Source organism: Spirosoma migulaei, from assembly GCF_054776855.1.
On record NZ_BAAHBG010000037.1, the window covers coordinates 115,344 to 173,014 of the forward strand.

The 57,671-nt window shown below is 47.9% G+C and carries 55 protein-coding genes (2 of these 55 cut by a window edge); 29 read left to right on the forward strand and 26 right to left on the reverse strand.

Annotated features, from left to right (window positions below; translation table 11 throughout):
• Window positions 1-252: the final stretch of an MATE family efflux transporter gene (locus ACYVGO_RS33340; protein ID WP_460973061.1), read on the forward strand. It extends 1,125 nt beyond the left edge of the window; 252 of the gene's 1,377 nt are visible here — the last part of the coding sequence; its start codon lies beyond the left edge, outside the window; the stop codon is at window positions 250-252.
• A 42-nt stretch (window positions 253-294) separates the two neighbouring features.
• On the opposite strand, the gene ACYVGO_RS33345 is transcribed toward ACYVGO_RS33340, so the two are convergent.
• The 3 genes from ACYVGO_RS33345 to ACYVGO_RS33355 all read right to left on the reverse strand — a co-directional run bounded on the left by ACYVGO_RS33345 (window position 295) and on the right by ACYVGO_RS33355 (window position 3,619).
• Entirely contained in the window at window positions 295-534 is a 240-nt protein-coding gene (locus tag ACYVGO_RS33345) for a hypothetical protein (protein WP_460973062.1), read from the reverse strand.
• 87 nt (window positions 535-621) lie between these two features.
• The gene (locus tag ACYVGO_RS33350; protein WP_460973063.1) at window positions 622-2,712 is read right to left on the reverse strand and encodes a carboxy terminal-processing peptidase; all 2,091 of its coding nucleotides are present in this window, start codon (window positions 2,710-2,712) and stop codon (window positions 622-624) included.
• 133 nt (window positions 2,713-2,845) lie between these two features.
• Window positions 2,846-3,619 (reverse strand): FKBP-type peptidyl-prolyl cis-trans isomerase, encoded by a 774-nt coding sequence (locus ACYVGO_RS33355; protein ID WP_305851950.1) that lies wholly within the window; start codon window positions 3,617-3,619, stop codon window positions 2,846-2,848.
• A gap of 375 nt (window positions 3,620-3,994) precedes the next feature.
• On the opposite strand from ACYVGO_RS33355, the gene atpA reads away from it, so the two are divergent.
• The 4 genes from atpA (at window position 3,995) to ACYVGO_RS33375 (ending at window position 7,952) form a co-directional block, all read left to right on the forward strand.
• Window positions 3,995-5,569, forward strand: a complete 1,575-nt coding sequence (gene atpA / locus ACYVGO_RS33360; RefSeq protein WP_142770861.1) for a F0F1 ATP synthase subunit alpha — start codon at window positions 3,995-3,997, stop codon at window positions 5,567-5,569.
• A gap of 93 nt (window positions 5,570-5,662) precedes the next feature.
• Window positions 5,663-6,547 carry an ATP synthase F1 subunit gamma gene (gene atpG, locus ACYVGO_RS33365; RefSeq protein WP_142770862.1) on the forward strand — a complete coding sequence of 295 codons (885 nt, stop codon included), beginning with the start codon at window positions 5,663-5,665 and terminating at the stop codon, window positions 6,545-6,547.
• A 441-nt stretch (window positions 6,548-6,988) separates the two neighbouring features.
• A complete protein-coding gene (locus ACYVGO_RS33370; RefSeq protein ID WP_460973064.1) occupies window positions 6,989-7,561 on the forward strand; it encodes a DUF4136 domain-containing protein in 573 nt (190 codons plus the stop codon).
• A 94-nt stretch (window positions 7,562-7,655) separates the two neighbouring features.
• Entirely contained in the window at window positions 7,656-7,952 is a 297-nt protein-coding gene (locus ACYVGO_RS33375; protein ID WP_460973065.1) for a hypothetical protein, read from the forward strand.
• Between the two features lie 182 nt (window positions 7,953-8,134).
• Here ACYVGO_RS33375 and ACYVGO_RS33380 read toward each other — a convergent pair whose 3' ends face one another.
• The gene (locus tag ACYVGO_RS33380) at window positions 8,135-8,941 is read right to left on the reverse strand and encodes a DUF6607 family protein (protein WP_460973066.1); all 807 of its coding nucleotides are present in this window, start codon (window positions 8,939-8,941) and stop codon (window positions 8,135-8,137) included.
• A gap of 260 nt (window positions 8,942-9,201) precedes the next feature.
• Here ACYVGO_RS33380 and ACYVGO_RS33385 point away from each other — a divergent pair, with 260 nt between their 5' ends.
• Window positions 9,202-9,561 (forward strand): hypothetical protein, encoded by a 360-nt coding sequence (locus ACYVGO_RS33385; RefSeq protein WP_142770866.1) that lies wholly within the window; start codon window positions 9,202-9,204, stop codon window positions 9,559-9,561.
• Between the two features lie 411 nt (window positions 9,562-9,972).
• Here ACYVGO_RS33385 and ACYVGO_RS33390 read toward each other — a convergent pair whose 3' ends face one another.
• The 5 genes from ACYVGO_RS33390 to ACYVGO_RS33410 all read right to left on the reverse strand — a co-directional run bounded on the left by ACYVGO_RS33390 (window position 9,973) and on the right by ACYVGO_RS33410 (window position 14,540).
• Window positions 9,973-11,346 (reverse strand): peptidoglycan DD-metalloendopeptidase family protein, encoded by a 1,374-nt coding sequence (locus ACYVGO_RS33390; RefSeq protein WP_460973067.1) that lies wholly within the window; start codon window positions 11,344-11,346, stop codon window positions 9,973-9,975.
• Window positions 11,347-11,361: 15 nt separating this feature from the next.
• Window positions 11,362-11,988 (reverse strand): TMEM175 family protein, encoded by a 627-nt coding sequence (locus ACYVGO_RS33395; RefSeq protein ID WP_142770868.1) that lies wholly within the window; start codon window positions 11,986-11,988, stop codon window positions 11,362-11,364.
• Window positions 11,989-12,133: 145 nt separating this feature from the next.
• Window positions 12,134-12,544, reverse strand: a complete 411-nt coding sequence (locus ACYVGO_RS33400; protein WP_460973068.1) for a VOC family protein — start codon at window positions 12,542-12,544, stop codon at window positions 12,134-12,136.
• 67 nt (window positions 12,545-12,611) lie between these two features.
• On the reverse strand, window positions 12,612-13,046 hold the full coding sequence (locus ACYVGO_RS33405; protein ID WP_460973069.1) for a helix-turn-helix domain-containing protein: 435 nt from the start codon (window positions 13,044-13,046) through the stop codon (window positions 12,612-12,614).
• A 9-nt stretch (window positions 13,047-13,055) separates the two neighbouring features.
• Window positions 13,056-14,540 carry an APC family permease gene (locus ACYVGO_RS33410; RefSeq protein ID WP_460973070.1) on the reverse strand — a complete coding sequence of 495 codons (1,485 nt, stop codon included), beginning with the start codon at window positions 14,538-14,540 and terminating at the stop codon, window positions 13,056-13,058.
• Between the two features lie 340 nt (window positions 14,541-14,880).
• On the opposite strand from ACYVGO_RS33410, the gene ACYVGO_RS33415 reads away from it, so the two are divergent.
• On the forward strand, window positions 14,881-15,492 hold the full coding sequence (locus ACYVGO_RS33415) for a cupin domain-containing protein (RefSeq protein ID WP_142770869.1): 612 nt from the start codon (window positions 14,881-14,883) through the stop codon (window positions 15,490-15,492).
• A 281-nt stretch (window positions 15,493-15,773) separates the two neighbouring features.
• Entirely contained in the window at window positions 15,774-16,253 is a 480-nt protein-coding gene (locus ACYVGO_RS33420; RefSeq protein ID WP_460973071.1) for a DUF6252 domain-containing protein, read from the forward strand.
• Between the two features lie 79 nt (window positions 16,254-16,332).
• Here ACYVGO_RS33420 and ACYVGO_RS33425 read toward each other — a convergent pair whose 3' ends face one another.
• Window positions 16,333-16,896, reverse strand: a complete 564-nt coding sequence (locus ACYVGO_RS33425) for a hypothetical protein (RefSeq protein WP_460973072.1) — start codon at window positions 16,894-16,896, stop codon at window positions 16,333-16,335.
• A 33-nt stretch (window positions 16,897-16,929) separates the two neighbouring features.
• A complete protein-coding gene (locus tag ACYVGO_RS33430) occupies window positions 16,930-18,588 on the reverse strand; it encodes an FAD-binding dehydrogenase (protein ID WP_460973073.1) in 1,659 nt (552 codons plus the stop codon).
• A 269-nt stretch (window positions 18,589-18,857) separates the two neighbouring features.
• Between ACYVGO_RS33430 and ACYVGO_RS33435 the strand changes: the two genes are divergently transcribed.
• On the forward strand, window positions 18,858-19,589 hold the full coding sequence (locus ACYVGO_RS33435) for an SH3 domain-containing protein (protein WP_460973074.1): 732 nt from the start codon (window positions 18,858-18,860) through the stop codon (window positions 19,587-19,589).
• 9 nt (window positions 19,590-19,598) lie between these two features.
• Here the strand turns inward: ACYVGO_RS33435 and ACYVGO_RS33440 are convergent, their stop codons facing one another.
• A complete protein-coding gene (locus ACYVGO_RS33440; protein WP_460973075.1) occupies window positions 19,599-21,992 on the reverse strand; it encodes a glycoside hydrolase family 20 protein in 2,394 nt (797 codons plus the stop codon).
• A gap of 98 nt (window positions 21,993-22,090) precedes the next feature.
• Between ACYVGO_RS33440 and ACYVGO_RS33445 the strand changes: the two genes are divergently transcribed.
• Both ACYVGO_RS33445 and ACYVGO_RS33450 read left to right on the forward strand, forming a co-directional pair.
• Complete coding sequence (locus tag ACYVGO_RS33445) at window positions 22,091-22,711, forward strand: DUF6134 family protein (protein ID WP_246859424.1); 621 nt, start codon at window positions 22,091-22,093, stop codon at window positions 22,709-22,711.
• A 97-nt stretch (window positions 22,712-22,808) separates the two neighbouring features.
• Entirely contained in the window at window positions 22,809-24,137 is a 1,329-nt protein-coding gene (locus ACYVGO_RS33450) for a lytic transglycosylase domain-containing protein (RefSeq protein ID WP_460973076.1), read from the forward strand.
• 116 nt (window positions 24,138-24,253) lie between these two features.
• Here ACYVGO_RS33450 and ACYVGO_RS33455 read toward each other — a convergent pair whose 3' ends face one another.
• Entirely contained in the window at window positions 24,254-25,192 is a 939-nt protein-coding gene (locus ACYVGO_RS33455) for a homoserine kinase (protein WP_142770876.1), read from the reverse strand.
• Between the two features lie 99 nt (window positions 25,193-25,291).
• Window positions 25,292-25,696, reverse strand: coding sequence for a hypothetical protein (locus ACYVGO_RS33460; RefSeq protein ID WP_460973077.1), 405 nt, complete (start codon window positions 25,694-25,696; stop codon window positions 25,292-25,294).
• A 236-nt stretch (window positions 25,697-25,932) separates the two neighbouring features.
• Here ACYVGO_RS33460 and ACYVGO_RS33465 point away from each other — a divergent pair, with 236 nt between their 5' ends.
• Entirely contained in the window at window positions 25,933-26,319 is a 387-nt protein-coding gene (locus tag ACYVGO_RS33465) for a hypothetical protein (protein ID WP_142770878.1), read from the forward strand.
• Window positions 26,320-26,453: 134 nt separating this feature from the next.
• On the opposite strand, the gene ACYVGO_RS33470 is transcribed toward ACYVGO_RS33465, so the two are convergent.
• On the reverse strand, window positions 26,454-26,933 hold the full coding sequence (locus tag ACYVGO_RS33470) for a hypothetical protein (protein ID WP_460973078.1): 480 nt from the start codon (window positions 26,931-26,933) through the stop codon (window positions 26,454-26,456).
• A gap of 146 nt (window positions 26,934-27,079) precedes the next feature.
• Window positions 27,080-27,646 carry a hypothetical protein gene (locus ACYVGO_RS33475; protein ID WP_460973079.1) on the reverse strand — a complete coding sequence of 189 codons (567 nt, stop codon included), beginning with the start codon at window positions 27,644-27,646 and terminating at the stop codon, window positions 27,080-27,082.
• Between the two features lie 141 nt (window positions 27,647-27,787).
• Between ACYVGO_RS33475 and ACYVGO_RS33480 the strand changes: the two genes are divergently transcribed.
• The 3 genes from ACYVGO_RS33480 (at window position 27,788) to ACYVGO_RS33490 (ending at window position 30,925) form a co-directional block, all read left to right on the forward strand.
• Window positions 27,788-28,627, forward strand: coding sequence for an SDR family NAD(P)-dependent oxidoreductase (locus ACYVGO_RS33480; protein ID WP_460973080.1), 840 nt, complete (start codon window positions 27,788-27,790; stop codon window positions 28,625-28,627).
• 141 nt (window positions 28,628-28,768) lie between these two features.
• Window positions 28,769-29,632: an MBL fold metallo-hydrolase gene (locus ACYVGO_RS33485; RefSeq protein ID WP_460973081.1), complete on the forward strand. Its 864-nt coding sequence runs from the start codon at window positions 28,769-28,771 to the stop codon at window positions 29,630-29,632.
• A gap of 51 nt (window positions 29,633-29,683) precedes the next feature.
• The gene (locus ACYVGO_RS33490) at window positions 29,684-30,925 is read left to right on the forward strand and encodes an FG-GAP repeat domain-containing protein (protein ID WP_460973082.1); all 1,242 of its coding nucleotides are present in this window, start codon (window positions 29,684-29,686) and stop codon (window positions 30,923-30,925) included.
• Window positions 30,926-31,109: 184 nt separating this feature from the next.
• On the opposite strand, the gene ACYVGO_RS33495 is transcribed toward ACYVGO_RS33490, so the two are convergent.
• From ACYVGO_RS33495 to ACYVGO_RS33515, 5 genes are all read right to left on the reverse strand, one after another.
• On the reverse strand, window positions 31,110-31,460 hold the full coding sequence (locus ACYVGO_RS33495; protein ID WP_142770884.1) for a hypothetical protein: 351 nt from the start codon (window positions 31,458-31,460) through the stop codon (window positions 31,110-31,112).
• A 5-nt stretch (window positions 31,461-31,465) separates the two neighbouring features.
• On the reverse strand, window positions 31,466-31,816 hold the full coding sequence (locus tag ACYVGO_RS33500) for a hypothetical protein (protein ID WP_142770885.1): 351 nt from the start codon (window positions 31,814-31,816) through the stop codon (window positions 31,466-31,468).
• Window positions 31,817-31,882: 66 nt separating this feature from the next.
• Window positions 31,883-32,440 carry a hypothetical protein gene (locus ACYVGO_RS33505; RefSeq protein WP_460973083.1) on the reverse strand — a complete coding sequence of 186 codons (558 nt, stop codon included), beginning with the start codon at window positions 32,438-32,440 and terminating at the stop codon, window positions 31,883-31,885.
• A complete protein-coding gene (locus ACYVGO_RS33510) occupies window positions 32,400-32,654 on the reverse strand; it encodes a hypothetical protein (RefSeq protein ID WP_460973084.1) in 255 nt (84 codons plus the stop codon). Before ACYVGO_RS33510 ends, ACYVGO_RS33505 begins: the two co-directional genes overlap by 41 nt.
• A 31-nt stretch (window positions 32,655-32,685) precedes the next feature.
• Window positions 32,686-33,060, reverse strand: a complete 375-nt coding sequence (locus tag ACYVGO_RS33515) for a hypothetical protein (RefSeq protein WP_460973085.1) — start codon at window positions 33,058-33,060, stop codon at window positions 32,686-32,688.
• A gap of 144 nt (window positions 33,061-33,204) precedes the next feature.
• Between ACYVGO_RS33515 and arfB the strand changes: the two genes are divergently transcribed.
• Window positions 33,205-33,606, forward strand: a complete 402-nt coding sequence (arfB, locus tag ACYVGO_RS33520) for an alternative ribosome rescue aminoacyl-tRNA hydrolase ArfB (RefSeq protein WP_460973086.1) — start codon at window positions 33,205-33,207, stop codon at window positions 33,604-33,606.
• On the opposite strand, the gene ACYVGO_RS33525 is transcribed toward arfB, so the two are convergent.
• Together ACYVGO_RS33525 and ACYVGO_RS33530 are read right to left on the reverse strand one after the other, a co-directional pair.
• Window positions 33,603-34,091 carry a hypothetical protein gene (locus ACYVGO_RS33525; protein ID WP_460973087.1) on the reverse strand — a complete coding sequence of 163 codons (489 nt, stop codon included), beginning with the start codon at window positions 34,089-34,091 and terminating at the stop codon, window positions 33,603-33,605. The two genes, arfB and ACYVGO_RS33525, sit on opposite strands and share 4 nt — an antisense overlap.
• Window positions 34,091-34,651, reverse strand: coding sequence for a hypothetical protein (locus ACYVGO_RS33530; protein ID WP_460973088.1), 561 nt, complete (start codon window positions 34,649-34,651; stop codon window positions 34,091-34,093). Before ACYVGO_RS33530 ends, ACYVGO_RS33525 begins: the two co-directional genes overlap by 1 nt.
• A gap of 263 nt (window positions 34,652-34,914) precedes the next feature.
• Here ACYVGO_RS33530 and ACYVGO_RS33535 point away from each other — a divergent pair, with 263 nt between their 5' ends.
• The 8 genes from ACYVGO_RS33535 to ACYVGO_RS33570 all read left to right on the forward strand — a co-directional run bounded on the left by ACYVGO_RS33535 (window position 34,915) and on the right by ACYVGO_RS33570 (window position 47,479).
• A complete protein-coding gene (locus tag ACYVGO_RS33535; protein WP_460973089.1) occupies window positions 34,915-35,604 on the forward strand; it encodes an RNA polymerase sigma-70 factor in 690 nt (229 codons plus the stop codon).
• A 33-nt stretch (window positions 35,605-35,637) separates the two neighbouring features.
• Window positions 35,638-36,645, forward strand: coding sequence for a FecR family protein (locus ACYVGO_RS33540; RefSeq protein ID WP_460973090.1), 1,008 nt, complete (start codon window positions 35,638-35,640; stop codon window positions 36,643-36,645).
• Window positions 36,646-36,979: 334 nt separating this feature from the next.
• Window positions 36,980-40,480, forward strand: coding sequence for a SusC/RagA family TonB-linked outer membrane protein (locus tag ACYVGO_RS33545; protein ID WP_460973091.1), 3,501 nt, complete (start codon window positions 36,980-36,982; stop codon window positions 40,478-40,480).
• A 25-nt stretch (window positions 40,481-40,505) separates the two neighbouring features.
• Entirely contained in the window at window positions 40,506-42,104 is a 1,599-nt protein-coding gene (locus ACYVGO_RS33550) for a RagB/SusD family nutrient uptake outer membrane protein (protein ID WP_460973092.1), read from the forward strand.
• Between the two features lie 157 nt (window positions 42,105-42,261).
• Entirely contained in the window at window positions 42,262-43,794 is a 1,533-nt protein-coding gene (locus ACYVGO_RS33555; RefSeq protein ID WP_460973093.1) for an arylsulfatase, read from the forward strand.
• A gap of 295 nt (window positions 43,795-44,089) precedes the next feature.
• Complete coding sequence (locus ACYVGO_RS33560) at window positions 44,090-45,550, forward strand: sulfatase family protein (RefSeq protein ID WP_460973094.1); 1,461 nt, start codon at window positions 44,090-44,092, stop codon at window positions 45,548-45,550.
• Between the two features lie 141 nt (window positions 45,551-45,691).
• On the forward strand, window positions 45,692-46,453 hold the full coding sequence (locus ACYVGO_RS33565; protein ID WP_460973095.1) for a cupin domain-containing protein: 762 nt from the start codon (window positions 45,692-45,694) through the stop codon (window positions 46,451-46,453).
• Between the two features lie 27 nt (window positions 46,454-46,480).
• Window positions 46,481-47,479: a glycoside hydrolase family 43 protein gene (locus ACYVGO_RS33570; protein ID WP_142770897.1), complete on the forward strand. Its 999-nt coding sequence runs from the start codon at window positions 46,481-46,483 to the stop codon at window positions 47,477-47,479.
• A 98-nt stretch (window positions 47,480-47,577) separates the two neighbouring features.
• On the opposite strand, the gene ACYVGO_RS33575 is transcribed toward ACYVGO_RS33570, so the two are convergent.
• The 3 genes from ACYVGO_RS33575 to ACYVGO_RS33585 all read right to left on the reverse strand — a co-directional run bounded on the left by ACYVGO_RS33575 (window position 47,578) and on the right by ACYVGO_RS33585 (window position 53,416).
• Entirely contained in the window at window positions 47,578-49,011 is a 1,434-nt protein-coding gene (locus tag ACYVGO_RS33575; protein ID WP_460973096.1) for a TolC family protein, read from the reverse strand.
• Complete coding sequence (locus ACYVGO_RS33580) at window positions 49,004-52,207, reverse strand: efflux RND transporter permease subunit (RefSeq protein WP_142770899.1); 3,204 nt, start codon at window positions 52,205-52,207, stop codon at window positions 49,004-49,006. Before ACYVGO_RS33580 ends, ACYVGO_RS33575 begins: the two co-directional genes overlap by 8 nt.
• A gap of 126 nt (window positions 52,208-52,333) precedes the next feature.
• Window positions 52,334-53,416, reverse strand: coding sequence for an efflux RND transporter periplasmic adaptor subunit (locus ACYVGO_RS33585; RefSeq protein ID WP_142770900.1), 1,083 nt, complete (start codon window positions 53,414-53,416; stop codon window positions 52,334-52,336).
• 86 nt (window positions 53,417-53,502) lie between these two features.
• Here ACYVGO_RS33585 and ACYVGO_RS33590 point away from each other — a divergent pair, with 86 nt between their 5' ends.
• From ACYVGO_RS33590 to ACYVGO_RS33610, 5 genes are all read left to right on the forward strand, one after another.
• Window positions 53,503-53,643, forward strand: coding sequence for a hypothetical protein (locus ACYVGO_RS33590; RefSeq protein WP_460973097.1), 141 nt, complete (start codon window positions 53,503-53,505; stop codon window positions 53,641-53,643).
• Window positions 53,644-53,879: 236 nt separating this feature from the next.
• Window positions 53,880-54,569, forward strand: a complete 690-nt coding sequence (locus ACYVGO_RS33595) for a response regulator transcription factor (protein WP_142770901.1) — start codon at window positions 53,880-53,882, stop codon at window positions 54,567-54,569.
• A gap of 138 nt (window positions 54,570-54,707) precedes the next feature.
• Window positions 54,708-55,283, forward strand: coding sequence for an RNA polymerase sigma factor (locus ACYVGO_RS33600; protein ID WP_142770902.1), 576 nt, complete (start codon window positions 54,708-54,710; stop codon window positions 55,281-55,283).
• Window positions 55,284-55,528: 245 nt separating this feature from the next.
• A complete protein-coding gene (locus ACYVGO_RS33605; protein WP_460973099.1) occupies window positions 55,529-56,554 on the forward strand; it encodes a FecR family protein in 1,026 nt (341 codons plus the stop codon).
• A gap of 272 nt (window positions 56,555-56,826) precedes the next feature.
• Window positions 56,827-57,671, forward strand: partial view of a TonB-dependent receptor gene (locus tag ACYVGO_RS33610; RefSeq protein ID WP_460973100.1) — the beginning only. Its footprint extends 2,569 nt past the window's final position; 845 of the gene's 3,414 nt are visible here — the first part of the coding sequence; the start codon lies at window positions 56,827-56,829; its stop codon lies off the right edge, out of view.

The following is a 57,671-nucleotide window of genomic DNA, read 5'->3' on the forward strand; positions in this document are numbered from 1 at the left end:
GCCTTAGGGAGTTTACGCGGTTTATCCGATGTAAATATTCCGACGCTGATCACCTTGTTCTCTTACTGGATCGTGGCTTTGCCCTTAAGCTATGCACTGGCTTTTCCGTTTGGGATGGATGCCATTGGGGTCTGGATTGGCTTACTGGCTGGCCTGACTATTGCCGCTGTTCTATTAACATGGCGGTTTTTTCAGCGAGTTAAGCGAGCTGATTTATCACTTACCAGTGTTCCGGAATCGCTGAGCCACTAGGTTGATTCTATGATGCTGTTGCTCACGTTCTCGCTTGGCGGCTTACTTCATGCCCTCCAGCATGTCAGCGCGTGTTGGTCGGTCAGGTGCCAGTTCGTAAGCAATGCCTTCGCCGTCGAGGTAATCCGTAAAAACGGAATAGCTATCCTTCTCAACGGTAAATACATACCAGTTTTCGTACGGTTCGTTGAAGCGCTCAACTTCGGTTAGCGATGTACGTTTTTGCAACTCCTGATATTGGCTTCTTTCGAGACTGCTTTGTTTGATAAGGAAATACCACACGTAATGATTTTGATTTACGATTTAGTAGAAAACCCCGCGTAACAATTTGCTACACGGGGTTTTATGCCAATCAACTATAGGCAGGGATTATTTATTCACAGCCAGAATATAATCTGCCAGCACGAGACCTGCTTCGTTTAGATAAAGGTCTTTTTTCTTCTTAGGCGCGTTTGGCGAGGGCGTCCCTGTTTCGTCTACTGGGGCCGATGCCTGCGATACTTTATTGGCAGCTGCCCGTTTCCGTTCGGCTTCCTCACGCTCTTTTCGCCGTTTCGACTCCTGCAAGGAAACAACCGTGTTCTCTTTCGCTTTCTTGAAGTCGGCCAAATCCTGCGCCAGTTGTTTCAGTTCAGGATCTGACTTAAGCCGTTGGTCGAAGCGATCCCGCAGACGACTCAGAATCTTATCGTCGAGCCCACGAGACTGTTCATAGCGAGTCGAGTTGATCTGATCCCAGGGCAAGGCACTTGGCTGTGAGCTTTCGCCATACTCTTCGGCTGAGAATGCCGATGGAAACTGAACATCCGGCGTTACGCCCTTATGCTGTGTGCTACTGCCATTGATACGATAGAACTTCTGAATCGTCATTTTTACCTGACCAACTTTCTCCGGTTCTTTCGGTAACCATTGGTTAAGGTCGATCAAGGTTTGGACGGTTCCTTTTCCAAAGGTTTGACCACCAACGATAATGCCACGTTTGTAATCCTGAATAGCAGCGGCAAAGATCTCCGATGCCGATGCACTGAAGCGATTAACGAGAACAGCCAACGGACCGTCGTAGGTTACAGATGGATCTGGGTCGGTATATACTTCAGTTTCGCCAGTTGATTCGCGCACCTGAACAACAGGTCCTTTCGGAATAAACAGGCCTGTGAGGTTGATGGCTTCAGTCAGTGAGCCACCCCCATCATCACGAAGGTCAATAACAATACCAGCTACTTTTTCGGCTTTCAGCGAGTCAATGAATTTTTTTACATCACTCGTCGTACTGCTAAACCCTTCTTCGCGCTTACGGGCACCCTCAAAATCGCGATAGAACATCGGGATATTGATAACGCCAATTTTAAAGGTCTTGCCATTATCGGTCACTTCAATGACCTCTTTTTTAGCGCGTTGTTCTTCCAGTTTAATTTTCTCCCGCACTAACCGAATTTCTTTGGGGGGAGCGCCTGCCAGCGCATTAGGCGAAACAATCTGGATACGCACTACCGTGCCTTTAGGTCCTTTGATAAGCTTGACAACCTCATCAACCTGCCAGTTCATAGTGTTTACCATAGCGCCATTATCGCCCTGTGCAACTCCCGCAATTTTATCGTTTACCTTTATCAGGTTGCTTTTGAAAGCTGGTCCACCGGGTAATACACTCGTTATTTTAATGTATTCACCATCTTCCTGAAGCATTGCTCCAATACCCTCCAGCGACTGGCTCATTTCCTGATTGAACCGATCTGCATTCGTAGGCGAAAAATAATTGGTGTGCGGGTCAAGCGCTTCCGCAAATGAGTTCATGTAAATCTGAAACACATCGGCACTCTTGATCCGGCCGTAGGCCTTATCGAGGTTCGCGTAGCGCTGTGTCATGGTAGCGGCAACGGCACTATCTTTCCGGTTACCCAGCTTAAGCTCCAGCGCCTGATTTTTCAGGATTTTACGCCACAGATCATTTTGCTCTTCTACGGTTTTAGGCCACGCAGCTTTCTCCCGATCGGTATTGAAACTTTCATCTTCAGTGAAGGTGAACGGCTTCTTGATCTGTTCTTTAATAAATTCGCTGCGTTCCTGAAAGCGTTTACGGAAAACGTTGTACAGGTCATAAGCAGCCGTCAGGTCACCATTAACGAGTGCGTCGTCAATTTGGTAACGATACTTCTCAAAAGCCGCTACATCCGATGCGAGCAGATACGTTTTATTGCCATCCACTTCTTTAAGGTAATTATCCCATACGACTGACGAGAGCGAATCGTTGAGTTTTACCTTACGGTAGTGATAAGTCGTCAGCAATTTAGCGACCAGCGTCTCTACTTTCTCCTGCGAGATAGAGGGCTTCAGGTCATCAATTGTAGACGACGTCGGCAATGTATGCAGCGACGAAACGTCGCCTGTAGCACCATTCGAGGGCGAATCCGGCTGAAAACTCAGCATCAGCACGGGCAATAGGGTTACCAGATACTTTTTCATCTATATTACCCAGGTTATGATTAGTCACTTGGTGAAGTAAGTGAAATAGGTAAAGTAAGTAGAACAGGTCAACTCACTTTCACTTACTACACTTAATTTACTCACTACACTTACTTCACCTAATTTACCTACTTCACTGCTTTACTATATCAAGCAACTCAACATCGAACACTAATGTTGAGCCAGGTTTAATATCGGCACCGGCAGCCCGGTCGCCATACGCTAAATCAGACGGGATGTACAGCTTCCATTTTGAGCCTACCGGCATCAGTTGGAGAGCTTCTGTCCAGCCTTTAATCACTTCTGTAACACCAAATTCAGCGGGTTGGCCACGTTCTACAGAACTATCAAATACTTTTCCGTCGATCAACCGACCTGTATAGTGTACCTTAACACGATCTGTGGCCGTTGGTTTGGCACCCGTGCCTTCTTTTTCAATAGAATACTGCAAACCACTGGCTGTAGTCACTACACCAGCCTTCGTTTTGTTTTCTGCCAGAAACGCACTGCCAATTTTCTTGTTTTCAGCAGATGCCTTCATGCCTTCGGCATTGCGGCTAGCCATTTGCTTCTGCATGAAATTGTTCATTACCTGGCCACACTGTGCCTGCGTCAGCTGGGTTGATTGACCTGAAAGAGCATCTTCAAGACCGCGCATCAATAAGGCGTTGTTGAGATCAGATATGCCTTGTTGCTTTAGATTCTGAGCCATAAATACCCCGATACTATAGCTAACTGAATCTTGGGTAGAGACTATTTTGGTTCCCGATGTTGCGGGTTTAGCGGTTGTAGCTGGTTTAGCTGAAACAGACTTTTTAACAGCGGGCTTCTTAACTTGTGCAGTCGCGGAACCGGCGACAAAAACGGCCGACGCAATACCGGCCAGCATCCATTGATTAAACTTCATGCGAAAATGAAACGGGATGTATGTAAACAAAAGGTGATACTACTGAAACGTGAAGGAATAGGATAAAAGTTTAGTTATGGGTTGGTTAGCCTAAAAAATAATTAGTCAATCACTTCCTGATCCAATGCTAATTCTATTCCGGATTAAGGTATTAAAAGTAGTTGAAAATTTGGCTGATGTCAATTTTGATTGGGTAAAGTACCGTTAATTTGGATGAACGGTTTAGGTTGGTTACCCAATGGTTAATTAATTAAGCCTATTATATCGGAAAAGTCTAACATTCAGCTATTGATTCTGTGTTTCATCGCATTTTTATTAAATTTTAGTCGTACCTTTGCGCCCGAAAAATCAACATTAAAATCTCATTATACACATATGGAATCCGTAAGACCCGACGAGATATCAGCCATTCTGCGCCAGCAACTGGCCGGAACCCAAACCGAGGCTGAACTCGAAGAAGTCGGTACGGTGCTGCAAATCGGCGACGGCGTAGCGCGTATCTACGGCCTCTCGAAGGTGCAGGCCGGCGAATTGCTGTCGTTTGACAATGGGCTTCAGGCCATGGCGCTGAACCTAGAAGAAGATAATGTCGGAGCTGTATTGCTCGGCGATTATTCGGAAATCAAAGAAGGCGATACCGTTAAACGTACCGATCAGATTGCCTACGTAAACGTGGGTGATGGTATCCTTGGCCGTGTGGTAAACACGCTTGGCTTACCCATTGATGGTATGGGCCCTATTCAGGGCGAATTGTTCCAGATGCCACTGGAACGCAAAGCGCCAGGGGTAATTTTCCGCCAGCCGGTAAATGAACCACTGCAAACGGGTATTAAGGCTATCGACGCCATGATCCCCATCGGCCGTGGCCAGCGCGAATTAATTATCGGTGACCGTCAGACGGGTAAAACCGCTGTGGCTATTGATACGATCATTAACCAGAAAGAGTTTTACGATAAGGGGCAACCCGTATTTTGTATTTACGTAGCCTGCGGTCAGAAAGCTTCAACTGTGAAAATGGTGGAGCAGACACTGCGGAAAGCTGGTGCTATGGATTATACGGTAATCGTAGCAGCCAATGCATCTGATCCATCACCCATGCAGTTCTTTGCGCCATTTACGGGGGCTGCTATCGGCGAATTCTTCCGGGATACAGGTCGGCCTGCCCTGGTTGTTTATGACGATTTGTCGAAACAGGCTGTTGCGTACCGCGAAGTGTCGCTGTTGCTGCGTCGCCCACCAGGTCGTGAGGCTTACCCTGGAGACGTATTCTACCTGCACAGCCGTTTGTTAGAGCGGGCCGCCAAAATCAACCAGAATGATGACATCGCCAAAACGATGAATGACCTCCCACCAAGTCTGAAAGACAAAGTGAAGGGTGGTGGTTCATTGACAGCCTTGCCAATCATTGAAACCCAGGCTGGTGACGTATCGGCTTATATTCCGACAAACGTAATTTCGATTACGGATGGTCAGATCTTCCTGGAGTCGAACCTGTTTAACTCGGGTATTCGCCCAGCTATTAACGTGGGTATCTCGGTATCACGGGTGGGTGGTAACGCCCAAATCAAATCGATGAAGAAAGTAGCTGGTACGCTGAAACTCGATCAGGCCCAGTTCCGCGAGTTGGAAGCCTTCGCTAAGTTCGGTTCTGACCTTGATGCATCGACCAAATTGACGATCGAACGCGGTCGGCGTAACCAGGAGATGTTGAAACAGCCACAGTACTCGCCAGTTCCGGTTGAACAGCAAGTGGCTATTATCTATGCTTCGACCAACGGGCTACTTGACAAAGTGCCGGTTAACAAAGTGAAAGCATTTGAGAGTGAGTTCGGCATGGTACTGAGTGCGCAGTATCCAAACGTTCTGAACGACCTGCGCGCTGGTAAACTAACCGACGAAGCTACGGCAACGTTGAAGAAAGTAGCCGCTGACCTCTCAGCGCAATATTAGTTTTAAGGAGCGAGGAGTGTGGAACGAGGAGTGAGGAGCCATTCGGTAACCTTATCCTTGCTCCTCGCTCCACACTCCTAACTACTTAAAAAAATGGCCTCACTAAAAGAAGTACGCGCCCGGATTTCGTCGATTAACTCGACTCAGCAGATCACTAAAGCCATGAAAATGGTGGCAGCTGCCAAGTTGCGTCGGGCGCAGGATAATATAACGCAATTACGTCCCTACGCTCAAAAACTGAGCCAAATGCTCGGAACGGTTTCGGCGGGTGCAGAAACGGCTTCGGAGAGTCCTTACCAACAACAACGTTCTGTTGAGCGTGTATTGCTTATCGTTGTTACATCTGATCGGGGATTGTGTGGCGCCTTTAATACCAACGCGGTAAAAGGAGCGCTGGCACTCATTGACGAAAAGTATTCGTCACAGGCTCGTTCGGGTAACGTTGAAATTATGGCCATTGGTAAAAAAGGGGCGGAAGCGTTCCTGCGCCGGGGCTTTAAGGTCAATACCTCGCACCTTGACATCTTTGGCTCATTGAATTTTACTACGGTTCGTGCGGCTGCCGAAGAAGCGATGGAAGGATTTGCCAACGGGCGCTACGATGTGGTTGAAGTAATCTACAATGAGTTCAAGAACGCAGCAATGCAAATCGTTCGGGCAGAACAAATGCTACCCATTGTAGCTACAGCTCCACCAGCGGGTTCGTCGGCTTCGATCAACTACATCTTTGAGCCATCGGAAGTAGAAATCGTTACAGAGCTGATTCCGAAAACGATTAAGATACAATTGTATAAAGCGGTATTAGATTCCAATGCATCAGAACACGGTGCGCGGATGACCGCCATGGACAAAGCAACCGAAAACGCGGGCGAACTTCTGAAAGAGCTTCGTTTGGTGTACAACCGGACGCGTCAGGCGGCTATTACAACCGAGATTCTCGAAATCGTGGGCGGTGCGGAAGCATTGGCCAGCGCGTAAAGCCAATCTGATTTATTCCTACAACAAAAAGCCGCTAACCAGAATTGGTTAGCGGCTTTTTGTTGTAGGCTATTTTTTAAGAAGGCATTGCAACGTTTCTCCCGTTTATGGCGTCATAGCTAATGAAGACATATCCGATTTTTCGCTAAGTTTGACTGGCTATCTAAAAGGTGATTTCTAACTCGAATAGGTTGAAAGCAGACGTACAGAATTTGCGAAAATGAGGCTATAAAAAGTGAGTAGGTTAAGAGGTCGTTAAAAATAGTTAAATGGAATTATTTACTTTGATAGTCAGAGGTTTATGGCTGTTGTTGTCTATGAATCACAAGTATAGAACCGGAACGAATATGACCCATTTTTAGTTATTTAAGTGTCACATACGAATGACCGTTTCCCGAACGTTTACTAATCGGTTTGACAACAATTAACGACTCAAAATACATGAAATTCAAAGGCATAATCACCAGTCTGTTCGTCGTCGGTACGCTGGCGTCCTGCGCTCCGGCCATTACGGTCAAGTACGACTACGATCCTAAAGTAAATGTTCGTCAGTTTTCAACCTATCGTATCGAAGCTGATCGTCAACGCAACGCCGACCCCATTGTTGGTAGCAACCTGAATCAACGCAGGATTGCCGACGCGCTCGACCAGTCGCTCAAAGCGCGGGGTTATAAACCCGTAACGCAGGGTGAAGCTGATCTGGTTGTTCGGTTCTTTATGGACTCGAAAGACAAACAGCAAATTCAGTCAAATAATATGTACTCGCCTTATTCGTGGTGGTACGGTGGTGGTATGGGTAACAACGTATACTCGCGCCAGTATGAAGAAAACCGGGTAGTGGTAAACGTATCCGATGCACGTACCAATGATATTATCTGGCAGGGTTGGGCAACCGGTCAGTTGAATACACGTAATAAAGAACGTGATCGCGATCAGGCGTTCCGTGAGACGGTGACCAGCATCATGAAAAATTTCCCGGAGAGCGCCGGTCAGGATTATGGCGCGGCTCGCTAGTGGATAAATGACAAACCACAAACCTGCTATCTAACCGATGGCAGGTTTTTTTATGGCCATAGCTTTTCGTTAATTTGTGGCTTTCTGTTTTGTTATGCCAGTCGTAAGCCGAGGTGTTGTATATTCGCTTATAGCCGTAGTCTTTGTACTGCTGCTGGGCATTACGGCATTGCTCAGCGTGTCCTATCACCGACACCAGCGCCTTGAGGATGCAACGATTGACTTTCAACGTAATCTTACACAACAGGAAAGTAAAATAGTAGAACTGCAGACAAAGCTTGCCAACTGCGATACGATTCAGGCAACACCCCCAACTGATACATCCTGGGGTACATCTGCAGCCACTGATTCAGTGCAGGTTATCAAGAAGACTACACCCCCTAAGTGGTAATTGCTTATTAGTTAATAAACTTTAAGGACAGTTAATCATCTAGTAACCGATAGCCACCTTTACTTCAAAAATTTCTCGATGGTTTGGCGGATAAGCTGGCGGCTGGTGACTGTGTTATAGTCTGATTTTTGTGCTGTTGCCGCTAATTCATCTAATTCACGACTTAATATACTTCCTTTTACCTATCCTTTTATAGCCACAGTATCACGGCTGGATAGTATCTCATTCCAAACAGTGCGCACATCAGCCCAATAAGCCCGATTATTAGCCCACCAATAGTTAGCCGCCTGGCATTTTTTATCGTCGGTGCGTTTATACGTGTTTACTCCTTTTTCAGAAACCAATAGTTGGTCTCCAGTCTCGCTACGAATGATTTTGTCGTTATCCTGTTCGTGTACGTAACCATCTGGACGAATCTCGTGGTGATTGGTCCGGCGCATGACATTGTAATCGGTACGTTTAGTGTATTCGCGACGGGGAAGAGGAGCGTCCACTGTACTTTCCCAATAATGACGCCCATCGACGTGAATCCATGTAGCCGACCCTTCGTAACGTGGGCTATCATCTACTTCAAACACTTTCTGAGTCCACTGCCCTTTGGCTTGAGTTGTCGATAGGTTTTCGCGTTTCCAGGACGCGTTCTGATCGAATTTAAGTAGGCTGGTATTCTGATACAGCCAATCTTCACGCCAGTGTTTAATAACCATCGAATCACTAATAACCAGTAGATGCTGAATAACGATTTTGGTAGGCTGACCTGCCTGGCCAGATTCTTCTTCAACAAATACCCATTCGGTACCCTTAGCTGTGTATCGATCTGTAAATACATAGGCCTTTTCGGGAGCAAAGGTCTCTGCATACAGAAAGTTAACCTCATGGCAGCCACATTGCCCTTTGATAGCAGCTACATCTTCACTTCTTGGTGTCGTTTGAGCCAGTAGTTTCCCAATGAGTAACAGTAAGGCGGCCAATACTAGTGGTAAGCGCATACTAGATGGAGCGTTAGGTAAATTTTGGATTGCCAGTGTAAAGATATTTTTATTTAGATTCTTTATGAATAAATTTCAAGATTGTTTGTAATGATTCTAGATAAGGCTTACGTTTGTCATGAAAGTATGAAGTAATTACGTCAGTTGCTTCTGGTAATTACTAGTTGTTGACGCTTATTACGCTACCACTGCCTACTGACGATTATAGTATAGATTCCTCAAAACTCTTTACGAATCAAATCAACGTTGACTGAAAACTTATGGACTGTACCTGTCGTATTTTATCTGATTCTGCGAGCGGACGTATCCTACTGTATGGTGATGTAGTCGCTGATAAAGCCGAAATGCCGGATCACTATAACATTGCCCTGCAATTCAACAACATTACGCAATGGTTATGTTACGAGGATTTTCTGGCTCTGGAGTGGAACGTACGTGCTATTGATACAACTGCCTATTTCGACGCGCACCCATATGAAGAACGCATTCATTTGAGCACTCCATCGCGTTTTCTAACCTTCAGTTTCCGGCTGCATGAACTGATTGAGTTGCGAAAAATGTTGAGCCGCGCAGTTGCACGGCTTCACTGGTTCGAGACGCTTCGTAAGACCCAGAATTAAAAGAGATTCAGAGAAGGCCCCTGCTTAGGTGTAACTAGTGTAGCTCGTTATCCCATGTTTCGTTAGCACTGTCAGCCAGACAGGAGGCAGACATTGATATACGTGCCAAATGTGTTGTCAACTTCTTCAGTTAACGACAAAAAGGCACCCATTACGGATGCCTTTTACATTTTCATAGGTTGGTTATTAAAGCAGGATGCCAACGTGGGTAACGCTGGCGAATGGTCTAGCTGATCAATACGCCTGAGTTTTACCATCTCAATAACCTACATAATCATATCAATGCCGTTTACGAACCAGAATACGTTATGATAAGGTGACGTTACGAAATTAGTTGTAGCAACAACTAATTGTCAAATATACAAGTCTGGCATTATTCCTATAGAAACTGCGTAAGATTTTAAGCAAGATTTAACGTACAACGGCATGAGTTGGCTGACTGGTGCCCAAAACTAAGGGTATCCAACCCGTTTGTCCACCAGTACTACGTACTAATTGAAAGGAGTTCGCTATAGCCAGTACATCGACGGACGAGCCTGTTGATAGGGCTTGAATAGCGGCTGCCTGCGAACTGGCATTTTCTAGCAAGCTACTGGGAGTTGAGACTGCGAATCGACGAAGTGGCCGATTAATGGATTCCGTAGTGTTACTAGACACGTAGCCTGTCGAGCCATCAGGTAGTTCCACTCGAAGCCAGGTTTCTGTGCCACCAATGATAGTTAGGGCAGATGCTTTAGGCAGTTCCCGTACTATGCTTGCGTCGCTATGAGGAGCTATTCTGACCACCGATTTGGTGGCTGAAACCCGTACCGAATCGCCTAATCGCGATGGCGCTAGTAAGGCTTGTTTGGCCGGGCCGCGTCCAAGCCGAATGAATGGTAGAGGATCGGTGGCACCATCAGTCATTCCATAAATACCAAAATGCAGGTGCGGCCCAGTTGTACGGGCATTGCCGGTATTTCCAACAAAACCAACTGTATCACCTGCTGAAACGCGCTGCCCATTGCTAACATTCCAGCGGTCGAGGTGGGCATAATAAAGGCGAATATTACGTTCGTTATCGGTCAGAAAAGCGACATTGCCACCCAGCGTGTTTGTGCCAACACCCGTAATGATACCAGCTACCGACGCCAGCGCTGGTGTTCCTTTGGGGGCGAAAATATCTACACCTTCGTGCCGCCTGCGGCCACCATCCCGAACAGCGCCAAAATAACTGCTAATCTGACGACTGTCACGACCTTTTACGGGAAAGGCCAACGCGGGTTCACGGGTAATGGCAATCGTGTAGTTACCGCTTCTCAGCAGCTCCGGCTGAATACGAATCAGATAAGATTGTGTTTTTCGAGGCTCCCATGTCAATACACTGGTATCAGCTTTCGAAGCTGTAATCAAATTGAGACGACTGCGGCCTTCCAGCGCAAATACATCAATAAATACCTGAGTTGTTTTCTGTCCCTGTGTTTCAACCTGTATCAGAAAACGGTCACCCCGTTGGGCGTCGAGTCGATAACCGACAGCAAAGGCTTTGTTGGCTGAAAAATAGCCACTTTCGCGGTAGGGAACGGTAATTTTTAGTGAGTCACGAAGGGCACATTCACCAGCAGCAAGCCAGTCAGTGCCTAAGGCCGTACGGTCAAGTTTGGCTTCCTTGAGCGACTGTCCATACTGCTCATGCGGTGACGATGGCCTGAATAGATTCGCTGTTGGGCCTATACCGGTACAGGCACTAAACCAACCCGCAAGCAATCCTACAGAAAGAAATCGGAGTGAATACGTTATTAGCATACTTTTACTATAGTATTAAACGACTTTGTCGCGATGATATTTCAGGCGAGATAAGTAAAAGACAACCGCCAGGGCCATCAAAATACTGATAGAAGGCAATACCATGGCTATTGCAGCCGCTAGTGCATATATACTAGTACTAATACGCAAGCTGCTGCGAACGGTTTGAATACGTACATCGGCAGCGGGCCGTTTCAGTAGCCGATAGTTTTCAGTTGCGTACGACCACATCATGAGTAGCGAACAGGATATACCCGCAAACAGCAACATATACAAAGCTGAGGAAAGCTGGTTGGCAGGGGTGTTGATGTAATCGGCTAGTAGGGAGGTTGTGAAGGGAATGATACTGACCAGAAGCAACAGAAGACCGTTATAAAACATGAACCGGACGTCGCTTCGTTGAATGACGTTGTACATCCGATGGTGGTTTAGCCAGATAATGAAAATGGTTATGAAGCTAATGAAATAGGCAATATAATCAGGCCATTGATGAAACAGAGCGAGCGCCAGACTATGGTTTGAGGTGGCAGCTTTTAAACTTGGAGCCTTTAGTTGAAAAGTCAGAAGGGTAATGTCAATTGCAAAAACGCCATCGCTGAATGTTTCCATACGAAGGGTTTCGTTTCCCTGAAAGTCTGCCATTTGTTTGCAGTTGAATATCTGTCAGACAAACGGTTAGAATAGTCAATAAGTTATGGCCTTCCCACTCTCTATAAAATGAGAATGCCCTAATCAGGCAATTAGGGCATTCTCATTTCATGAATAAGCAGGTCAGGAATTAACTGGTTCAATTTGTCTGCGACAAACTAAACCAGTTGCCGGAGTCGTCTTTAAAAATGGCTTCGGTGCCGTAAAACTCCACTTTAGGCGCTTTTGAAAATACGACGCCCTTGGCCTTCAGCTCTTCGTAAGTCGCAAAAATGTCAGTAGTATTAAAAACGCCCCCACTGAAAGCTCCTTTTTGAACCAGTGCTCGCATTTGCTCGGCTGTTTCGTCGGTAAACATCATACCCGATCGGATGGGCATCAAGGTAATTTCCAGATCGGGCTGGTCTTTGGGACTCACGGTTAACCAGCGTGCATCAGGCCCCATAGGCGCGTCGGTATTGACGGTCAGCCCCAATTTGTTCACGTAAAAATCGTAGGCTGAATCCTGATCGAGTACATAAATACAGACGTGCGAAAGTCGATTAATCATGGCTGAAATAACTGGATGGTTTGGACAAAGGTATACCCACTCGTTATGGCCAATTTATCGAAAATTGCTAATCTTCGCTGGAAACGGGACTGCCTAATGATAAGCACGAAGGAATAAATGTCCTTGGTTCAACGCGCATCCGTTTGGCCCGGTCGAGACTATGCTTTCGAAACTGGGTAGGCGTTTGGCCAGCTTGTTTCTTGAATAGCAAACTGAATGAATGCAAGCTCTCGAAGCCTACCGCATAACCAATCTGCTCCACGCTTAACATAGGCTTACTAAGTAATATACGAGCTTTGTCAATGCGTAATCTGGTCAGGTACTGATGGGGTGTGTGCTCATAACTTGTCTTGAAAAGCCGAATGAAATGGTATTTCGAGAAATACGCTTCGTCGGCTATGGCATCGAGATTTATTTTCTCCGTAAAGTGCCGGTCGATAAATAGTTTAGCCTGTACCAGTCGCCGGTAAAGATAGAGTTTTGGATAGTCGTTGGTTTGCATAGCAATGTCCTACGAAGCCTGCTGACTGCGTTTCGTCAGGAAGTAAACGGGTATACCCAACCCGGCAATCAGCAGACCCATACCGGTATTGAATGTTTTTGTATAGAGCAAAATCATACAAATGGTTAGAGCCGCAATGATATAGAGGGCTGGTACAATGGGATAGCCAAACGCTCGGTAAGGTCGTTCAGTGTCAGGCTCAGTACGCCGGAGCCGGAATAGACCGGCAATGGTGACTATGTAGAATACTAAAGAAGCAAAGGTGCAGTAATCGAGCAGATCACCGTATTTTCCAGACAGGCAAAGTAAGGATGCCCAGATACATTGTAACCACAACGCCCGGCCCGGAACCGCATTTTTATTCAGGTGTGATGCCTGCTTGATAAACAGGCCATCTTTGGCCATCGCATAATAAAGCCGCGCTCCGGCCAGAATCAGTCCGTTGTTACATCCAAAAGTCGAAATCATGATCAGAACCGCCATAACAGCTACGGCCACATTCCCGAAAACCGTTTCGACAGCAGCCGTGGCAACCCGATCGGCGGTGGCAAATTGAATGCCCCGGCTGATGATGTCTGTACCGGCTGGTGAACCTTTCAAGGGCAACAGCGATAAGTACGAAACGTTAGCCAGGAAGTAGATGGTTGTCACGATCAAGGTTCCAAAAAATAGGGCCAGCAGGATATTACGACGTGGATTTTTGATCTCACCGGCAATAAAGGTCACATTATTCCAGGCATCTGCCGAAAACAGCGAACCAATCATCGACGTACCAAACGCCAGTACTAGGGCAAACCCCGCCAGTGGCAGAATCTCACCCGTAGCGGTTGTTGTGCTGGCGGCCCAAGCATTGGTGAGGTTAGTCGACAGCAACCCACTGCTTAATCCGATGGTAATCCCGATCACAATTAGTCCGAGTAGTGCAATTAGTTTAGCTGATGTAAATACGTTCTGAATCAGCTTGCCACTCTGAACGCCCTGGCTGTTGAGCCAGGTTAGTAAAACTAAGCTTGAAATCGCGAATAGGGAGCCGAGTGTGATTTTAATTGGCCCGAGAGCCAGTAAAACGTTATCGGGGCCGAGGGCTGGAATAAATACAGCCGTATACTTGGTAAACGCTACTGCTACGGCGGCTATAGTTCCGGTCTGGATAACGGTAAAAACCGTCCAGCCATACACGAAACCCGTTAGATGGCCGTATGCCCGTTGTATATAAATGTATTGCCCGCCCGCTTTGGGCATCATACCGGCTAGTTCGCCATAGCTAAGTGCAGCCGCTACCGTTAGTACGCCCGTTAGCACCCAGAGCATGAGCAACCAACCCGACGAGCCCAGGTTACGTGCCATATCGGCGGTAACAATGAAAACCCCGGACCCAATCATGGAGCCGGAGACAATAAGCGTGGAGTCGAGCAGACTCAGCGAGCGTTTGAATTCAGTAGGTTCTGTAGCCAAATCGGCAGACGGAACAGAGAGCGGTTGGTTTTCGGCCATGAGGAAGTTAGTCGTGCAGTTCGTTGGATGGTGTTGTGAGTTTAGAAGGCAATTCGAGTCACCTTAGTTGAGCACTCCACCAATTACCAAAACTACGTACAAGAAGCGGGCAATTGCCCAAAAAAGCAAACCGCTCCCATAAATCCTGTTGGTATATCCTCACTTGATCAGAAACTAAATCTGGTATATCGCACTGATGGGCAAATAATATTTTGCAATTTGTGCGAAATTTTCTGCGCTCAAAGCCGGTTGCTACGTTGCTAGATAGCCAGCCTACGGCAAACGGTATGTGTGCAGAACGGATACAGAACAGAACAACAATTGAACGCCTTAGTTAGCAATGCAATTTAACGAACAGGAGTATCTGCAATCTAACCAGCTTGATAAATATTGTTTAGGATTGCTCAGCCCCGGCGAAGCTAAAGAAGTAGAGCGGTTGGCCGCTAAGTATCCATCTATTCGGGCCGAGCTAGATCGGCTTATGCAAGCAATGGCTGATTATGCGCTGGCTAGGCCCGTTGCGCCCAGGCCTGAGTTGAAAAGCCGAATAATGCTGGCGTTGAGCCAGCTGGATCAGACGCCAGCTTTTGATTTAAACGAACTACCACTCATTAACGCCAACTCCAGCGCCAACCAGTGGCAACGGACAGTTGCGTCTATACAGCCTCCACCCACGTATCGAAACCTGTTCGCGCATGTTCTCCGGCAGGATGCGGAAATCGAGCAGTTTTTAATATGGGTAAAACAGTCAATTAATCCTGAAGTACATCACAACGAACAGGAGAGCTTTCTGATTCTGGAAGGGAGCTGTGAGTGTTCTTTTGGTGGTGAACTAGTGCAGTTAAGTGCAGGCGATTACATGGCTGTGCCGATTGATCTGGAGCACACTGTGCGGGTCAGTTCCGATACGCCTGTGAAAGCAATTATTCAGCGCTTGAAGCTACCTGCCTAGCATCAGGCGAGTTGTTTTTAATGAACGCCAGCCGAGGACTAATCCCTTGGCTGGCGTTTTGTTTTAAACCGCTTGTGTAGTCATCCCTACCGCTTCTAAAGTCAGGCCTGCTTGCTGTAGAGTCTCTCTGATAGTGCCCTGCCGGTTCTAGTAGTTTTGACATGTCAACGGAGGAAAGAGCAACCAACACACTCCTTTTGATCGGCTTGAGTGATGGCCACTCAGTTGAAAAATACCTTAGCTGATTCTACCAATTCATTTTAAAAACTTCTCGGTCAATCATGAAAATCGCTCAGTTTTTCTCCTTTATGGCTATTGTAGCCCTGGTTAGCTTAAGTTCTTGCAGCAAAAAATCGGACGATAGTGTTACGCCGACTACGACACAATCGCAGGCCGGTTTTTCGGTGAAAATCGATGGCCAACCTTATGCACCTGACTTCGCGTACGCACTTGCCAGTTCGCCCGGAACCAGTAACTATTATGCCATTTATGGCCTCGATAGTAAAACCAGTGATATTGTAGCTATTGCCTTACCCAACACTGTTGCTGAGGGAACTTACGCCTTAAGCAATGTCAATTTTGCAACTATGACCATTGCTAAGGAAGATTTTTCGACGGTAAATGGCGGAACCGGAACCGTGACCATTAAGACCAAAACCGCAACCAACATAACGGGTACATTCAGCTTCACCGCCTATGATGTTACCGGTACCAAAAAACGGGTGCTTACCGATGGTACCTTCAATGTTGCGATTCGCTGAAGGAAGATAGATTAGGAAGTTAAATGGCCAGTTTCTGAGGAGACTGGTCATTTGTTTTCGTGCAGATAACTGAGCAACGCTATTTCTTTAGCCGGAAACAAACATAGAAACCTGCTCTAAGCCATAGCCGGTCGGAATGCGATTCGTGCAAGAGTAGGTTAGAGATCCTACTGTTTTCAACACGCCACTGATAGTCTGGACCGCCATAAATATCGACTGTAAAACGGTGGCATTTATAAGGCTGAAAACCGAGAAGTACGCCCGTATATTTCTCATGTATTAGTTTACCTTCATCGTCTGGAGAAGCCTCATAGTCATACGATTGTAGACTGCCGTATCCTACAAACGGGCTTATATAATAACCACGGTTTTTCTGGCCTTCTGGATTTATGTAGTAGCGATAGGCTAGATAAGCTTTCGGGCCTTTGGTAAAACTCTCTCCCAGAGCCTTATCTACACGATAGACGCCATTGATTTGTATTGATGATTTAGGGGAGAGTCCTACTTCGATACCACCACCCAGCGAAATAGGAATATACTGGCCGATGTGAATGGGATTTAGTTGTAACTGAGCCGTAATAGCCTGCGCTGCGAGTTGAACAGGTAAGAGGGCTACTACGAAAAAAAGCTTTATGAAAGTCATTCTAGTTTCTAGAGTATAAATTGGCCAATGTTCTCACGCAACCTCCTCAGCCGCTGCCCGTCCTGCCGTGCGGCCCGAAAAGATACAGCCGCCTAGAAACGTTCCTTCCAGGGCTCGATAGCCATGCATACCACCCCCACCAAAGCCAGCCACCTCACCTGCTGCATACAGACCGGGAATGGGTTCGCCGTTGTGGCCCAATACACGGCTGGATAAGTCGGTTTGGAGGCCACCCAGGGTCTTGCGGGTGAGGATGTGGAGCCGGACGGCAATGAGTGGTCCGGCGGATGGGTCGAGTAGTTGATGTGGTTTGGCGGTGCGAATCAGTCGATCGCCGAGGTAGTGGCGCGCTCCCCGAATGGCGGTGATCTGCGAATCCTTACAGAATGGGTTGAGAATCTGACGATCACGGGCAATAATCTCTCGTTCCAGCGATGCCAGGTCGATGCGGTTTTCGCCGGTTAGGGCGTTCATACCGGCTACTAGATCAGCCAGATTGTCTTTCACGATGAAATCGACTCCCTGATTTTTAAAGGCTTCGACCGGTGCAGGTGCCGATTTGCCAACCGCGCGACCCAGCACCTGTCGCCAGCTTTTGTTAGTTAAATCCGGGTTTTGCTCTGAACCTGATAAGGCAAATTCCTTTCGGATAATGGCCTGATTTAAGACAAACCAACTGTAATCGTATCCTGTCTGGGTGATATGCCGGAGGGTGCCGAGCGTATCGAAACCTGGAAATAGGGGCATGGGCAGTCGATTCCCACAAGCATCGAACCACATGGATGAGGGACCGGGTAAAATGCGGATGCCATGCTGGTTCCAGATGGGAGCCCAGTTCTGGATACCTTCGGTATAGTGCCACATCCGGTCGCGGTTGATCAGATTGGCCCCGGCGCTTTCGGAGATGGCTAACATACGCCCATCTACGTGTTCCGGTACCCCAGAGAGCATGTGCTTTGGTGGCTTACCTAATCGTTCCGGCCAGTTTTGTCGAACCAGGTCATGATTGGCCCCAATTCCGCCCGACGTAACAATAACGGCCTGGGCTCGAAACGTAAATTCACCCACAACGACTCTAGAACTTTTCTCACCGCGTTTCACCATACTGGGTTCCAGAATATCGCCATGAATACCAACAACGCACCCGTTTACTAGCGTCAGTTCATTAACCCGATGGCGGAATTTTAAGGTGATCAGCCCCCGTTTAACCGCTTCCCGAACACGGTATTCAAAGGGAGCCAGTACACCGGGGCCGGTGCCCCAGGTAACATGAAATCGAGGAACTGAATTGCCGTGACCAATAGCCCCGTAGCCACCCCGCTCCGCCCAGCCAACAACCGGAAAAAACCGGATGCCCTGCTGCCGCAGCCACGAGCGTTTCTCACCAGCCGCGAAGGCAACATAAGCTTCTGCCCATTTTCGGGGCCAATGGTCTTCAGGCCGGTCAAAGTCGGCGCTGCCCAACCAGTCGGTTAAGGCCAGATCGTAGGAATCGCGGATCTTTAGCCGACGTTGTTCGGGGGAGTCCACCAGAAATAATCCACCAAACGACCAGAAGGCCTGGCCGCCCAGGTTCTGTTCGGGCTCCTGGTCAACGATCAGAACCCGTTTGCCCGCATCGGCCAGTTCGGCGGCTGCAACCAGTCCCGCTAGCCCAGCCCCAACAATGATAACATCTGTTTCCTCGTGCATAAAACCGCCTTGGCTCGGGGCCTGAATGACAGGCAATAACCTTCAGAAATAGGTAGAGCCTTAACGTCGAGCCAGAGTTGTAAGTAGAACCTATTTATTCGCCAATATACTCGTCTGTGGTCGCTCATCAACATTCCGTAATCTGACTATAACAAGTCGTAATAACATTGACACAATTTGAAAATAATTTCATCTTTACTGCGCTGATTATCGGTTGATTGTGTCAGTGGGATGGGTAAGCCCGATATCGCCAACCCTCATTACCATTCATGAAGAAAAAACTGTTGGCTACCTGGCTGTTTCTGATAACAGCCGTTCAGGTCATGTCATGGCCATTGATTAGTGGCACCAGTCAACCGCTGAAAGTCGGTGATGTCGTGTATGTTCATGCTCCGGCTGGACTCACGCTCCGTAAAACCAACTCCAGAGATGGAGCCAAAGTGGCCTTAGTCTCTTACGCGGCTTCACTCACCATACTGGCAATGCCTGATTCCAGTGCTCCATACAAGGCCGAGTCGATAGGTTCATTTGCGGTTAGCGGTGGCTGGGTGAAGGTAAAAACCCGTGATGGTCTGGAAGGCTATCTATTTGACGGATACTTGCTGCGCTATCCGCCATCCCTAAACGAGCCACAAGATGGTGTTGATCTGATCGACTGGGCTTATCGCACACTATCTCCATCAAAGGGTAAACGAGCCACCCTGCCTCCAATTGACGGTACTCTGGAACGCTATAAACAGATTTTTGTCGATGGGGCCAGCTTTGAACTACAGGCGTATCCGGGTGGATCTACGCAGATACTGGACATATCTAAGAGTAAACTGACGATGCAGGAAGCATTGATCTTTTTTCGGCCCATATGGTTCCTGAAGGAAAAAACAACGGCTACCTACGACTCGGTAAAACAACGACTGGAGGTGCATGGGGAGGAGGGTATCTCCCAGTTCACGATTCAGTCAAAAGGGACTCGATTGCTGTTACGTTTCGCAACGGCAGATTAATCGGGACGATTACCTCACCTCCAGTTCATCTATCATCAGTTTAGCAGCTTTGCCGGGGTAACGTAAACCTGCGGGTACCTGGCCAACGTTTCGGGCGATGATGCGTATATAGCGGGCAGTAGTGGCCTGAAAGTCGAAGGGGAGCCGAACAAAGGCACGCTTACCCCCTTCGGCAGCATTGGTTTTAGCGGTCAATGCCGGTATGAACGTTTTACCGTCCTCCGAAAGCGAAATCTCGACCTGTTTGGGCAAACAGATGTTCTTCGCGGTGTATTTCAGAAAGCCAACCCGAACGCTTTCAACTGATTCTGGCTTGCCGAGGTCAATGACCACGTTCAGATCATTTTTAAAGGCCACGACATTGGCAACTTCATAGCCACCCATGCCGCCGGTTACGCCATCGGTCAGGCTGTAATTGCGATCGGGTCTATCGCTGAGGGGTGCATTGAGGAACGTATAGGACTTACCGGTTGCCTTTGAAACGATATATTCCTTTTCCACCTTTGCCAGTTGGCTGAGGGGCTTCCCATTGACAAACGTCGCTGTACGGATGGTTGCTGACTTGCTGAGGAGGATTGGTTTTTCGTACAAGGGAGATTCCCCGGATGGAATTCGGCCATCCAGCGTGTAGCGAATGTCAGCAGGCTGCTTTCCGGCCAAGAGAGTCACTTCTACATGACCATCTGGGGTGGATTTGCCTGAGGGAAGGGCGTCGTAGATAGTTCGGGCGAAGTTGACATCCAAGTTCGTTAATCGCTCGAAATGCGTTGTTAAACGACGGGTAAAATCATCGTAATTTTTCTGGGTTAGCGGGGTCCAGGCAACCTCAGCCATAGCGGCTGCACGGGGCCAGATCATGTATTCCGCCTGCTCGGGTGTTTGGATATACTCCGTCCAGATGTTACCCTGTGCCCCCAGAATATGGATTGCCTCTGTTGGCGACAGTCCGGCGGGCGTAGGATCATACGAATACACTTTCTCCAGGGGCAAAAAACTACCGAAAGCGGTAGGTTCCTGCGCCGAATCACCCTGATAATGATCGAAATAGCAAAACTGGCCGGGTGTCATAATCACATCGTGGTGTTGGCGGGCGGACTGTATGCCTCCTTTAACACTACGCCAGCTCATGACAGTTGCGTTAGGTGATATACCACCTTCCAGAATCTCATCCCAACCAATAATTCGACGACCTTTTGAGGTCACAAATTTATCGATGCGGGTGATGAAATAGCTCTGAAGTTGATTCTCATTTTTGAGCTTTTCCCGCTTCATAAGCTGCTGACAAAACGCACTTTTTCGCCAGGCGGCTTTCGGGCATTCATCTCCTCCGATATGAATGTATTTGCCTGGAAATAAATCCATTACTTCGGTGAGTACATCCTGTAAAAACGAAAATGTCTTTTCCGTTGGGCAGAACACATCCTCGAACACGCCCCATTTCGTAGCCACCTGATAAGGCCCTGGTGCACAAGCTAGTTCTGGGTAGGCGGCCAAAGCAGCCAGCGCATGACCAGGCATTTCAATTTCAGGCACTACATTGATATACTTCGTTGCTGCATAGCGAACTACCTCTCGGATTTCGTCCTGGGTATAAAAACCACCATAGGGCTTCCCGTCAAACTCCTGTGGGTCAAAGTCATCGTAATGGCCAAGTATCGTTTCGCTTCGTCGGGAACCGATCTGCGTTAGTTTTGGGTACTTTTTGATTTCGATACGCCACCCCTGATCATCCGTCAGATGCCAGTGGAAGTTGTTGAACTTATGGAGCGCCATTAGATCCAGATACTTTTTGATAAAGGCTACCGAAAAAAAATGTCGCCCAACATCAAAACTCATCCCTCGATACCGGTAGCGAGGTTTGTCCTGAATCCGGCAGGCGGGAATGGGTAGAGCGTGGAGCAGGGTGCTTGGCGCAGGGACAATTAACGCCCCCCTGCTCCCTGCGCCATGCTCTACGCCAAAAACCACCGGTGGCAGGAGCTGATACAGCGTTTGAACCGCGTAGAAAAATCCTTTTGGACTGGCGGCTTCAATCGTTACGAGCTGAGGAGTTACGTCGAGGTGATAGCCTTCGTCGCCCATCGTTGTGTCGCGCAGGGGCAGAAACTGAATTAAGTTTGCGCCTGCATTCTGGCCCGACTGGGGTGTTTTGTCAAGGTTTCGAACAGTAAGAGTTAAGCCACTGCTGCCATTAATCCGTTTTGCAAACAGGTCGGCTATTGCTTTTACATCTGCCTGCGCAAACGGGGCCATAACCGTTGTTTGTTGACTGACAATGAATTCGCCAGCGCGGGGTTCGAGTTGCGCCGGGCGAGGAATGATTGTATAGCGATCCGTAGATTGGCAAAGGCCGGGTACTAACTGCAAACTGAGTGCAGTGATGAGCAATAAGCGGGTAAGCATAGAAATTCTAAAGCTGGCTACTAACTTGCCAATTCAATCTATAAACGTACAAAAGGCGGTGGCTTGTTGTACATGGAAAAAACAACGCATTCGGGTACGTGAAGAAATCGCTAGCTGTATTAATTTTTTGTGTCTACTGGTCATGTTCACAGGCACAAACAACTACCGAGGCAGGCCCTGCCGAAACCCATCATTACGCCATTGACATTGCCGGTATTCGCGTGGGTACGATGACAGCCGTGCGACAGACAATGGCTAATGACCAAACCGTATATACGCTGATCAGCGATGTGAACGTGAATTTGCTGGTGTATACCGTGAAAATCTATTACAAGGTTATCAACCGATTTGAGGGTAAAAAAATGGTACTTTCGACGGTTGATGTACACACTAACCGGGGCGATTTTACGTCCCGAACCGAGTGGAAAGGAGATCACTATGATATAAATGCTGACCAGTATAAGTACAAGCGTCAGACTATTGAAAGTAAAAATATTGATTTTTCAAGTTCTCTTTTGTACTTTTACGAACCACTAGGACGAAATAAAGTCTATGCCGAGTATTTCGGCGATTATTTCACCCTAAACCGGACAGCTTCCGGAACCTACCACGCCACCATTGATGACCGGGCCGACGACTACATTTATCAGAATGGTCGTTTAGTAAAAGTGATTAAACATAATTCAGTGAAGAATTTCATAGTGCGGCTGCTGGATTAGTAACGTAGAGTCAGGACATAGTGAGAAGCCGCTGAGTATCGAGTGCCGTTTGAACTAAACGGCGTAGTAGCGTACCCACCGTAACCCACTACTGTTAATGACGAAACTATTCCTGATAGTATCGGCTGGAGTCGGCTGTATTACCCTCATCGCCCAATCGGCTGTTGCTCAAACCAGCCAGTTCCTCGCCCTAAACGTTGCTACACCTGTTAAGGCTCTAACGAATCGGTTAGCCTTTGCCAGCATCGAAGAAAGCCCCGTTCATTTCTGTGGAGAAAATATACCCACAAACCACCCGGCTATTGTTGAACGCTGGACGCGTACCCTCAATCATCAGGCAGCTTTAGCGGCAGACCTGACCGTATTGAAACGCCGGGCATCGGTAGTTTTCCCCATTATCGAGCCGATTCTAAAAAAATACCGGATTCCTTCCGACTTTAAATTTCTGCCTCTGCTCGAAAGTGCCGTTACCAACCGGGCTGTTTCCCGAAAAGGAGCGGCTGGTTTCTGGCAATTGATGCCGCAAACCGCTCAGTCGCTTGGGTTGAATGTATCCCACCGGCGCGATGAACGCTTCAATCTCTTGAAAGCAACTCATGCTGCCTGCCGATACATTAATGAACTATATGATCAATTAGGCTCCTGGATGCTCGTTGCAACGGCCTATAATGCTGGGCCTAACTATATTCAGCAGCTCAGCCGTCAGCATCCCGATATGCATCCTATGGCGTTGCCATACCGCGCTGCCGAAACCAAAGCGTATCTGTTTCAGACGGTTGCCATTAAGGAGTTGCTGACTCGTCCACAGGCATATCGTGACCGTCTGAGTGCCCGGAATCTGGAAGCCCTGAGCGAGGGAGCTGACCCGGTTGCATCTGCCGAACGGGCGGTGATCCTGGCATCCTTTGATATGGATGAACGGGATGTGGCAAAGGCTACCCTAAACGGACTTGGCGTTGATGAACAGGCATTAGAGAAGGGAATAACATTTGTTACGGATTCGACAACAACGGTTGTGCTGTTGAACGACGATGAACCAGCAACCGAAGTAGTCCCGAAAAAATCGATACCTACAGACAATCAGGTTGCACCAGCTGAACCAGCATCTGCCCCTTCTGTTATGCGGTTGGTAACCCGTAGCCTGAGCGAAGGCCCATTAACCGAAGGGAAATTGTGTTTGTTTCAGGTGGTGCAACCCATTACCCTAAACGGCCGAACCTTTGCCGTTGGCGATATGATTCAGGCACACATCGAAGTTATTGATGCGGGATCGAACCGGGTTTTCCTGCGCACCGATCAACTGACGACCGCTCAGACCCAGGAAACCTTCGCTCTCAAATTAGTTGCCACAGAAGAACCCAGGCATCCGGGCGTTGCACTCCCCGCTCGGTTAGAAGGCTGGACGTTGAGTTGGGAGATTCTATAGTTTTGAATTCTGTGGTGTCAGATGCTTACATCTGATACACGTTAGGTTTCTCAAAACCGATTGACGCATTAGGTTTTAAGAAACCTAACGTGTCGGTTATAGTAACCGACATCACGTCATTCATTCAAAAGTACCTTCGGCCCCTGTTTATTAATTTCCGAAACGTAGGCTTCGCTGGTAATGCCGACAGATAAAAATGCCTGCTGCATGGCTGCACCAACCTGCTCAGCGGTTTGCGCATCACGACTAAGAGCGAACATCGACGGACCTGATCCCGAAATACTGCATCCCAGAGCCCCATTATCTAGCGCGGCCTGTTTGGCTTCATTGAACTCAGGGATTAAAATAGAGCGCACCGGCTCAATAATTACATCGACCAGCGAGCGGCTAATAAGGTCATAATCCGGTGTCATCAGCCCCGCAATCAGGCCTGCCACATTACCCATCTGGATAATGGTGTTTTTCAGCGAGACTTCATTTTTGAGAATAAACCGGGCATCTTTCGTATTCACCTCAATATCGGGATGAACGAGCGTACAGAACAGGTTAGCCGGCGTATCAATCCGAATAACATCCAACGGCTGGTAACTCCGAACCACCACAAAACCGCCTAACAAGGACGGGCCTACATTATCGGCATGGGCCGATCCGCAGGCAATTCGTTCGCCTTCCATAGCAAAAGGCAACAGCTTCAGGATGGGTAATGGTCTGCCAAGTAACTCATTGGCGGCAAACACACCGGCTACGGCACTAGCCGCGCTGGAACCTAAGCCGCTACCCAGGGGCATCTGCTTATGCAGTACAACATCAAGGCCCACATCGAGCCGATTAATGTGCTTCAGGAAAGTTTGAATGGCAATACTGGCCGTATTTCGACCTGCTTCACGCGGAAGCCGGCCTTCATCCCCAATAATATCCGTAATCCGAACACCGGGCTCATCGCTGGCAGTGAGGGTAATCTGATCGCCGGGATTATCAACAGCAAACCCAAAAATATCAAACCCACAGGCTACATTGGCAACAGTAGCGGGGGCAAACACACGAATAGAATCCACGATAGAAGAAGAGGCAACAAAACGCAAAGGTAATGATTTGGCTTGGAAATCAATTTTGTATCGAGCGTCTGTTGCCAATTCAGTTGATACTTGACCAATCTACTTTATTCGTAAAAAGCCCAGGTGGCACCCTTCAAAACAGGACTGGTACAGGCGAAGTGTATCGCTACTTAGATAAACTTGTTCGGTATACTCACTGGCGCTGGGGATGAAGCGAATCCGGATCATCTGATTCAGACTATCAAGACGAAACCGGCTGAATGCCTGATAGGTCTTTAAGTTATCCCCCTGCGCCTGTAGATGACCATCAGCTGTAAACGTTACGTATTGCTCAGGTTTGGATGGAATCTTATCGATGATATAGCCAGCACCCGGTGAATAGCCTCGTTCAAACAGTTGCCATGTGCCGGGTAAGCCACTTCCCTGTATGGGTATTATAGAATCGTCGGAATGGCAATTAATAAGGATAGCCAAGAGTGTGAGAATAATCAGCCAGCGGTTCATAGGTTACCTTTTTTCTATATAGGACTCTATTGACGACAAAAAGGTTGGAAGCGCCTAATTTTCGTATAAGGATTATTACTTACTTATTTAATTCATATTTGTCTTATTATCAGTAGGTTATATTTGAATATTAGTAGATTAAATTTTCATTGTTGCTGCCACGCTTTCTGGGCAAGTGGCGTATAGTCAGTTAACCCCTGAATAGGTTCCTATTTATTTACTTAACCGATAATCTAATGAAGAAACTGATTGTAGCTGGTTGTGTTGTAACAGCTTTGCTGGGCGGATACGCCTGTACGAAGAGTTCAGATCTGTCACCTGATGATACCAGTGCCGCGGCACGTACCTCATCTACACAGTCTGGCTCAGTCACTAGTCCTCACAGCGGTACGGATACACGACCACATAGTGGCACAGATGGTCACGGTGGACCTCACCTGGGAGGGCCACATAGTGGTACCAATACTCCTCCTCACAGCGGTACGGATACACCACCCCACAGTGGTACCGGTACCCCACCGCATAGTGGTACGGGCACTCCACCCCACAGCGGTACTGATACACCCCCTCATAGTGGTACGGGTGGCCCCGGAGGCCCTCCACGTGGCCCGAAACATGGCTAACCAGCACGTAAAAAAGCCAGCCCTTGTCAAAAGGGCTGGCTTTTTTACGCGACAAGAGCTATTCTATTGATTCTAAGAGATTCTACAGAGTTGACAATTCGGCCCAACAGAATCTAATTTGGTCAGTCATTAACTTACTCCCCGAACAAGCTGTTCCACATACCTTTAGCCTTTTCTTTGGCGACTTCGATCTGGAGGGCTGCTTCGGCTTTTAGTTCGTCTAATTTGACCTGTGCAGCTTCCAATTGGACAGCGGCTTCAGCCTTCATTTCATCAAATTTATCTTCGGCTACATCTGATAATTCATCAGCTTTCGCGGCAGCGGCAGCAAACGCTGTTTCGGCCTGAGCCTGTAAATTGGCCAGGTTTTCGGCTGTAGAAGCTTTAGCGGCTTCAAAATGCTCCGAGGCTTTCGCTTTTATACCGTCAATGTCAATGTCTTTTCCAAGCTCCTGCGCCTGAGCAACCAGTTTGTCTTTCAATTCGTCAAGCTGAGTGGCGGCTGAGTCGAGGTGCTGACTTGCTTCCGTTTTGAAGGCTTCAAGTTTTTCGGCAGTTGTTGCTTTGGCAGCCTGAACGTCTTCGGCAGCTTTGGCTTTTTCGTTGTTTTCCATAGAATTCGTTTGTGGGATTTTGCGTAAAGTTGAGAAAATTACGGGGAAAGCTACGTAGAATCGGATGAAAGGGAGGAAGGGGTAGTAAAGGGACGAAAAGAAGGATAAAAAAGAACATCAAGTTCCGTTCATTCCTCACGTCCTTTTCAGCCAAGCCGTCTTATTATCAAACTATTAACTAGCTCAAAAAGGCCCGCTGGCTTGAGGGTACGCCAGTTGGCAATATCGAGCGTTCCACCGAAATTGATGTAGTAATCGAGGTGGTACTTTTTCCATTCGCGTTCAATGAATTCCGGCGAGTGAATAGCCGCAATCCAGCCATCCTCTACATCCTCGAACCACTCTTCGTAATAACTATCGTCGGAGCCGTGAAAATTGAGAATGTTCTCGCTGATCAGAATGAAATATTTGATGCCTTCCTGTACAAGTGGATCAATGACCTGACGTTTCAGGTACATGATGTCGTTGTGAAGCGTGTCATTCCACTCGCCAAAGAGTTCGATCACCACAAATTGTCGATCATAATTAGCAAATAGAATCTTGCAATAGAGTGTTTCGGAGCCAATTTCGTCCCAAAGTGGATGGATGTAATACCCGTAGATGTCGTTTTCATACTGCTGCATATTGTACTCCCGTTCGTGAAACGGCGACCGTTCATCTTCCGATGCGTTGTAGTACTTCTCCCAGCCGTAAAAAGGTTCAATATCCTGCATGAATGTAAAAAGCGAAAGAGCGAAAGAGTGAATGAATAAAAGAGTGAAAAAACTGCGCCAGCCTTTCGCTCATTCATTCTTTCTCTGCATAACGACATTTTTTGATCGTTTGTTGAGTCAAATAAACGGTAAGTTTACAACATGAAACCCACCAGTAAAAACATCCTGATCACCGGCGTCTCAACGGGTATTGGCTATGGCGCGGCTAAGCACTTCATTCAACGGGGCTATACCGTTTTCGGTAGTGTCCGAACGCAGAGTGACGCAGACCGTCTGCTGGTCGAGTTCGGCGACTTGTTTGTACCACTTTTAGTTGACGTGACGGATGCCAAAGCCGTAATCGAATCAGCCCGTTGGCTCACAGAACGGCTGGCGGGTAGTGGATTGGGTGGGCTGATCAATAATGCAGGTATTGCCATTGGTGGGCCTATACAAGACCAGCCTATGGAGGTGTTCAGAAAGCATTTCGACGTAAATGTAATTGGACTGGTTCAGGTTACGCAGGCATTTTTACCCTTGCTCGGGGCTCGGGATAATCACCCGGTTCAGCCGGGCCGGATTCAGAATATTAGCTCGGCAAATGGGCAAATTGCTATTCCGTTTATGGGGGCGTATGTTGGCTCCAAACATGCAGTAGAAGGCCTGTCGCATAGTCTGCGTCGGGAGGTGGCTTTATTTGGGATTAAGGTAGTCATTGTGGGGCCGGGAGCCGTTAAAACACCTATTTGGGGCAAAGGGACCGACATGAGCCCCTATGCCAATACGCCCTATTACCCGGCGATGAAACGATTTTTGAAACAGGTTGAAGCGGCCGAAAACAGAGGGTTTTCAATCGACTATCTTGGCAAGCGTATCGTTGACATTCATGAAGCTTCCCGGCCCCATATTCGGTATGCGTTGGTGCCGGGTATGCTGATGGGCTGGATACTGCCGCGTTTATTGCCCGCCCGGGTTCTGGATTGGGTTCTGGCGCGGATTTAGTAAAATTTATTAAACCCAGAGAACATAGAGTAAAAACAAGCTAAAAAACTCTGTGTTCTCTGTACCTCCGCTTCGGCGGTTCGATGTGGTTAATAAATTTGCTTACTTAGTTGCCTTGGACTTCAGTTTAGGGATACAATTATGCTAAAACCCGCTTTTCAAAAAGACGAAGCCCTTCTGGCTGACATTGAAACTGCCCGTAACCAGCAGACCGATGCCCTGTATATCTGGTGGCTTGGACAGAGTGGATTCCTACTGCAATACAAAGGGCAGCACCTACTGTTTGACCCTTATTTGTCAGACTCCCTGAGTCGTAAATATGCGGATACGGATAAGCCCCATGTACGGATCTCAGAACGGGTAGTCGATCCGGCCACCTTAGCCATGATCGACGTTGTTACGTCAAGCCACAACCATACCGATCATTTAGATGCCGAAACACTGTTGCCAATAATAGCCGCTAATCCGGCTATCCAGTTTGTGATACCTGAGGCTAACAGAGCGTTTATTGCTGATCGGCTACGGGCTGATTTGGCCTGGCCCGGCCTGGATTGGCCCATTGGTTTGACTGATGGACAATCAGTAACGGTAGATGGCTTTGTTGTTCACGGTGTTCCGGCTGCACATAACGAACTCGAACGTGACGCCGAGGGGCGTTGTAAGTTCATGGGCTTTGTCGTGGAAGTGGGTCCTTACCGGGTGTACCATTCCGGGGATACGCTTTGGTACGATGGGATGGTGGATATACTTCGGCCATTCAACGTAGACGTGGCCTTTCTGCCCATCAACGGCAACAAACCCGAACGGCGGGTAGCGGGGAATCTCAACCCCGACGAGGCTGCCCGCCTTGGTCGAGACATTGGTGCGAGACTGGTTATTCCGCACCACTACGATCTATTTGAGTTCAACACTGCCGACCCTACTGAATTTATACGCACCTGCAAACAGTATGGTACGCCATATCGATTGATGCAGTTGGGGGAGCGAGTGAGTATAAGTCGGTAGATGTAGCCGTGTGGAAACTTTGCTTTATTGGTATTGCTTAAGAAGAACACGATGAAAACCTGCCTGCTTTTCTGCCTACTACTCACCAACCCACTTCTGGCACAAACCGATACAGTCCGGCAGTCGGCACTGAATTTTAAAATTCAGGTGGTTGATAATCAGATTAATATTGGCTACGGACTGGCCATTGGCGATGTGGACGGCGACCAGAAAGCCGACATTCTACTGGCCGATCAGAAAGAAATTGTCTGGTATAAAAATCCTAACGCCAAAGATGGCCAGTGGAAACGCTATGTCATGGCGGCTAATCTAACGCCACAGGACAACGTGTGCATTGCCGCTCGCGATCTGGATGGCGATGGGCTTGTGGAGGTGGCCGTTGGCGCAGGCTGGAACCCAGCCGAAACCAATGACAGCACCAAGTCGGGAGCTGTTTTTTACCTCATACGCCCACAAGACCCAACCCAGCGTTGGGAGCCGGTACGTCTTCATCATGAAGTCACTACCCACCGGATGCGCTGGGCGAAAGTGGCCAAGGATAGCCATCAACTTATTGTGGTGCCCTTACATGGCTTAGGCAACAAAAACGGAGAGGGGAGAGGTGTGCGGATATGGGGTTATGAGTTTCCAAAAAATCCCAAAGCTATCTGGAAACGCTACCTCGTCGATTCGACCATGCACCTCACGCATAACTTCGAGATTTGGGAAGATGGCGACAACGGTTTGGCTACAGGGATGATTGTGGCCAGTAAAGAAGGGGGAAACATCTTCCAATGGCGTAAAAAGAAGTGGCGGCCTGTCGATAGTGAATCCGCCAATAATGCGTTGCCGTTATTGACCAATGATGTAGCTGGCATTGGTGAGATCAGGCGCCTGGACAATGGCAAAAGTATTGCTACGATTCAGCCCATGCACGGGAATTTACTTCAGGTAGAAAGCGGGTCTTACTCGCTGAAAAAAATAAAGCGAACCGATGCCGATAAGCAGATCAGCGTACTGACGGATATGTTCAATCAGGGCCACGCGTTGGTTTGTGGTGATTTTTTAGGCTTGGGGAGCGATCAGATTGTGGCAGGCTGGCGCAATCCGAACGCGGATAAAAAAGTCGGGATTCGGTTGTTTAAGCCACTGGATACCAAGAACTGGCAGGGCTATCCACTAGATGATAGTGTGCGTATGGCCTGCGAAGATATTCAAGCTGCCGACCTGGATGGCGACGGTGACCTGGACATCATAGCCTCGGGCCGGGCGACGCTTAATGTGTTGATTTACTGGAATCAACGAAAACCGTAATACGATTTTTGGTTTATCGTATTCGTTTAGTAGATGTGGTGTCGGTTACTTCTAACCGACAATTTAGGTTTCTCAAAACCTATCGGTGCAAACTGTAGGTTTTGAGAAACCTAAATTGTCAGATGTAAGCATCTGACAGCACGTTCAATGTTCCAGGTTGTGCAACATTGAACGTGAAACCTGTTTACGAGTTTCCCAGCTGTCCGGCCAGCGATTGCAAGGCTGATGATACGGCTTCGAGCCGGGTTGCCATATCCCCTTCTGAACCCATAAACGTACTGAACTCGGCTGTTTGGGTAGCTAAGGTGTCGAGTAGCTGGATCAACTCGTTCGTATTAATTTCATCACTCTCCAACTGCGTTTTTACCTGCTCGAGAGTACTTGTGAGATCCTTTGCATTTTCGGCCTGACGGAGTTGAACCAGCCACTGGTCAATAACCCCCAGACCACTTTGCGGAGTTTCGGGCCCTCCTTCACTCTCCAGAACGTTCATCGTTGAGTCAAGGAGCTCAGAGGATTCTTCGTGAGTAAGCATACATATCAGATCTGGTTAGTGAAATTCCGCAGCGCCGTTGATAACTGCTTAAGCTGACTTTCTGTTGTTGGGTCGACCGATGGTTCATGCGAGAGCGTCAGGGTATGACTGGCCATGCTAAGCAGCCAGTGTCTAATTTTTTCGCCGTCAGGCTGGCCTGTTTTGAGGTGATCGCGCAGGGCAGTTACTTCTGCCAGAATGCGTTCGGCACCCACATCGCCCGGTAGGGCATTTAACCAGCCTTCGAGTAGCAAAATGCCCTGTTCGGCCGAGAGTGTAGTTTGGCGTCCATCGCCGAGTGCGCCCAATGTATCGTTGAGCATCCGGTGCTCAAGTGTGGTTCCGGTTCCTTCCATAGTTTTATGTAGTGAATTGTCGTTTTGTTTTGTGGTCTGTTAGACGGCAAACTCAGCGCTACGTTATTATTTACTGCCGAAATCGCGTAGAATCTTTGATAAGCTCTCCAACCCACCCGTCCAGGTGCCTTCCGAATTGGCGTCCTCGGCTACCGTCTGGGTTTTATCGGCCAGGCTCAGCAGCAGGTCTCGGATATACTGATCGTCGGGTGGAGTGGTCTGCAAAGCCGAGCGGAGTTCGCCAAGCTGGCCTTTAATCTGGTCGATATTAGGGTCGCCCTGTAACGCCTGAAGCCAACTATCGAGCAACTTAATACCCTGTTCAGGCGAAATCTCGACTATATGTCCATGATGGCGAAACGCACTGAGTGTATTGTTGAGCGCCTGTTCTTCCAGGTTATTTGATCCCATTGTCGCTAAATTTATCAGCCAGCTTGTTTGCTGTTCTTGAAATAACACAGTCGGGAATGGTTTGTTTGCCCGATGTTTGGGTTTGCTACTAAACAAAAAGGCAATCTGTGCCAGAAGAGCAGCCGATGGAAATTCATCAACTCGCCAGCACAGATTGCCTTTTAAGGGTTCGTTAGTATTGTGACCGACCGCCCGATTGACTGGAATCTGCATCGCCAATGCCGCCCGAAATGCCTGGCCCATCGACCCGCGCTGTGTCGCTTCGGGGTTTGTCCGCCGTTGATGAATGCGTGTAATCGTCGCCCTGTTCCTCGCTGTCCGTATCGGCTTCGCCCGAAAAGCGATCGTTGGTCGGGCCTCCGTTGCTGCCCGTTGTGTCGTCCATATCGACTGTTGGGTCGCTGTCTAATGGCTTGTCCTGTGTCATAGTTATCTGTGGTTTTTGTTGTTAATCAATGTTAATCAATACGACTGACCGCCTGGCGGTGCAAATTTTCGAGTACAGCAATCAATTGCGAAAGCTCAGTTTGTTCAGCACTGGCCTCAACTGTATCGGCTACGTTCCGGGTTTGCTCAATCAACTCTTGTAGGAGAGAGGCTATTTCCTGATTATCAGTCCGGTTGTAGCGAAGTGACGAGTCTAGTTCTGGACGTAGCCGTTCAAGGGTTTCGGCAATATCGTCGGTGGCTTCATCGCCTGCTTCATCCAGCCGATTGAGCCATTTGTCAATGAGCGACAGGCCATCCGTTACCGTTGTTTCATCAATGGCCCCATCGAAGGTATTCACCGTTTGATTGACGAGTGAAATCTGGGTTTGATCTTTTGATATCATGATTTAGTCTGTTGAGTACGTGTCGGGCGTTTGGCTGTAGTGAGCCTTACCATTGAATCTGTTAGTTTTGAAAAAAAACCGACTCCTGCCCTGATTGTTTGTGGGATAGCCAGGTTTTTCCAGACAAAAGAAAGTTGATCAAGTATGGATGCCACCCGTTTACAACCCGAATTACAGTACCAGTTTGCCCGTAGTGGAGGGGCCGGTGGACAGAATGTGAATAAAGTAGCAACAAAGGCCGAATTGCGCTTCGATGTGCGCAACTCTACGGTACTCACCGATGAAGAACGGGCTATTCTGGAAGAAAAATTAGCCAATAAGCTAACGACCGAAGGCGAACTGGTACTGACGCATCAGACCGAACGGACGCAGTTGGCCAATAAGGAGAAGGTGACGAAGAAATTTTACCGGCTCATCGAAAAAGCTTTTGCTATACCGAAACCCCGAAAAGCCACAAAGCCCTCTAAAGCTTCTATTGAAGAGCGGATTACCCAGAAGAAACAGAAAGGCGATGTGAAAGCCAATCGCAGAAAAGTGGACTACTAAAATCCATTATCTAACTCCACCGGGCTAAAACCCAGGAATCTAAAATAGGCTATCACGGCTACTTTGTGCGGATCGGCTTCCTCGCCTATACCAGCTCCGTAGCGACCCGATTTGTAGTTTATATAGACTTGGTCGTCATCACCAAACCATAATTCACCGCCTTGTAGAGCTGGAGCACCACCCGTAATATTCGTATGGCAAACTATCTGCCGGTCAGCGTATGGATTGGGAGTTGATTCAGGGATTATTTTCAGTCCCTTTTCGTCAATAATCCACAGATATTTACCCTGAAAGGGGTGGTTCTCAAGTATATCGGCAACCGCAACTGTTAATGGATTAAGGCTACTTTTAGTAGTGACCAGGTGAATGGCATCTGTAAAAATAATGTCTTCACCCTGTTCTATTTTTCGTTTAAACTGCGTACGCGCAAAAGGTAGAACCGGTGGCCCTAACTGCTGAATCCACTCGTCACTCAGTAAGGCCATTATAAACGAATATATTGTTTTTCCTTAGATTCCTCCATTCGTTTTAAACCATAGCGCTGAAGTGTTTCAAGAGCAGTCAAAGGCTTTAATGGGCCGCCTTTTGATTCAGGCAATTTCGCGTAGTTGGAAAATAAATACCGTTCTGCCTGATCGATATAGAATTCATAGGGAGCCTGGGTAAAAAGATTTTCTATGAATTCGGCATTCAGAACGTGAGACTTACTCAGTTGATCTCTCACGATTTCTGAGCCCAAAATTGATTCTAGCCGCCATATCTCCTCATAGCTTGAAAGATAGTCATTGGGTGAAAAACTAATAAGTATATTTTTCCAGACTATTTTCTGACTGCCTCCACGTTGGGGCTCTTTATCAGCATAACTTCTGTCCCTAAGTGGTACACCTAACAGTTCTTCGGTTATTCGTTTAAAGGCTTCAGGGTCATTTGTTTCAACCACAGGTACGTTACCTTTTCGTTCTTTGAGTGTAACATACACTCGTTGCTGATCTTCCAGAGATAGTTCATCAAACTCCTGAAGAACCTGATCGACTGTTGGTTTCATCTGCTGAAAACGTTGTTGTTCTTTTAGACCTAAGGTATTAATTTAATTGATCAATGAATAGTTCTCGGATAGGATTTAGTCTTTATACATGCTTCCAACGGGCCTACCCTGACAGATTTATGTGCGAAATTGTTGAGCGATAAATTACTGGTTTTGACTTTATTCCAGAAAAAGTTAAAACCAACTAAGGGGATTTTTTTGAAAAGTTGTCTTAGCTAGTAGATGATTGATTCTAACGAGATGAATTCGTTTACCAATAGGCTATGCAAGTACGTCAACTGATTGATCCCTTTAGCCAGCCTTTTTCGGCAAATTCTGTAGCCCAGCCTGTACTCGGGGAAGCCGTTGAATCAATGGACGAAAAAAAGGTTGGCAACGATTCGGAGCTATTCATTCGGCGGACGTTCAATGAGAGCCCGCAGAAAGGCTGTGAACTGCTTTTCCGGCGGTATCATCAGGCTTTATGCAGTCATGCAGTTCGCTATGTGTATTCCAAAGAAACCGCCGAAGATCTGGTAAGCGACGTTTTCTGCAAATTCTGGAAAACGAAAGCCTACGAAAGTGTCACCTCATCGTATCGCTACTATTTGTTCCGCAGCGTTCGCAACGAAGCGTACAACTACCTCCGCCTGGAGTTTCAGCAACTGGACGACCTGGAAACGGCCAACGTTCAGGAAAGCGCATTCGGTCAGCGACCCGATCAGATCATTCAGTTTGAGGAAGTGCTGCATCGGGTGGAAGCAATGGTTGAATCGCTACCGCCCCAATGCCGGAAAGTGTTCCTGCTCAGCCGCTTTGAAGGAAAAAAATACCAGGACATTGCTACTGAGCTGGGTTTGTCCATCAAAACCGTTGAGGTCCACATTGGTAAAGCACTGAGTACGGTTAGAAAAGGATTGAAAGACCATTGGCTGCTGGCGCTGCTATTCGCCTGCCGTTTGCTCCCTTTTTGACCAAAGCTGTCTCATCAATAAGCAAGACACACCATGGATTCGGAAATCACGAAAGAATTGATATTTAGCCACTTTGCCCGGAACGTATCTCCACTCCAGCGCGAACGGATTGCGAACTGGCTTCGGGAGAAAGCCAATGAAGAGCAATATTATGAATGGCTTGAAGAATGGGAAACCCGCAACCCGCAGTATCGGACGCAAACGGAAACGGCGGCTCAGGCATACACCGCTTTTTTAACCGATAATCCACATACAGAAGCCGGTTGGTCAGCCGATGTGCCAGCAGTCTTAGCTGTATCCAGGCCCTGGAACCGACCTTTTTGGCTGGTCGCAGCCTCTGTAGTGCTAGTGGCCAGCGTGGCAGGTTTGGTATTTCGCCACCAGCTTCGCTATCAAACCTACACGACGACCTTTGGCGAAACCCAATCCATAAAACTGGTCGATGGAAGCCGGGTACGGTTGAACGCCAATTCCAGTTTACAGGTGCCACGTTGGGGGTTTGGTAGTACCACCCGCGAGGTCGTGCTGGCGGGTGAGGCCGATTTTTCGGTAACTCATACACCTGATGATCAGAAGTTTGTGGTAAAAACGGCAAAGAATTTCGAAGTGGTTGTATTGGGGACAGAGTTTACGGTTTTTGCCCGAAAACGGGGAGCCCGGGTGGTATTGAACAAAGGGAAAGTTCAGCTTCAGTATCAGGAAAACAAGATTGCGAAACAGGTGACCATGAAACCCGGCGATCTGGTAACGCTCGACCCTGAGAATCACATTGCCCTGAAAACCCTGAAGCAGTCGCAATGGCACCCCGCCGGAGAGCAGAACCGGTTTGTATTTGAGGAAACAACGCTGGAAGAAGTCGCGTATATGCTTCAGGAAAATTACGGGTTGCAGGTCGACATTAAAAATCGAGACCTGGCCGAGCGTGTCCTGATGGGTTCGTTTCAGGCGGACAACGTGGATCAACTCCTGCAATCCATCTCCGAACTGTTAGATATCAATGTAGTCCGGCAGGGAAATCGCGTTCAGATCATGGACAAATAACCAGCCATGCGTAACCTATTCAAACTCACGGGAATGCCTCCTGAGTTGATCCAGACTACCCTAGAATAACCGTATTTCTCGATAGACTATTAGGTAAATGATTGATAGTCAAATTTTTAAGTTTTTCTTGGAAAAGAAAGTTTGCCTATCAAACTTTGCCCATCAATTAACAATAGTACTTGCATTTTCTCAGATTTTGATACGCTCTGAACACGCTCCAAATGCCCAGCCAGATTCTGGAATGCGGGTCGCTCACGGTCAACCTCAATGAATTCCAACGAATAACCCAATCATGTCCAGAAATGGATAACCAATAATTAATTCCCTCACTCTTATGACAAATCATTTACGAGAAGCCTCTCATGCGGGTATTCTATTGCTCTTGTTGCTTGTTGGGTTTCAGCCCGGCTGGTCGCAATCGGTTGTACTGGCCAGCAATGTTCAGCAAAAGCGAACAGCCTCCGATCAGGTAGCCAGTCGGCAGCTCAAGGATGTACTCAATGACCTGAAAAGTCAGTACGGGGTAAACATTATGTTCGAGTTACGAACAGTAGATGGACTTTCGGTAACTCCGGAAAGTGTTAACACCAAATCGACCCTCGACAAAAATCTGGAGACTCTGTTACGCCCGCTGGGTTTACGCTACAAAAAAGTAAACAGTAATTCGTACCTGATCCTGAGCGACCGAAAAGCGAAGAAAATTGCGTTTAAGGATGGCCAGATTTCGGGGCCAACGCTCAATCAGGAAGCCGATGCCCAAAACGAATCGACGGAAAAGATACCAGCCGTAGCGCTTCTGGCGGTCACGAAAACAGCAACGCAGGCAGTAGCAGACCCGATTACGGGTACTGTAAAGAGTCAAACCGGCGAAACTCTACCCGGTATTAACGTGGTCATCAAGAACACAACCAAAGGCACCAGCACCGATGCCAATGGTAAGTTTACAATTGACGCACCCGCTAACGCCATCCTGGTTTTTTCGGGCATTGGGTTCGCCACTCAGGAAGTGCCAGTTGGTAGCCGGAGCCGGATTGATGTAGCCTTGGCGTCTGATAATAAGCAGCTTGACGAAGTGGTTGTGGTGGGCTATGGCACTCAGAAACGAAATAGCCTTACCAACTCCGTGTCGCAAATTGGCGCAGAAGAAGTGGCCCGCCGACCAGTGTCCAATATTTCGCAGGCCTTACAGGGGCAGCTGCCGGGGGTTACCGTATTAGATCAGGGTGGCTCGCCGGGTCGGTCCAATACCGCCATTCGGGTTCGGGGTATTACAACGTTTAACATCAATGGGATTGGCAACACGGCTGGTACCAACAATGGCTCCGGCGGCTACGATATGACTAAGAATGATGCGCTGGTGATTGTCGATGGTATCGAACAGCGGTTAGCCGATATTAATCCGGACGACATCGAGACGATTTCTATCCTGAAAGATGCGTCGTCAACGGCCATTTATGGATCAAGAGCGACCAATGGCGTTGTGCTGGTAACTACCAAACGGGCCAAGGGCAGCAAAGTAGTTGTCGATTATAACGGGTACTATGCCAGTCAGCAATCGATTAATACCCCCCATATGATGGGCATCGAAGACTACATGCGGATGCAGGTTGTGGCCTATACCAACGCAGGTTCGACATTGCCAGCCCGTTTCACCGAGCAGTCGATCCAGGCATACGTTACCGCCACCGACCGGGAGAAATACCCGCTGCCAAACACCTGGTTTCAAACCGTGCTTCAGGCAGCTCCCCAGCAAAATCATACCTTGTCTGTAGCGGGTGGCAGCGAAGCGATACGGACCCGGTTGAGCCTGCGCTATCAGGATCAGGGGGGTATTATTACGCATTACGCCAGTAAGATTGGGGAAATTCGGCTGAACTCCGACTATACAATTTCTCCCAAACTGCGGGTCAGTGCCGATGTCGATTACCGCTACAACTATTCGCAGGCACCTACCATCGATCCTATTAATTTCCTGCTGCACGGCTCGCTCTGGGCGGTTCCGAAATATGCCGATGGTACCTATGGCCTAAGCACACAGGGAAACAACCCGTTGATGTACGCCGAAATCGGGGGAGATTCGAAACGATTCGCCGATTATCTGGTCGGTTCGGTCAAGGGTGAATGGGATATTGCCGAAGGACTGACATTCTCTACGCAACTGGCTGGTAGAGGCTATTTTACGCAGGAAAAAAACTACGCCAATTCGTATGTCAACGTCGATAAGAATACGAATATCACCAAAACAGTAGCGAACAATACGCTGACTGAGGTGCGGAATTCATTGCGGGAATATACCCTTATCAGCTTGCTTACCTATCAGAAGAGCCTGAACAGTCACAATTTCAAGGGCCTGTTAGGCTATTCGCAGATTGGTAATACCCAAACGTTTTTGAGTGCCTATCGCGAGCGGTTTTATAATAACGACATCCAGTCGATCAGCCAGGGGGCTAATGATGGTACCAAGAGCAATTCAGGCAGCGATGCGGTGTATGGCTTACGGTCTTATTTTGCGCGGGTAAACTACGATTACGACGGCAAGTATCTGGTGGAGGTAAATGGCCGCTATGACGGTTCCTCCAAGTTCACCGGCCAGAAACAGTATAGCTTCTTCCCGTCGTTCTCGGCTGGCTGGCGCATCTCGAAAGAAAACTTCTGGCAGGGATTACAAAAAACGGTGAACGATCTGAAAGTGCGGGGTTCGTGGGGGATAACCGGCAACCAGTCCGTAAACCTGTACAGTTATTATGCCTCACTGGCAGCGAGTGGGTACGACTTCAACGGTGCTGCGGTGCAGGGTTATCGCCAAACAACGCTGGCCAATACTGATCTGGGGTGGGAGTCAACAACCCAATTGGATCTGGGGCTGGATGCTTCCTTTTTTCGCGGCCGGATGAACCTAACGGTTGATTACTACCGGAAACTGACCAATGATATTCTGCTGAATCTGGACATCCCGGCCACACTTGGTCTGATCGCTCCTCCACAAAATGCGGGTTCTGTCGAAAACAAAGGTTGGGAATTTAGTCTGAACTATCGGGGCGCTAAAAGTGCCTCCGGTTTTCAGTATAATTTGGGCGGTAACTTCAGCATAAACGAAAATAAGGTAGTGGATTTGAAAGGAACGGGTCCATACATTCTGGGTTCGGATATTGATCCTCGGTACATCATTGCGGTAGGGTTGCCCATCAATACCTTGTGGGGCTACAAGACAGATGGCTTATTCCAGACGCAGGAGCAGATTACCAACTACAAAGCAACCTATGCGGCCAACACCAAACCCGGCGATGTTAAGTATATCGATTCGAATGGCGACGGGAAAATCGACGCCAACGATATGACGAATATTGGCAATTCATTCCCCAAATTCACCTTCGGTCTGACCTCGAACTTCTCGTACCGGAACTTCGAACTGAACCTATTGTTCCAGGGAGCGGCCAAAGTAGATACTCGTTTGGCAGGTGCCTTAGCCGAGATGGGAAACCAGGAAGGATTTACCCATTCGATCTATACCAATAACTACTGGACGCCGGAGCATCCGGATGCTCGTTTCCCGCGCCCCTTAAAGTTTGATCTGCGGAACGTGGCCACGTCGGACCGGCTCATTATTGATGGTTCGTATGTCCGCCTGAAGAACATCCAACTGGCTTACTCACTCCCAGTGGCACTGGCCAATAAAATACGGCTGAACCGGATTCGGGCCTATGTGTCGGCTACGAACATTTTTACCATTTCAAAACTGAACGAGTGGAATCTGGACCCAGAAGTTGGCTCGGGCCGGGCTGTGTATTATCCGCAAACATCGCTGTATACGCTTGGGCTAAACCTGAACTTCTAATCTCACCCTCTCCAACTGAACGATCATGAAATCAACTAGATATATCGCAGGGCTTGCCTTTCTGGCTGTGGCTACAGGCCTGACCCTCACCTCCTGCGACCGGGAGTTATTGGATACGGTACCTAACGACCGATTAGCCGAAAACCTTTTTTGGAAAACAGAAAATGACGCCCGGTTAGCCGCTAATTCGCTCTACACTGATCTGGATAGCACCAACATCATCACCTGGGATGCCATGACAGACATTGCTCATACCAACCAGCCGTTTGATGTGCAGGCGTATGTTGAACTGGGTCAGTATGATGCTACCAGTTCGAAGATTTATGGCGAATGGGCCAAGGCCTACAAGGGTATTCGGGCCTGCAATTACTTTTTGCAGAATGTCGATAAGGTTACGTCGACCAATACCACGCTGATCAATCAGTTTAAAGGCGAAGCGCGGGCCCTTCGGGCGTATCAGTACATTAAACTGGCGAGTCTCTTTGGCGATGTGCCGCTGGTAACCACCGCTATTTCGCTGGATGAAAGCCGGGCTTTATCTCGCACACCAATTGCGCAGGTCTGGGATTTTGTCGATAAAGAACTCACGGATGCTTCTGCGCTCTTACCAACCACCTATGCCGCTGCCGACAAAGGCCGCGTTACCAAAGGCGCTGTTCTAGGTTTACGGGCACGGGCCAATTTGCTGGCCGGTCGCTATCAGCAAGCCGCCGAAGCTGCCGATCAGGTCATGAAACTGGGTATTTACGGACTGAACGACAGTTACGAAAAGCTATTTTCCTACGCGGCCGAAAACAACAAGGAAGTACTGCTGGATCGGCAGTTTATTAAAGACACCTACCCAGTTAATGTCTTTAATTACCTCGGACCTTACAGCCAGAAAAGTGCGAACAGTACGATTGTGCCCACGAAGGCGCTGGTGGATATGTACGAAACAACGGCAGGTAAACTCATTACGGATACTGGCAGTGGCTATGATCCGGCTACTCCCTATGCCAATCGTGACCCCCGGCTTAAGTTTTCTGTTTTCCTGACAGGCGATGTTTTACCAAGTGGCATCATCTTCCGGCCTGAGCCAACCAGTGGTACGGCTGATGCCGTTGGGAATACGTACATTGCTTCCACGACAGGCTTCAACATCAAGAAATACATTAATGCTGATGACTACGCCAACCCAGCTAACAATGGGATCAATATCATCTTACTGCGTTATGCCGAAATTCTGCTGACCTATGCCGAAGCGAAGATCGAACTGAATCAACTGGATGCCAGTGTTCTAACGGCCATAAACACGGTTCGGAATGGACGAACGGATGTGAAGCAGCCGTCCATTAGCAGCACAGCTACCCAGGCGGAATTACGGGCCATCGTTCGGCGGGAGCGGACTGTTGAGTTAGCCTTTGAAGGGCAGCATCTGTTCGATATTCGTCGGTGGAAAACAGCGGAAACCGTTGTGCCGGGCCCTATTTATGGGATTACTTATAAAGACGTTACAGGCGCTTTAGCCACGGTTCAGGTTGTTGGTATTAATCGGACCTTCGATAAAAGCCGTCATTACCTCTGGCCCATTCCGCAACGGGAACGCAACCTGACGCCAACGCTGTCGCAGAATCCGGGCTGGTAAGGGGTTGATGGTTGGGTATTTGTTCAATGGTTGAAACTTGTTTTTGTCATGCTGACGAAGGAAGCATCTTAAGGCTTCACACTATTTTTATAAGGGAAGTTTAAGGTGCTTCCTTCGTCAGCATGACAAAGTCTACGCATAATTACCACTTACCGTAATGAAGTCAGGTTTCCTCTTACTCAGCGTATCATTTCTGCTACTGGCGGGCAGTTTATTGATCGGTTTTACGCCCCATCAGGCAGCTCCAGCCAACCGGAGTGCCGTATCACCCAACATCATCTACATTTATGCCGATGATATGGGGTATGCAGAATTGGGTTGTTATGGCCAGCAGAAAATTCGGACACCTAATCTGGATCAGCTTGCGCGTGAGGGTATTCGGTTTACGCAGCACTACACGAGTATGCCGGTTTGCGCGCCCGCCCGCTGTATGCTCCTGACGGGTAAGCACAGTGGCCATTCCTACATTCGGGGAAACTACGAAATGGGTGGTTTTGCCGATTCGCTGGAAGGAGGGCAGATGCCGCTGTATCCTGGCGCGTTTACCCTTGGGCGGATGCTCCAGCAATCGGGCTACAAAACGGCCTGCATTGGTAAATGGGGCATGGGTATGGCCAATACCACCGGAAATCCGAACGAGCAGGGTTTCGATTATTTCTACGGTTACCTGGATCAGAAACAGGCCCATAACTTCTACCCGACGCATCTCTGGGAAAACGGCAAGCCCGACCGCCTGAACAATCCAGTCATCGACGTACATCGCAAGCTCACCCCCGAAACGGCCACACCAGAAGCCTTTGCTTATTATCGGGGTAACGATTATGCGATTGATAAGATGGCGCAGAAAGCCCAGGCTTTTGTTCGGCAAAACAAGAATGCTCCGTTTTTTCTATACCTACCGTTCACGGTACCGCACGTATCGTTGCAGGCACCCGAAGTAGCGGTGAAGGAATATATTGGCAAATTTGACGACAGACCCTATCTCGGTGGACAGGGATACGCGTCAACGCCTTATCCGCGTGCTACGTATGCGGGCATGATTACCTACATGGATAAACAGATCGGGCAGTTGATGCAGTTGCTGAAAGACTTGAAAATTGACGACAACACAATCGTTATGTTTTCGAGCGATAATGGAGCAACGTTCAATGGTGGGGTAGAGGCTGCTTACTTCAACAGTGTAGGTGGTTTGCGCGGCCTGAAAATGGACGTGTACGAAGGCGGTATTCGAGAGCCGATGCTCGCCCGCTGGCCGGGTAAAATAAAGGCAGGCCAAGTCACAGACCATGTATCGGTTCAATATGATCTGCTGGCTACGTTAGCGGAACTGGTTGGCTATAAACAACCATTTTCGACAGATGGTATTTCGTTTCTGCCAACCTTGCTGGGCCAGTCGACAACCCAAAAGCAACATACCTTTCTCTATTGGGAATATCCCGAAAAAGGTGGCCAGTTAGCTGTAAGGATGGGCAATTGGAAAGCGGTGAAAACCAATGTGCGAAAAAATCGGACGGGTCCCTGGGAGCTGTATGACTTGGGTGGAGATGTTAGTGAACGTACCAACCTGGCCGCCCAGCAACCCGATCTGATTCAACAAGTGAATGCCATCGTTGCCCGTGAACATAGGCCTACACATGTAAACGAATGGGAAATTGTTACACCAAAAACGGCTGTTGTGGGTACGAATTGATTATGGCCCCGCACCGGCGGACCAGCTGATTGTTATGATTGGTAAGATACAGATATGATTTTTGTCGTGATGTCAGTTTCTTAAAACTGACACAAAGGTTTCTCAAAACCTATCGTGTCAGGTTAGGATGGTCACTACACTCGGTTTTAAGAAACCTCGCTTGTCAGTTTTAAGAAACTGACATCACAGCATCACAGCATTACCACTCAACGAGCTTAATCTGACGGCTATGGTAAGGACAAAGACCCTTGAATACCCAACAATAAACAGAACAGTATCTTTTAAAATCGCTTTTATGACCTTTATTCCTAAACGTTTATCTCGTCTCGTATTGAGTGCCTTTACCTTAATTGGCGTCGGCCTGCTCATCTCAGCCTGGGTTGAGAAACCCGCGCCAGTGCCCCCGCCCAACGTCGTCCTGTTTTTTATGGATGACATGGGCTACGGCGATTTGTCTGTAACGGGTGCGCTAGATTATACAACGCCCAATCTGGATCGTATGGCGGCTGAGGGTACCCGCTTCACGAATTTTATGGCGGCTCAGGCCGTGTGTAGTGCCTCGCGGGCGGCTCTGCTCACGGGTTGCTACCCAAATCGACTGGGTATTTCGGGTGCACTAGGGCCTAATTCACCCGTTGGCCTGAATCCAAATGAAGAAACGCTGGCCGAATTGCTGAAAGAACGCGGTTATGCAACGGGCATGTTTGGTAAATGGCATTTGGGCGATAACAAGAAATTTCTGCCGATGCAGCAGGGCTTCGATGAATATTATGGCGTACCTTATTCGCACGATATGTGGCCGCTGCATCCGGCTCAGGCACAGGCGAAATATCCACCCCTGCGCTGGATTGATGGGAATGAACCTGGTCCGGAAATCAAAGATTTAGAGGATGCCTCTAAAATTACCGGCACCGTTACGGAGAAGGCTGTTTCGTTTATTCGGAACCATAAGAAGAAGCCCTTCTTCCTGTATGTGCCGCACCCACTACCACACGTACCGCTGGCGGCTTCGGCTAGGTTTAAAGGGAAAAGCGCACGGGGTATTTTCGGCGATGTACTAACGGAACTGGATTGGTCGGTCGGGCAGATTTTAGCTGAATTAAAGCAACAGGGGCTGGATAAAAATACCCTCGTTATTTTCACCAGCGACAATGGGCCTTGGCTCAATTATGGCGATCATGCTGGCTCATCGGGCGGATTTCGGGAAGGCAAGGGCACCTCGTTTGAAGGCGGGCAACGTGTGCCCTGCCTGGTTCGCTGGCCGGGTGTGGTGCCCGCCGGGCGAGTGAGTAACAAGTTGCTGTCGACCCTTGATATTTTACCAACGGTCGCTAAACTCTGCGGTGCCCGTTTGCCTAAACAACGCATTGACGGCGTCGACTGGGTGGCTTTGCTAAAGGGCGACAATTCAGTAACACCCCGCGATAAATTTTACTACTACTACCGAAAAAATAGCCTCGAAGCCGTGCGGCAGGGCGATTGGAAACTGGTCTTTGCCCACCCCGGCCGCACCTATGAAGGATTCCTGCCGGGCCAGAATGGAAAGCCTGGACCAAGTACAGAGACGCACGAGTTTCCGGTAGCTCTGTATGACCTGCGTCGTGATCCGGGTGAGCGGTACGATGTTCGGGAGCAACACCCGGAGATTGTTGCCAAACTGGAACAGATTGCCGAAGAAGCCCGCACCGATCTGGGTGATGACATCCAGAAACGTACCGGAGCTAATGTTCGTGAGGTGGGGCGGGTGAGTCAGTAATATACGGCCATCAATCCTTGGCCTGATGTTAATGTCTATCATCAGGCCAAGGATTGATGGCCATAACCTCCGTCTTTCTGCGATAACGGGTAGGTCAAAGGCCATTTGTGCTTAGGGTAAGCAAAGGATTTCGGCTTATCCATGAGATACTTCCTGCTTTTCTGGGCAATCGGCTGGGCTTTCTTCCCAGCCTTCTCCCAGGCCATTACATCAGACGTCTACTCCTATACTCAGTTACCAGTTATCAATTATACGGGTTACGAGGAGCGAACCCTACTTGAAGGGGCTACCCGGGATTTTTCCCACTTACTCGTTCAAGCGATGACCTTACAGGCCAATCAGCCTGGTCAACCCACCCAACAACTCGAAGAAGAGGCTGTCCTAATCATCAAAGCGGGCGAATTAACGCTGACGCTTGGCGGTAAACGCAAAACCCTGGGACCTGGTAGCGTGGTTGTGATCATGCCCGGCGACGACTATCTGATAGAAAATAAAGCAGCCCAGTCTCTCACTTATTACTTCATACGATATACGTCTAACGAAGTGCCTGATCTGGATATTTTTCAGCTAATGGGGCACTCATACTGGATCGACTGGCAGCAGGTAGCCTTTACTGATGATAAGCACGGGCGCGACCGACGGATGGTGCCCTGTTTCTCCGTGATGAGCAGCCGATTTGCCTTGCAGGTCACCACACTCAACCCTGGTTCAGAGCGTTATCCACCCCACACCCACCGGGCAGCTGAACTCTCACTCATTCTTGACCATCCGGTTCAGGTGGAGATTGATGGGAAAATGAAACGGGCGCAGGTGGGGGACCTCATTTTTGTGGAATCGGATATATCCCATAGCATTCAAAACAGTAGCCAGGAAGGCAGTACCTTCTTCTCGCTCCAATTTTAGACCTTAACTTCGGGCTATACGCTGATCATGGTTAAAAAGACATTCTTACTGGTAACCCTGCTTACCGTTCATCTGACCTCGGTTTTTTCGCAAAATCGAACCCCTGTGCTCAGACAGGATGTACCCCTAGATTCTATTCGCCTGAGCGACCCGTTTATTCTGGCGGATAAAAAAACAGCAACGTACTATATGACCGGTACAGGAGGCATGTTATGGAAAAGCAGCGATCTGAAAACATGGACTGGTCCTTTCTCCGTTGCCAGGACTGATCCTGAATCCTGGATGGGAAAGAACCCAATGATTTGGGCGGCAGAACTACACCCGTACAAGGATAAATACTACTATTTTGCCACCTTCACTAACCGGGAGGTGAAAATTGACACGGTCGGCGAGAACGTAATTGAGCGTCGGGCTTGTCATGTTTTAGTTAGTGATAAAGCCGAGGGGCCATATGTTCCCATGAAAGACCCTGTTTATCTGCCCGCTGACAAACCAACTTTAGATGGTACCCTGTGGGTAGATACGGATAATAAGCCTTATATGGTTTATTGCTACGAATGGCTGCAAAACCTGAATGGAACCATTGAAAAGATCGAATTGAAGCCCGATTTAAGCGGTTCGATAGGCGAGGGGAAACTGCTGTTTCGGGCCAGCGACAGTCCCTGGAGTCGTGAGCAATCGAATGGGAAGGTTGGCCCGAATAAAGTGACAGATGGACCGTATGTATTCCGTACCGGAAGCGGTAAGCTTGGTATGATCTGGACCAGTTGGATCTATGATGTTTATACTCAAGGCGTTGCTTACTCAAAAAGTGGCACGCTGGATGGTCCCTGGGTACAGGAGCCAGAGCCTATAACTCCACCTAATTTCGGCCATGGTATGTTGTTTCGTACCCTAACAGGCAAGTGGTTAATGTCCGTTCATAGCCATAAAAAAAGTAACGGCCGTACGATACGTGTTCCCCATTTAGTTGAGGTGGACTTCTCTGGCGATAAGTTGGTGGTAGGGAAGCCTTATATACCTTGAGGTAATTGGTAATGAATAATGAATAATGTACAATGGATAATGAATAACCTGTTGATGATTATTCATTATCCATTGTACATTATTCATTAAACCAATGGCTATCTCCAGCCGCCACCCAATGCCCGGTACGTATTAACCTGGGCATTCAGTTGCTGCACTTTAGTTTCAATAAGCTCCATTCTGGCTTCCAGTACATCCCGCTGTGTCAGTAACACTTCCATATAATCGGCTCTGGCGGAGGTGAATAACTTGAGCGATATGCTGGTCGACTGCGTCAGTGCCTGCACCTGGTTATTCTTCTGAACGTACTTCTGTCCCAGGTTATCCATGTTTGATAGTTGATTGGCTACCTCGATATAGGCATTCAGTACCGTTTTCTCGTAATTGTAAACGGCCTGTATTTGCTTTGAATTGGCCGTTCTATACGTTGCTGTGATAGCAGTCTTGTTCACCACCGGACCCGCTAAACCACCCAGGAGTGAAGCCACCAATGATTGTGGGGCGTTCAGCAAATAGAGTGGGTTGTAGGACATGAAACCCAGAAACGCTGTAATATTCAGCGATGGATAAAAGTTAGCTCTGGCTACGACTACGTCCAGTTTAGCTGCCTCCAGATTTAATTCAGCCTGTTTGATATCAGGCCGGTTCGCTAGTAACTGCGATGGAAGGCCCGCGTTAACCTTCGTAGGACTTAACTCACCAAAGCCCTGAGAATTCCGTTGAACGTGTTGCGGGAATCGACCCACCAGGAAATTAATCCGGTTTTCCGTCTCTACAATCCGTTGCTGAATTTCGTACTGAAGACTTTGCGTTTTGTATACTTCGGCCTCAAACCGGCGAACGGCCAGTTCGGTAACCTTAGCCGCTTCTTTTTCCTGCTTCGTAATCGATAGAGCGTTATTCAGGATCGTAATGTTATTCTGAATAATACTCAGCTGGTTGTCATACGCCATCAGCTCATAATAATTGTTGGCGATTTCGGCAACCAGATTGGTAACCTGGAAATTTTTCCCTTCAATAGAAGCCAGGTAATTGTAAATGGCCGCTTTTTTGGAGTTCCGCAGCTTCCGCCAGATATCTACCTCCCAACTAACCGTTGGGCCAACGAAGAAATTAGGTAATACAGAAGGCGTTGGTACCCCCGGACGTATCTCGGTGAATTCATCAGCAGCTCCCTGGCTGGTGTAACGCGACACTTTGTCGACGCCAGCTCCCCCGCCAAGCGTAACGAAGGGTCGGTAGGCTCCGCTTCTGGCTAAAACTTCGTTATTGGAAACCTGGATTTCCTGTAACGTAATATTTAACTCCTGGTTGTTATACAGCGCCGAATCAATCAGGGCTGTCAGGTTGGGGTCCGTAAAATACTGCCGCCAGCTTGTTTTTGCTGAGTTGGTAGAGTCCTGCGAGTTGTAAAAACTCGCAGGTACTGATTTATTCTCTGTTTTCTGAGTCAGACGCGGTACGCTACAGGCGGCATTGAACAGGACAATGAGCGTAATACCGGCCCAATTCGCAATTTGTTTATTAGTCATTGATTTCGCTTTCTTCAGGTTGTGGGAAAAGGTCAACAGAGTGAACAAGGTTTTCGGTCAACGAATCCTCTTCTTCATCTTTAATCATCTTCCGCCCATCGGCCAGACTGCCAAATATGTAATATAAGCCAGGGATGATGATGACCCCGAAAATGGTTCCGAACAACATACCTCCCATGGCAGACGCACCAATGGTACGGTTACCGATAGCACCTGCGCCCGATGCACTAATCAACGGGATCAGACCGGCCACAAAGGCAAAGGAGGTCATTAAGATCGGGCGGAAACGAACCCGGGCTCCTTCAATAGCTGCGTTCAGAATCGTTTCGCCCTGCTGGCGTTTCTGAACCGCAAACTCCACGATCAGTACGGCGTTTTTACCTAAAAGCCCCACCAGCATGATCAGACCAATCTGGGCATAGATGTTGTTTTCCAGCCCCATGAGCTTTAGCAACAGGAATGAACCGAATATCCCAACCGGTAAGGAGAACACCACCGCCAATGGAATAATAAAGCTTTCGTACTGGGCGGCCAATACCATGTATACGAAGGCCAGTACGATCAGGAACACATACAGCGATTCGTTCCCCCGGATCGACTCGTCATACGAAAGACCTTCAAATGCGATATCGTATCCTCTTGGCAAGGTCTTGGCAGAAACTTCCCGTATGGCCTGGATGGCGTCGGCCGTTGTATAGCCTTTAGCCGGAAGGCCCTGAATAGCCGCTGAATTGTACAAATTGAAGCGGGTGATTTCATTGGGTCCCTGTCCTTTTTTCAGTCTCATGAAGGCTGAGTAAGGTACCATTTCGCCCGCATCGTTTTTGACAAAAAGCTTTAGAAGATCAGTTGGAAGTCGTCTGAAACCAGGATCAGACTGCACGTACACTTTGAAGAACTGGTTATATTTAATAAACCCTTGTTCGTAGGTACTACCAATCATGATGTTCAGGTTGTCCATCGCTTTCCCGATAGACACACCTTTTTGCATGGCCAGATTATTGTCGATTTCCAGTTCGTACTGCGGATAATTGGCGGCAAAGAAGGTAAACAAGCCGGTTAGCTCTTTACGTTTGCCCAAATCCTCCATGAACTGCTTGTTGATTTTGTCGAACTCACGGTAGTCCGTATCGGTCGTTTTATCCAGCAAGCGCATCGAGAAACCGCCTGATGTACCAAAGCCAGGAATAGCGGGTGGTTCGAAGAATTCGACTACGGCTCCAAGACCTCTCGTTTTACCTTCCAGTTCTTCCATGATTTCCTTCACGTTCTTGTCGCGATCTCCCCAGGGTTTCAGGTTGATCAGACAGGTACCGGCGTTGGATCCCCGTCCTTCGGTCATGATCTCGTAACCAGCCAGCGACGATACGGATTCGATCCCCGGAACTTCTTCGCAAATTTTCTGAAGCCGTCGGGATACCTCGTTGGTTTTTTCGAGCGTAGAACCTGGTGGCGTCTGGATAATGGCATAAATCGTACTCTGGTCTTCGTTCGGAATAAAGCCAGCTGGCAGGATTTTATTCACGAGTACGATTCCCGCACAGAAACCTATTAAGATAGCGAACGTAACGAAACGGCGGCTGACGATTAATTTTAACAGACCTACGTACCAACCGGTCATTTTATCAAATCCCCGGTTGAAACTGTCGAGGGCCCGGGTTAGCGGATTTTTCTTGGGGGGATGTCCATGATGATTTCTTAGCAACATGGCGCACAAAACGGGGGTCAGCGTTAGGGCGATCAAAGCCGAAATCACAATAGAACTAGCCATAGTGATGGAGAACTGTCGGTAAAACGTACCAACCGGACCCGACATGAAAGAGATGGGCAGGAATACCGATACCATAACCAGGGTAATCGCGATAATGGCCCCACTGATCTCGCCAAGCACTTTTCGGACCGCACCAAAGGGTGTTATATGCGGTTCTTCTTCCATCTTGGCGTGCACGGCCTCCACCACCACAATGGCATCATCGACCACAATACCAATGGCCAGTACGAGCGCAAAGAGTGTAATTAAGTTGATGGAGAGCCCAAATGCCTGAATCACAAAAAACGCCCCGATCAGGGATACCGGAACCGCCAGAATCGGGATCAGGGTAGAGCGCCAGTCGCCCAGGAAGATAAATACAACCAGAGCAACCAGAATAAACGCATCTCGTAACGTATCAATTACCTGCTCGATAGAGGCATCCAGGAAGTTGGATACGTCATAGCTGATCTTATAATCGACCCCCGGAGGAAAGGAGGTTTTCATTACCTCCAGTTTCTTCTTCACTTCTTCAATGACGTCACTGGCATTACTACCATAGTTTTGCCGCAGTACAATAGCTGCCGACGCGTGACCATCCAGGTTGGAATAGATGTCAAAGAATTCACTTCCTAATTCAACCCGGGCTATATCGCGCAGGTGTATGCTCTCTCCTTCCGAATTAGCCCGTATAATGATCCCTTCGTACTCTTCCGGTTTATTATACCGGCCTTTGTACGTAAGCACGTATTCCAGCGACTGGGCAGCTATACCGGAACTTTGACCAATCCGGCCCGGCCGACCAATAATACTTTGCTCGCCAATGGCCTTCATCACTTCCTCGGTAGAAATGTTATAGGCCCGCATGCGCTCTGGATTTAACCAAACGCGCATAGCATAGCGTCGACTACCTAATATTTGTGCTCTGGCTACCCCTTTGGTCCGTTGGATCTCGGGGATCATTTTAACCGTAGCGTAGTTGAACAGGAATTTTTCGTCAATACTCTTTTCCTTAGAATAGAGGTTAACGTACATCAACATACTAGGCTGAACAGGCGAAATAATAACCCCTTCCCGCTGAACCAGTTCGGGCAGGAGCGGCATAACCTGGTCAACCCTGGTTTTCACCCTGATAACAGCGGTATTGGGATCCGTACCCGGTTCAAAAATAATGCGGAGGGTAGCTTCACCAGCACTGGTGGCGTCGGTGGCGATATAGCGCATATCCTGAACACCGTTGATGGCCTGTTCCAGGGTGATCAGTGTGGATTTTACCAGTACATCAGCACTGGATCCAGGATAGGCAATAAATATATTGACGGTTGTAGGCGCAATATCCGGGAATTGAGAAATGGGCAATTTCTCAATAGCCAGTATACCGATAAAGACGATCATGACCGATATCACAATAGCGAATACGGGTCTGCGTATGAATTTACTGAACATAACGTCTACTTTAAGGAATGTAAAATGAATAATGTAAAATGAATAATCGGGGCCGCCGTTCGGAATAATGATCTGATAATGAGACGATTTTCATTATACATTTTTCATTATTCATTATACATTTATTTATTCGGCATATAAACTTAGATTAGAGATGACTGAATCAGGTTTTACGAACTTGTAGTGTATTTTTTCATTTTCGCGTACCTGACGTAAGCCTTCCAGAAGGATCTTATCATCTTTAGTCAAACCAGTCCGAACAACAAAAATGTGGGGCATTTCTGCGGCTATGGTGATTTCCCGGGATCTAATCTTATTGTCTTTATCCACTATATACACATACTTCTTTTCAAGGACTTCGAACGTGGCTTTCTGTGGAATAATCAGGGCATTTTTAAGCGGTAAAGTCATTTGGATATTACCCGTTTCGCCATGACGTAACAGCCCGTTCGGGTTTGGGAAGGTAGCCCGAAACGCAATGTTTCCGGTTTCGTTGTTGAAGTCGGCTTCAATTGTTTGAACCACGCCCGGATGATCATACACTCGCTGATTGGCCATCAGTAGGTTTACACTAGTCAGATTTTCCTGCTGAGCGTGGGTTTTATAGTTCAGGTACTCGGCTTCGGGTACGTTGAAGTACACCCACATTTTGCTGTTATCGGAGAGCGTAGTCAGTAAATCACCCTCATTAACAAGACTACCCAACCGTACCTGAAAGTGGTCCATGATACCATCGAAAGGCGCTCTTACCTCGGTAAATCCAAGGTGAATCTGCGCTACAGATACTTCAGCTTTCGCTTTGTCTAACTTGGCTTTGGCCAGGGCCAATTCATTTTTCGAAACAATATTACTATCCGCCAGTAGTTTTGTGTTTTTGTATTCGACGTCTACAAAATTGGCTTCGGCCTGTGCTTTCAGTAATTCAGCCTGGTATTGAATTGGCAGAATCTGAAACATGAGCTGCCCTTTTTTAACGTACTGGCCTTCGTCTACGAAGATTTTCTGTAAGTAACCCTTTTCCAGCGCTCTTATTTCGATGTGCTGGATCGAGTGGATTTGAGATACGTAATCATTCGTGATCGTCGTGTCTTTTTTCAGTGGACTGGTCACCAGATAGTTGACTTCTTCTTCCTTTTCTTCTTCTTTATGTGAACAGCTTGTAAAGCACCACAAGGCACACAAGCTCATGAGCATGAGCATTCTATTCATAACTATCTTATTTTTTACACGAAACGATTTTGACAATTTTCAATTAGTGTTCTTGAACTATAGGATCAACTATAAACGGGTTGTCGATGACTCCGGCAGTTGAAGAAGGGCTCGCTGATCACCCAGAAGCCAAAAGTGCCTGGTCGCCAATGGGCTTAGGATTGACGAATACAAAGGTATTTTACCCACAGGCGGCCAACATTAAAAAATACTTAAGGGGCGATTAGAAATTCTTTAAACAATTATATTAGTAGGACAATACCGGGAATTTTCCGTAGCTGGCTGGCTTTTATCTGATTTTAATTGTATTATTTCTATGATAAGTTGTCATTGAATCAGCCGGATATGGGCGGAGTTGACGATTTTATTAAACGTAGATTAAAAGGGAATTAGAAGTCTATTCAATGGGTTAGATTAAACGATCGAGCCTATATAAATTGGCAGTTGGTAAAGCGGTATTCTCATGCAAATATTACTCGTTGACGAAGACGCAAAACTGGCCTATTCCCTGAAGCGTAGTTTGAAGGAGCATGGCTTTAGGGTTTCAACAGCACTAGATGGCGCTACTGCCCGAAAGTTGATTGAGTTTGGGGGAATCAATCTGGTCATACTGGAAACTAGCCTGCCCGATGTAAGTGGGTATGAGCTATGTCGCGATATCCGCACCCAAAATGCTCACATCCCTATTATTATCCTTACGAACCAGGGAAGCATTGACTGTAAATTGGCCGGGTTCGATGCCGGGTCTGATGACTATATTGTTAAGCCCGTTGAGTTTAGTGAGCTGCTGGTCCGGATTAAGTCAAGCATAAAACGCAGTTATCAATCCTATGAGTCTGGATTAGGTGAGTCGACTCAGCTAACCATGGCCGACTTGACCCTGGATTTACGGGAAAAGACCGTAATCAGAGCTGGTAATAAACACATCAACGTGACACCTCGTGAGTTTGCCATCCTGGAGTATTTCTTACGAAACCAGGGAACGGTACTCAGCCGCGAAGAAATTACACAGAACGTATGGGACATGCCCGTTGGGGTAGGCACTAATCTACTCAACGTATATATCAACTCGCTACGAAAAAAAATTGATAAAGATTTCGAGACAAAACTGATTCACACGCGTAAAGGAATTGGTTTTGTGATGAAGGAATAGCATGCTGCTTAAATCGCGATGAATCAATCGTCGGGCTTATATCATTGGCTGGCCAAGCCCAATCAACAAAATTAGTAAGCTTATAATTTTGAAGTATTTAAGGGTTTATTACAACTTTGCTTATAAATCCTGTATTGAATGTCCCTGCACTTGTTAACCGACAATGAGTTGTTGGCCCTGCTTCGAGAAGACGACGAGCAGGCGTTCAGGGAGTTATATGATCGATACTGGTATAAAATGTACGTAATTGCTCATCGTAAACTTCGGCGGAAAGAAGTGGCTGAAGAGTTGGCGCAGGAGCTTTTTGTAATGATCTGGCAGAAACGGGAATCCCTGCGGGTCATTAATTTACAGGCGTTTTTAGGGGTGTCGCTCAAGAATCTGATGATCGACTACATCCGCCGAAATATTCAGGAGGAGCATTACCTCGATCAACTTCAGCAGTTTTTCCCCGCCGAAACCTTTGCCACTATAGAGGCCGTACAGATGAATGAACTCTCCGAAGCGATTCAGAGTACATTGGCCAAACTTCCCGAAAAAACCCGGGAAATTTTCATTCTCAACCGGTTCGAACACCTTACCATTCGGGAAATTGCCCAGCGACTGAACCTGTCCGAAAAAACAATAGAATACCACCTTTCCCGGTCAACCACCTTTCTACGCCAGAATCTACGCGATTTCATGACCGTCTGGGTGCTGTTATTAATCTCCTGATTACATGAAATGAATAGAACCGCACCGGCGGATCGGCTGATTGTTATGATAGTTATGATCCTAATATGATTTAACTACTGTATTCTTCTGGAAAAATCATTGTTAATCTTAACGATCATAAAAATCCGCGTTCTATTCAAAGTGAAAAAAAATCTAAAAAAAGCCTGATTGGTCTTAGGGAATTTTTGGAGCTATTCGTCTATACCTTTTGTCGGCCCGCCGATGCAAACGAATGACTCAACCCGATGGACAGCACCAACTACCAGGAATTACTTGCTAAATACCTCAGGGGCGATTGCACTGACGAAGAACGGGCACTACTCGATCAATGGTATTCGTCTTTGGATTCTGAGGTAGTACTACCGGCTACCGATGAGGAGAAGAAACAGCTACTCGCTAAAAACTGGCAGGTATTGGCCGTTCGAACCGTAAAAACGGCCCCCGTCAAACACTTCCAATTCAGACCATATTGGGCGGTTGCTGCAGCTGTTTTATTGATCAGCGGATTGAGCTGGTACTTCATCAGTCAGTCAACATTGGAACTACCAGCACAACAGGAGCAAGTATCGGAAGCAAAATTGCCGTTTACCGAGCGAACTAATACATCTGCCGTACCTGAGCGGGTGGTGTTAAGCGATCGGAGCGTGGTTACGTTACAACCTGGCAGTAGCCTCCGCTATCCAATTGCATTCGCTGGCAACAATCGGGAAGTAACCCTGGTAGGAGAAGCCTTTTTTGAGGTACAGAAGAATCCACACAAACCATTTCTGGTCTATTCACACGACCTGATTACCAAAGTACTCGGAACCAGCTTTCGGATTAAAGCAGACCCAACCGATCGGAACGTGACGGTGGCCGTTCAAACGGGGCGTGTATCCGTCTATTCGCCCAAACTGGCAACGCAGACTAAATCAAAATCGGACCCGGAAACCATCGGCGTTGTACTGACCCCAAATCAGCAGGTAACCTATCTGGGGCAGGAGCATCGGCTGGTTAAAACACTGGTTGAGAAGCCCGTCGTGCTGATTCCGGAAGCGGAATTAGCCTCTTTCACGTTTCAGAATGCCCCGGTTTCCAAAATCATGGCGGCTATTGAGAAAACGTATGGCGTGGATGTGGTCTATGACGAAGAACTAATGGCTAACTGCTTTATAACGACGTCCTTAGATCAGGAAAATCTGTACGATAAACTGACGATTATCTGTAAACTGCTGGGAGCTACGTACAAGGTCATTGATGCGCAGATCGTCATTACCGGATCTGGGTGTTAAATGGTCATTGGTGGTCATGCAATGGTTATGTAAATGAAAACAACCAATGATTATAATATGACAAGGAATGACTACTAAATGACAAGCTCTTTACTTAACCCAACTGCTATGAAGTGAAGGTAACCTGACGTAAAAAAAGAAAGTCGGCGATGGGTCCAAGCATCGCCGACTGGATAAGCCCCAGTTCGGTTGGTATTCCGTTGCATCCTCGTCAGATGTGTAGGGGCTCGTTTGTCTTTGTCTAAATCCTGTAAACAAAAACGATCAAAGGTATGAAATTACCTCGACTCAGTCACGCCTACGCACGTACCCTTATGCGTATCACTATTGCCCAATTGCTTTGTACGGTTTTGTTCCTGAACATGACCTATGCCCGAACGGTCAAAGCCCAGGCCTTGCTGGAGCAGTCAATTACCTTATCCGTTGAGAATAAGGAGATTCGCGTTGTATTGTCGACCATTGAAAAGGCCGCGAAGGTTACCTTTTCCTATATACCACAACAGATTCAGGCCGATCGGAAGGTGTCCATAAACATCTCGAATCAACGCCTGTCTACGGTACTGGATCAGCTTTTCAGGAACCTGCCGATAACCTACGAAGTGGTGGGGAAAAAGCAGATTTTGCTCAGTGTGCGCCCCACTGGTCAACCCTCTATTCCGACGCTACTGCCTAAGAATACCTCATTTGAGCCTAGTCCGGCCACCGACCGCCAACTCTCGGGCACCGTTAAAAGTGAAACCGGCGAAGGCTTGCCGGGTGTGAGTGTGGTTGTTAAAAACACAACGCGTGGTACCACGACCGATGCTGATGGTAAATACAGGCTTAGCGTTCCTGATGAAGCTACCACACTTGTGTTTTCCTTTGTGGGGTATCTGAATCAGGAAATAGCCATCGGCAATCGCAGTACGATAGACGTAAAACTCATTCCAGATCAGAAGTCGTTGAACGAAGTAGTTGTAGTTGGGTATGGGACTGTGAAGAAAAGTGATTTAACCGGCTCGGTTGCAAAAGTGGGTGAAGCGGATATTAAGGCAACACCCATCGTAGCGCTTGACCGGGCTATGCAGGGCCGTGTAGCAGGCGTGCAGGTCACGACCAACTCGGCCCAGCCAGGTGG

Excerpts from the sequence above, each read along its gene's own strand:
- ACYVGO_RS33350 (WP_460973063.1), bottom strand. The coding sequence starts at position 2,712 with ATGAAAAAGTATCTGGTAACCCTATTGCCCGTGCTGATGCTGAGTTTT.
- ACYVGO_RS33355 (WP_305851950.1), bottom strand. The coding sequence starts at position 3,619 with ATGAAGTTTAATCAATGGATGCTGGCCGGTATTGCGTCGGCCGTTTTT.
- atpA (WP_142770861.1), top strand. The coding sequence starts at position 3,995 with ATGGAATCCGTAAGACCCGACGAGATATCAGCCATTCTGCGCCAGCAA.
- atpG (WP_142770862.1), top strand. The coding sequence starts at position 5,663 with ATGGCCTCACTAAAAGAAGTACGCGCCCGGATTTCGTCGATTAACTCG.
- ACYVGO_RS33370 (WP_460973064.1), top strand. The coding sequence starts at position 6,989 with ATGAAATTCAAAGGCATAATCACCAGTCTGTTCGTCGTCGGTACGCTG.
- ACYVGO_RS33375 (WP_460973065.1), top strand. The coding sequence starts at position 7,656 with ATGCCAGTCGTAAGCCGAGGTGTTGTATATTCGCTTATAGCCGTAGTC.
- ACYVGO_RS33380 (WP_460973066.1), bottom strand. The coding sequence starts at position 8,941 with ATGCGCTTACCACTAGTATTGGCCGCCTTACTGTTACTCATTGGGAAA.
- ACYVGO_RS33385 (WP_142770866.1), top strand. The coding sequence starts at position 9,202 with ATGGACTGTACCTGTCGTATTTTATCTGATTCTGCGAGCGGACGTATC.
- ACYVGO_RS33390 (WP_460973067.1), bottom strand. The coding sequence starts at position 11,346 with ATGCTAATAACGTATTCACTCCGATTTCTTTCTGTAGGATTGCTTGCG.
- ACYVGO_RS33395 (WP_142770868.1), bottom strand. The coding sequence starts at position 11,988 with ATGGCAGACTTTCAGGGAAACGAAACCCTTCGTATGGAAACATTCAGC.
- ACYVGO_RS33400 (WP_460973068.1), bottom strand. The coding sequence starts at position 12,544 with ATGATTAATCGACTTTCGCACGTCTGTATTTATGTACTCGATCAGGAT.
- ACYVGO_RS33405 (WP_460973069.1), bottom strand. The coding sequence starts at position 13,046 with ATGCAAACCAACGACTATCCAAAACTCTATCTTTACCGGCGACTGGTA.
- ACYVGO_RS33410 (WP_460973070.1), bottom strand. The coding sequence starts at position 14,540 with ATGGCCGAAAACCAACCGCTCTCTGTTCCGTCTGCCGATTTGGCTACA.
- ACYVGO_RS33415 (WP_142770869.1), top strand. The coding sequence starts at position 14,881 with ATGCAATTTAACGAACAGGAGTATCTGCAATCTAACCAGCTTGATAAA.
- ACYVGO_RS33420 (WP_460973071.1), top strand. The coding sequence starts at position 15,774 with ATGAAAATCGCTCAGTTTTTCTCCTTTATGGCTATTGTAGCCCTGGTT.
- ACYVGO_RS33425 (WP_460973072.1), bottom strand. The coding sequence starts at position 16,896 with ATGACTTTCATAAAGCTTTTTTTCGTAGTAGCCCTCTTACCTGTTCAA.
- ACYVGO_RS33430 (WP_460973073.1), bottom strand. The coding sequence starts at position 18,588 with ATGCACGAGGAAACAGATGTTATCATTGTTGGGGCTGGGCTAGCGGGA.
- ACYVGO_RS33435 (WP_460973074.1), top strand. The coding sequence starts at position 18,858 with ATGAAGAAAAAACTGTTGGCTACCTGGCTGTTTCTGATAACAGCCGTT.
- ACYVGO_RS33440 (WP_460973075.1), bottom strand. The coding sequence starts at position 21,992 with ATGCTTACCCGCTTATTGCTCATCACTGCACTCAGTTTGCAGTTAGTA.
- ACYVGO_RS33450 (WP_460973076.1), top strand. The coding sequence starts at position 22,809 with ATGACGAAACTATTCCTGATAGTATCGGCTGGAGTCGGCTGTATTACC.
- ACYVGO_RS33460 (WP_460973077.1), bottom strand. The coding sequence starts at position 25,696 with ATGAACCGCTGGCTGATTATTCTCACACTCTTGGCTATCCTTATTAAT.
- ACYVGO_RS33465 (WP_142770878.1), top strand. The coding sequence starts at position 25,933 with ATGAAGAAACTGATTGTAGCTGGTTGTGTTGTAACAGCTTTGCTGGGC.
- ACYVGO_RS33470 (WP_460973078.1), bottom strand. The coding sequence starts at position 26,933 with ATGGAAAACAACGAAAAAGCCAAAGCTGCCGAAGACGTTCAGGCTGCC.
- ACYVGO_RS33475 (WP_460973079.1), bottom strand. The coding sequence starts at position 27,646 with ATGCAGGATATTGAACCTTTTTACGGCTGGGAGAAGTACTACAACGCA.
- ACYVGO_RS33480 (WP_460973080.1), top strand. The coding sequence starts at position 27,788 with ATGAAACCCACCAGTAAAAACATCCTGATCACCGGCGTCTCAACGGGT.
- ACYVGO_RS33485 (WP_460973081.1), top strand. The coding sequence starts at position 28,769 with ATGCTAAAACCCGCTTTTCAAAAAGACGAAGCCCTTCTGGCTGACATT.
- ACYVGO_RS33490 (WP_460973082.1), top strand. The coding sequence starts at position 29,684 with ATGAAAACCTGCCTGCTTTTCTGCCTACTACTCACCAACCCACTTCTG.
- ACYVGO_RS33495 (WP_142770884.1), bottom strand. The coding sequence starts at position 31,460 with ATGCTTACTCACGAAGAATCCTCTGAGCTCCTTGACTCAACGATGAAC.
- ACYVGO_RS33500 (WP_142770885.1), bottom strand. The coding sequence starts at position 31,816 with ATGGAAGGAACCGGAACCACACTTGAGCACCGGATGCTCAACGATACA.
- ACYVGO_RS33505 (WP_460973083.1), bottom strand. The coding sequence starts at position 32,440 with ATGCAGATTCCAGTCAATCGGGCGGTCGGTCACAATACTAACGAACCC.
- ACYVGO_RS33510 (WP_460973084.1), bottom strand. The coding sequence starts at position 32,654 with ATGACACAGGACAAGCCATTAGACAGCGACCCAACAGTCGATATGGAC.
- ACYVGO_RS33515 (WP_460973085.1), bottom strand. The coding sequence starts at position 33,060 with ATGATATCAAAAGATCAAACCCAGATTTCACTCGTCAATCAAACGGTG.
- arfB (WP_460973086.1), top strand. The coding sequence starts at position 33,205 with ATGGATGCCACCCGTTTACAACCCGAATTACAGTACCAGTTTGCCCGT.
- ACYVGO_RS33525 (WP_460973087.1), bottom strand. The coding sequence starts at position 34,091 with ATGGCCTTACTGAGTGACGAGTGGATTCAGCAGTTAGGGCCACCGGTT.
- ACYVGO_RS33530 (WP_460973088.1), bottom strand. The coding sequence starts at position 34,651 with ATGAAACCAACAGTCGATCAGGTTCTTCAGGAGTTTGATGAACTATCT.
- ACYVGO_RS33535 (WP_460973089.1), top strand. The coding sequence starts at position 34,915 with ATGCAAGTACGTCAACTGATTGATCCCTTTAGCCAGCCTTTTTCGGCA.
- ACYVGO_RS33540 (WP_460973090.1), top strand. The coding sequence starts at position 35,638 with ATGGATTCGGAAATCACGAAAGAATTGATATTTAGCCACTTTGCCCGG.
- ACYVGO_RS33545 (WP_460973091.1), top strand. The coding sequence starts at position 36,980 with ATGACAAATCATTTACGAGAAGCCTCTCATGCGGGTATTCTATTGCTC.
- ACYVGO_RS33550 (WP_460973092.1), top strand. The coding sequence starts at position 40,506 with ATGAAATCAACTAGATATATCGCAGGGCTTGCCTTTCTGGCTGTGGCT.
- ACYVGO_RS33555 (WP_460973093.1), top strand. The coding sequence starts at position 42,262 with ATGAAGTCAGGTTTCCTCTTACTCAGCGTATCATTTCTGCTACTGGCG.
- ACYVGO_RS33560 (WP_460973094.1), top strand. The coding sequence starts at position 44,090 with ATGACCTTTATTCCTAAACGTTTATCTCGTCTCGTATTGAGTGCCTTT.
- ACYVGO_RS33565 (WP_460973095.1), top strand. The coding sequence starts at position 45,692 with ATGAGATACTTCCTGCTTTTCTGGGCAATCGGCTGGGCTTTCTTCCCA.
- ACYVGO_RS33570 (WP_142770897.1), top strand. The coding sequence starts at position 46,481 with ATGGTTAAAAAGACATTCTTACTGGTAACCCTGCTTACCGTTCATCTG.
- ACYVGO_RS33575 (WP_460973096.1), bottom strand. The coding sequence starts at position 49,011 with ATGACTAATAAACAAATTGCGAATTGGGCCGGTATTACGCTCATTGTC.
- ACYVGO_RS33580 (WP_142770899.1), bottom strand. The coding sequence starts at position 52,207 with ATGTTCAGTAAATTCATACGCAGACCCGTATTCGCTATTGTGATATCG.
- ACYVGO_RS33585 (WP_142770900.1), bottom strand. The coding sequence starts at position 53,416 with ATGAATAGAATGCTCATGCTCATGAGCTTGTGTGCCTTGTGGTGCTTT.
- ACYVGO_RS33590 (WP_460973097.1), top strand. The coding sequence starts at position 53,503 with ATGACTCCGGCAGTTGAAGAAGGGCTCGCTGATCACCCAGAAGCCAAA.
- ACYVGO_RS33595 (WP_142770901.1), top strand. The coding sequence starts at position 53,880 with ATGCAAATATTACTCGTTGACGAAGACGCAAAACTGGCCTATTCCCTG.
- ACYVGO_RS33600 (WP_142770902.1), top strand. The coding sequence starts at position 54,708 with ATGTCCCTGCACTTGTTAACCGACAATGAGTTGTTGGCCCTGCTTCGA.
- ACYVGO_RS33605 (WP_460973099.1), top strand. The coding sequence starts at position 55,529 with ATGGACAGCACCAACTACCAGGAATTACTTGCTAAATACCTCAGGGGC.